Annotated in this window: 55 protein-coding genes; 16 read left to right on the plus strand and 39 right to left on the minus strand. The window is 35.6% G+C overall.

What is annotated here, in order from left to right; genetic code table 11:
• Window positions 1–311: pyridoxamine 5'-phosphate oxidase family protein (locus ACW8TM_RS01945; protein ID WP_491531593.1), on the plus strand; the 311-nt coding region annotated here is incomplete at its 5' end.
• Window positions 312–344: 33 nt separating this feature from the next.
• A complete protein-coding gene (locus ACW8TM_RS01950; protein ID WP_491531594.1) occupies window positions 345–1,517 on the plus strand; it encodes a class I SAM-dependent rRNA methyltransferase in 1,173 nt (390 codons plus the stop codon).
• Between the two features lie 22 nt (window positions 1,518–1,539).
• Here the strand turns inward: ACW8TM_RS01950 and ACW8TM_RS01955 are convergent, their stop codons facing one another.
• A complete protein-coding gene (locus tag ACW8TM_RS01955; protein ID WP_491531645.1) occupies window positions 1,540–3,171 on the minus strand; it encodes a DUF2207 family protein in 1,632 nt (543 codons plus the stop codon).
• 258 nt (window positions 3,172–3,429) lie between these two features.
• Between ACW8TM_RS01955 and ACW8TM_RS01960 the strand changes: the two genes are divergently transcribed.
• Complete coding sequence (locus tag ACW8TM_RS01960) at window positions 3,430–3,774, plus strand: methionine--tRNA ligase subunit beta (protein ID WP_491531595.1); 345 nt, start codon at window positions 3,430–3,432, stop codon at window positions 3,772–3,774.
• Window position 3,775: 1 nt separating this feature from the next.
• On the opposite strand, the gene ACW8TM_RS01965 is transcribed toward ACW8TM_RS01960, so the two are convergent.
• From ACW8TM_RS01965 to ACW8TM_RS01980, 4 genes are all read right to left on the minus strand, one after another.
• On the minus strand, window positions 3,776–4,099 hold the full coding sequence (locus tag ACW8TM_RS01965) for a nucleotide pyrophosphohydrolase (protein WP_491531596.1): 324 nt from the start codon (window positions 4,097–4,099) through the stop codon (window positions 3,776–3,778).
• A gap of 79 nt (window positions 4,100–4,178) precedes the next feature.
• Complete coding sequence (locus ACW8TM_RS01970) at window positions 4,179–4,760, minus strand: metal-dependent hydrolase (RefSeq protein ID WP_491531597.1); 582 nt, start codon at window positions 4,758–4,760, stop codon at window positions 4,179–4,181.
• A 58-nt stretch (window positions 4,761–4,818) separates the two neighbouring features.
• Window positions 4,819–5,931: a saccharopine dehydrogenase family protein gene (locus ACW8TM_RS01975; RefSeq protein WP_491531598.1), complete on the minus strand. Its 1,113-nt coding sequence runs from the start codon at window positions 5,929–5,931 to the stop codon at window positions 4,819–4,821.
• A 68-nt stretch (window positions 5,932–5,999) separates the two neighbouring features.
• Window positions 6,000–7,691: a thiamine pyrophosphate-binding protein gene (locus ACW8TM_RS01980; RefSeq protein ID WP_491531599.1), complete on the minus strand. Its 1,692-nt coding sequence runs from the start codon at window positions 7,689–7,691 to the stop codon at window positions 6,000–6,002.
• 61 nt (window positions 7,692–7,752) lie between these two features.
• On the opposite strand from ACW8TM_RS01980, the gene ACW8TM_RS01985 reads away from it, so the two are divergent.
• Both ACW8TM_RS01985 and pyk read left to right on the plus strand, forming a co-directional pair.
• Window positions 7,753–8,199 carry an RpiB/LacA/LacB family sugar-phosphate isomerase gene (locus tag ACW8TM_RS01985; RefSeq protein ID WP_491531600.1) on the plus strand — a complete coding sequence of 149 codons (447 nt, stop codon included), beginning with the start codon at window positions 7,753–7,755 and terminating at the stop codon, window positions 8,197–8,199.
• A gap of 542 nt (window positions 8,200–8,741) precedes the next feature.
• Entirely contained in the window at window positions 8,742–10,118 is a 1,377-nt protein-coding gene (gene pyk / locus ACW8TM_RS01990; protein WP_491531601.1) for a pyruvate kinase, read from the plus strand.
• Window positions 10,119–10,122: 4 nt separating this feature from the next.
• Here pyk and ACW8TM_RS01995 read toward each other — a convergent pair whose 3' ends face one another.
• The 4 genes from ACW8TM_RS01995 to ACW8TM_RS02010 form a co-directional block, all read right to left on the minus strand.
• The gene (locus ACW8TM_RS01995) at window positions 10,123–10,932 is read right to left on the minus strand and encodes a class II glutamine amidotransferase (RefSeq protein WP_491531602.1); all 810 of its coding nucleotides are present in this window, start codon (window positions 10,930–10,932) and stop codon (window positions 10,123–10,125) included.
• Between the two features lie 262 nt (window positions 10,933–11,194).
• On the minus strand, window positions 11,195–12,457 hold the full coding sequence (locus ACW8TM_RS02000; RefSeq protein WP_491531603.1) for an MFS transporter: 1,263 nt from the start codon (window positions 12,455–12,457) through the stop codon (window positions 11,195–11,197).
• A gap of 191 nt (window positions 12,458–12,648) precedes the next feature.
• Window positions 12,649–12,945, minus strand: a complete 297-nt coding sequence (locus tag ACW8TM_RS02005) for an MTH938/NDUFAF3 family protein (RefSeq protein ID WP_491531604.1) — start codon at window positions 12,943–12,945, stop codon at window positions 12,649–12,651.
• A gap of 34 nt (window positions 12,946–12,979) precedes the next feature.
• Window positions 12,980–13,369: a cyclophilin-like fold protein gene (locus ACW8TM_RS02010; protein ID WP_491531605.1), complete on the minus strand. Its 390-nt coding sequence runs from the start codon at window positions 13,367–13,369 to the stop codon at window positions 12,980–12,982.
• Window positions 13,370–13,423: 54 nt separating this feature from the next.
• Between ACW8TM_RS02010 and ACW8TM_RS02015 the strand changes: the two genes are divergently transcribed.
• Window positions 13,424–14,659: a threonine synthase gene (locus ACW8TM_RS02015; RefSeq protein WP_491531606.1), complete on the plus strand. Its 1,236-nt coding sequence runs from the start codon at window positions 13,424–13,426 to the stop codon at window positions 14,657–14,659.
• A 316-nt stretch (window positions 14,660–14,975) separates the two neighbouring features.
• On the opposite strand, the gene ACW8TM_RS02020 is transcribed toward ACW8TM_RS02015, so the two are convergent.
• Window positions 14,976–16,388, minus strand: coding sequence for a DUF1297 domain-containing protein (locus ACW8TM_RS02020; RefSeq protein ID WP_491531607.1), 1,413 nt, complete (start codon window positions 16,386–16,388; stop codon window positions 14,976–14,978).
• A gap of 141 nt (window positions 16,389–16,529) precedes the next feature.
• The gene (locus ACW8TM_RS02025; RefSeq protein ID WP_491531608.1) at window positions 16,530–17,696 is read right to left on the minus strand and encodes an AIR synthase-related protein; all 1,167 of its coding nucleotides are present in this window, start codon (window positions 17,694–17,696) and stop codon (window positions 16,530–16,532) included.
• A 69-nt stretch (window positions 17,697–17,765) separates the two neighbouring features.
• Between ACW8TM_RS02025 and purE the strand changes: the two genes are divergently transcribed.
• Window positions 17,766–18,236 (plus strand): 5-(carboxyamino)imidazole ribonucleotide mutase, encoded by a 471-nt coding sequence (purE, locus tag ACW8TM_RS02030; RefSeq protein ID WP_491531609.1) that lies wholly within the window; start codon window positions 17,766–17,768, stop codon window positions 18,234–18,236.
• 2 nt (window positions 18,237–18,238) lie between these two features.
• Here the strand turns inward: purE and purQ are convergent, their stop codons facing one another.
• Genes purQ through ACW8TM_RS02070 form a run of 8 tightly spaced genes read right to left on the minus strand, consistent with a single transcriptional unit; the run spans window position 18,239 to window position 28,352 of the window.
• A complete protein-coding gene (gene purQ / locus ACW8TM_RS02035) occupies window positions 18,239–19,030 on the minus strand; it encodes a phosphoribosylformylglycinamidine synthase subunit PurQ (RefSeq protein ID WP_491531610.1) in 792 nt (263 codons plus the stop codon).
• Complete coding sequence (gene purL / locus ACW8TM_RS02040) at window positions 19,027–21,423, minus strand: phosphoribosylformylglycinamidine synthase subunit PurL (RefSeq protein WP_491531611.1); 2,397 nt, start codon at window positions 21,421–21,423, stop codon at window positions 19,027–19,029. Before purL ends, purQ begins: the two co-directional genes overlap by 4 nt.
• A complete protein-coding gene (purS, locus tag ACW8TM_RS02045) occupies window positions 21,392–21,649 on the minus strand; it encodes a phosphoribosylformylglycinamidine synthase subunit PurS (RefSeq protein WP_491531612.1) in 258 nt (85 codons plus the stop codon). The genes purL and purS overlap by 32 nt, the downstream gene beginning before the upstream one ends.
• A 12-nt stretch (window positions 21,650–21,661) precedes the next feature.
• The gene (locus ACW8TM_RS02050) at window positions 21,662–23,029 is read right to left on the minus strand and encodes an ATP-grasp domain-containing protein (protein WP_491531613.1); all 1,368 of its coding nucleotides are present in this window, start codon (window positions 23,027–23,029) and stop codon (window positions 21,662–21,664) included.
• Window positions 23,030–23,031: 2 nt separating this feature from the next.
• Entirely contained in the window at window positions 23,032–24,549 is a 1,518-nt protein-coding gene (gene purD, locus ACW8TM_RS02055; RefSeq protein ID WP_491531646.1) for a phosphoribosylamine--glycine ligase, read from the minus strand.
• A gap of 8 nt (window positions 24,550–24,557) precedes the next feature.
• Window positions 24,558–25,850: an amidophosphoribosyltransferase gene (locus ACW8TM_RS02060; RefSeq protein WP_491531614.1), complete on the minus strand. Its 1,293-nt coding sequence runs from the start codon at window positions 25,848–25,850 to the stop codon at window positions 24,558–24,560.
• Between the two features lie 3 nt (window positions 25,851–25,853).
• Entirely contained in the window at window positions 25,854–27,329 is a 1,476-nt protein-coding gene (locus ACW8TM_RS02065) for an amidophosphoribosyltransferase (RefSeq protein ID WP_491531615.1), read from the minus strand.
• On the minus strand, window positions 27,330–28,352 hold the full coding sequence (locus ACW8TM_RS02070; protein ID WP_491531616.1) for a phosphoribosylaminoimidazolesuccinocarboxamide synthase: 1,023 nt from the start codon (window positions 28,350–28,352) through the stop codon (window positions 27,330–27,332).
• 287 nt (window positions 28,353–28,639) lie between these two features.
• Between ACW8TM_RS02070 and ACW8TM_RS02075 the strand changes: the two genes are divergently transcribed.
• Window positions 28,640–29,854: an OFA family MFS transporter gene (locus ACW8TM_RS02075; RefSeq protein ID WP_491531617.1), complete on the plus strand. Its 1,215-nt coding sequence runs from the start codon at window positions 28,640–28,642 to the stop codon at window positions 29,852–29,854.
• 57 nt (window positions 29,855–29,911) lie between these two features.
• Window positions 29,912–31,279, plus strand: a complete 1,368-nt coding sequence (locus tag ACW8TM_RS02080; RefSeq protein ID WP_491531618.1) for a M20/M25/M40 family metallo-hydrolase — start codon at window positions 29,912–29,914, stop codon at window positions 31,277–31,279.
• Here ACW8TM_RS02080 and ACW8TM_RS02085 read toward each other — a convergent pair.
• The 4 genes from ACW8TM_RS02085 to ACW8TM_RS02100 all read right to left on the minus strand — a co-directional run bounded on the left by ACW8TM_RS02085 (window position 31,260) and on the right by ACW8TM_RS02100 (window position 33,487).
• The gene (locus tag ACW8TM_RS02085) at window positions 31,260–31,643 is read right to left on the minus strand and encodes a Mov34/MPN/PAD-1 family protein (protein WP_491531619.1); all 384 of its coding nucleotides are present in this window, start codon (window positions 31,641–31,643) and stop codon (window positions 31,260–31,262) included. The genes ACW8TM_RS02080 and ACW8TM_RS02085 overlap by 20 nt on opposite strands.
• Window positions 31,636–32,043 carry a nucleotidyltransferase domain-containing protein gene (locus tag ACW8TM_RS02090; protein ID WP_491531620.1) on the minus strand — a complete coding sequence of 136 codons (408 nt, stop codon included), beginning with the start codon at window positions 32,041–32,043 and terminating at the stop codon, window positions 31,636–31,638. The genes ACW8TM_RS02085 and ACW8TM_RS02090 overlap by 8 nt, the downstream gene beginning before the upstream one ends.
• Entirely contained in the window at window positions 32,000–32,389 is a 390-nt protein-coding gene (locus tag ACW8TM_RS02095; RefSeq protein ID WP_491531621.1) for a HEPN domain-containing protein, read from the minus strand. Before ACW8TM_RS02095 ends, ACW8TM_RS02090 begins: the two co-directional genes overlap by 44 nt.
• A gap of 87 nt (window positions 32,390–32,476) precedes the next feature.
• Window positions 32,477–33,487: a succinylglutamate desuccinylase/aspartoacylase family protein gene (locus tag ACW8TM_RS02100; protein ID WP_491531622.1), complete on the minus strand. Its 1,011-nt coding sequence runs from the start codon at window positions 33,485–33,487 to the stop codon at window positions 32,477–32,479.
• Window positions 33,488–33,549: 62 nt separating this feature from the next.
• Between ACW8TM_RS02100 and ACW8TM_RS02105 the strand changes: the two genes are divergently transcribed.
• Entirely contained in the window at window positions 33,550–34,437 is an 888-nt protein-coding gene (locus tag ACW8TM_RS02105; protein ID WP_491531623.1) for a DMT family transporter, read from the plus strand.
• A gap of 2 nt (window positions 34,438–34,439) precedes the next feature.
• On the opposite strand, the gene ACW8TM_RS02110 is transcribed toward ACW8TM_RS02105, so the two are convergent.
• Complete coding sequence (locus ACW8TM_RS02110; RefSeq protein ID WP_491531624.1) at window positions 34,440–35,138, minus strand: hypothetical protein; 699 nt, start codon at window positions 35,136–35,138, stop codon at window positions 34,440–34,442.
• Window positions 35,139–35,320: 182 nt separating this feature from the next.
• On the opposite strand from ACW8TM_RS02110, the gene ACW8TM_RS02115 reads away from it, so the two are divergent.
• On the plus strand, window positions 35,321–36,883 hold the full coding sequence (locus ACW8TM_RS02115) for an invasin domain 3-containing protein (protein ID WP_491531625.1): 1,563 nt from the start codon (window positions 35,321–35,323) through the stop codon (window positions 36,881–36,883).
• Between the two features lie 89 nt (window positions 36,884–36,972).
• Here ACW8TM_RS02115 and ACW8TM_RS02120 read toward each other — a convergent pair whose 3' ends face one another.
• The 8 genes from ACW8TM_RS02120 to ACW8TM_RS02155 form a co-directional block, all read right to left on the minus strand.
• A complete protein-coding gene (locus ACW8TM_RS02120; protein ID WP_491531626.1) occupies window positions 36,973–37,626 on the minus strand; it encodes a hypothetical protein in 654 nt (217 codons plus the stop codon).
• A 5-nt stretch (window positions 37,627–37,631) separates the two neighbouring features.
• Window positions 37,632–38,444 (minus strand): hypothetical protein, encoded by an 813-nt coding sequence (locus ACW8TM_RS02125; RefSeq protein ID WP_491531627.1) that lies wholly within the window; start codon window positions 38,442–38,444, stop codon window positions 37,632–37,634.
• A gap of 100 nt (window positions 38,445–38,544) precedes the next feature.
• Window positions 38,545–40,134: a baseplate J/gp47 family protein gene (locus ACW8TM_RS02130; protein ID WP_491531628.1), complete on the minus strand. Its 1,590-nt coding sequence runs from the start codon at window positions 40,132–40,134 to the stop codon at window positions 38,545–38,547.
• On the minus strand, window positions 40,131–40,550 hold the full coding sequence (locus ACW8TM_RS02135) for a GPW/gp25 family protein (protein ID WP_491531629.1): 420 nt from the start codon (window positions 40,548–40,550) through the stop codon (window positions 40,131–40,133). The genes ACW8TM_RS02130 and ACW8TM_RS02135 overlap by 4 nt, the downstream gene beginning before the upstream one ends.
• Window positions 40,551–40,565: 15 nt before the next feature.
• Window positions 40,566–40,958 carry a PAAR domain-containing protein gene (locus tag ACW8TM_RS02140; RefSeq protein WP_491531630.1) on the minus strand — a complete coding sequence of 131 codons (393 nt, stop codon included), beginning with the start codon at window positions 40,956–40,958 and terminating at the stop codon, window positions 40,566–40,568.
• 15 nt (window positions 40,959–40,973) lie between these two features.
• Entirely contained in the window at window positions 40,974–41,759 is a 786-nt protein-coding gene (locus ACW8TM_RS02145; RefSeq protein ID WP_491531631.1) for a phage baseplate assembly protein V, read from the minus strand.
• A 2-nt stretch (window positions 41,760–41,761) separates the two neighbouring features.
• Window positions 41,762–42,703 (minus strand): phage late control D family protein, encoded by a 942-nt coding sequence (locus ACW8TM_RS02150; protein ID WP_491531632.1) that lies wholly within the window; start codon window positions 42,701–42,703, stop codon window positions 41,762–41,764.
• A gap of 74 nt (window positions 42,704–42,777) precedes the next feature.
• Window positions 42,778–43,428, minus strand: coding sequence for a hypothetical protein (locus ACW8TM_RS02155; protein ID WP_491531633.1), 651 nt, complete (start codon window positions 43,426–43,428; stop codon window positions 42,778–42,780).
• A 334-nt stretch (window positions 43,429–43,762) separates the two neighbouring features.
• Here ACW8TM_RS02155 and vapB point away from each other — a divergent pair, with 334 nt between their 5' ends.
• A complete protein-coding gene (gene vapB, locus ACW8TM_RS02160; RefSeq protein ID WP_491531634.1) occupies window positions 43,763–43,990 on the plus strand; it encodes a type II toxin-antitoxin system VapB family antitoxin in 228 nt (75 codons plus the stop codon).
• Window positions 43,971–44,384: a type II toxin-antitoxin system VapC family toxin gene (locus ACW8TM_RS02165; protein WP_491531635.1), complete on the plus strand. Its 414-nt coding sequence runs from the start codon at window positions 43,971–43,973 to the stop codon at window positions 44,382–44,384. Before vapB ends, ACW8TM_RS02165 begins: the two co-directional genes overlap by 20 nt.
• A gap of 447 nt (window positions 44,385–44,831) precedes the next feature.
• Here ACW8TM_RS02165 and ACW8TM_RS02170 read toward each other — a convergent pair whose 3' ends face one another.
• From ACW8TM_RS02170 to ACW8TM_RS02190, 5 genes are all read right to left on the minus strand, one after another.
• Window positions 44,832–45,527: a carboxypeptidase-like regulatory domain-containing protein gene (locus ACW8TM_RS02170; RefSeq protein WP_491531636.1), complete on the minus strand. Its 696-nt coding sequence runs from the start codon at window positions 45,525–45,527 to the stop codon at window positions 44,832–44,834.
• A complete protein-coding gene (locus ACW8TM_RS02175; protein WP_491531637.1) occupies window positions 45,524–47,635 on the minus strand; it encodes a hypothetical protein in 2,112 nt (703 codons plus the stop codon). The genes ACW8TM_RS02170 and ACW8TM_RS02175 overlap by 4 nt, the downstream gene beginning before the upstream one ends.
• 193 nt (window positions 47,636–47,828) lie before the next feature.
• Complete coding sequence (locus tag ACW8TM_RS02180; protein WP_491531638.1) at window positions 47,829–48,215, minus strand: hypothetical protein; 387 nt, start codon at window positions 48,213–48,215, stop codon at window positions 47,829–47,831.
• A gap of 58 nt (window positions 48,216–48,273) precedes the next feature.
• Window positions 48,274–48,666, minus strand: coding sequence for a hypothetical protein (locus tag ACW8TM_RS02185; protein ID WP_491531639.1), 393 nt, complete (start codon window positions 48,664–48,666; stop codon window positions 48,274–48,276).
• Between the two features lie 12 nt (window positions 48,667–48,678).
• Window positions 48,679–50,037, minus strand: coding sequence for a phage tail sheath subtilisin-like domain-containing protein (locus ACW8TM_RS02190; RefSeq protein ID WP_491531640.1), 1,359 nt, complete (start codon window positions 50,035–50,037; stop codon window positions 48,679–48,681).
• A gap of 408 nt (window positions 50,038–50,445) precedes the next feature.
• Here ACW8TM_RS02190 and pcm point away from each other — a divergent pair, with 408 nt between their 5' ends.
• From pcm to ACW8TM_RS02205, 3 genes are all read left to right on the plus strand, one after another.
• A complete protein-coding gene (gene pcm / locus ACW8TM_RS02195) occupies window positions 50,446–51,159 on the plus strand; it encodes a protein-L-isoaspartate O-methyltransferase (protein ID WP_491531641.1) in 714 nt (237 codons plus the stop codon).
• Between the two features lie 151 nt (window positions 51,160–51,310).
• Complete coding sequence (locus ACW8TM_RS02200; protein WP_491531647.1) at window positions 51,311–51,460, plus strand: hypothetical protein; 150 nt, start codon at window positions 51,311–51,313, stop codon at window positions 51,458–51,460.
• A gap of 48 nt (window positions 51,461–51,508) precedes the next feature.
• On the plus strand, window positions 51,509–52,144 hold the full coding sequence (locus ACW8TM_RS02205; RefSeq protein ID WP_491531642.1) for a DUF4443 domain-containing protein: 636 nt from the start codon (window positions 51,509–51,511) through the stop codon (window positions 52,142–52,144).
• Window position 52,145: 1 nt separating this feature from the next.
• Here the strand turns inward: ACW8TM_RS02205 and ACW8TM_RS02210 are convergent, their stop codons facing one another.
• Both ACW8TM_RS02210 and ACW8TM_RS02215 read right to left on the minus strand, forming a co-directional pair.
• Window positions 52,146–53,111 (minus strand): hypothetical protein, encoded by a 966-nt coding sequence (locus tag ACW8TM_RS02210; RefSeq protein WP_491531643.1) that lies wholly within the window; start codon window positions 53,109–53,111, stop codon window positions 52,146–52,148.
• A 149-nt stretch (window positions 53,112–53,260) separates the two neighbouring features.
• Window positions 53,261–54,418 carry a winged helix-turn-helix transcriptional regulator gene (locus ACW8TM_RS02215; protein WP_491531644.1) on the minus strand — a complete coding sequence of 386 codons (1,158 nt, stop codon included), beginning with the start codon at window positions 54,416–54,418 and terminating at the stop codon, window positions 53,261–53,263.
• Window positions 54,419–54,591: the final 173 nt, after the last annotated feature.

Consider the following 54,591-nt stretch of genomic DNA (forward strand, 5'->3'; position numbering starts at 1 on the left):
TTTGCCTTCAAGTCGATAAAATACCAAAAAAGTCAGGATATGCTAAAAGTGTACTAGTTTTCGGAAAAGCAGAAGTTATAAGTGACCCTAATGAAAAAATCGAAGCACTAAAAGCAATAATTGAAAAATATAGGGGATATCATGACATAAAAATGGACATAGAAGAAGAACTTGCAGTGCTTCCGGAAGAAGAATTCTATAAGAAATGTATAAGAAAAGTGACTGTAATAGCAATAATCCCAAGAAAAATAACTGGAAGGATAAAGAAAATTGGGGTAGAGATAAGTAGAAAAAAGAAGAATATTCATTAAAGCTAAATAGACAAATATCAAATGGTAAAATCCATGAGCAAAAACAAAGTATACTTAACAAAGAAAGGAAGCAGCCTAGCCGAGAAAGGAGAATTAAATATCTATAGCCAATGGATAAGTAAAATCGAAGGCCAACCAATACGAGGAAGCATAGTTAAAATATATAGTTTCAATGGGGAACTGATTGGACAAGGATTCTATGAAGATCTCGGTGCAATTGGTGTAAGAATATTAACAAAAGGAGAAGAAGAACTAGATACAGAATACTTAGTCAAAAAAATAATGAAAGCCTACAAACTAAGAGAAAAAAGACTAAAAATTGAAAGCTTCTATAGAGTGGTAAACGCGGATGGAGACCAATTACCAGGACTAATAATAGATAGATATGAAGACATCATAGTAATTCAAAGCAGTAGCATAGGATTTGACAAAATGTTAAAAGACATAAGCCAACAATTAATCAAAGAATTAGACATAAAAACAATATACATAAAAAATGACCAAAGATCAAGAAGAGAAGTGGGACTAGAAATATGGAGAAAAGTAATTAAAGGAAAAGAAAAAACTAGAACAATAATAAAAGAAGGAAGAGCAAGCTTTTATGTTGATGTAAAAGAAGGTCAAAAAACAGGCTTCTTTATAGACCAAAGACCAAATAGAATTGAACTAGAAAATTACGTAGGTAGAAATGACGAAGTTTTAGATTTATATGGATACACTGGAGGATTTGCAATACATGCAGCAATAAAAGGTGCAAATGTAACACTAGTAGATGAGTCTGAATATGCAATAAAAGAAGCAAAAAACAATATTAAACTAAATAATATTGAAGACAGAGTAAAGCTGATAAAAAGTAAAGTTGAAGGCTATCTAAGAGAGTGTAAGAGAAAATTTGACATCATTATCGCAGATCCTCCAGCATTAATTCCAAGAAGGAATAGAATTAGAGAAGGAAAAAAGGCATACTTAAACCTTTATAGGGAAGTGCTAAGTAAATTGAAGGCATATGGGTTGTTAGTAGCCTCAAGCTGTAGCTTCTTTTTAAGTGAAGATGAATTTATAAAAATACTTGTTAGAGCTGCAAATGAGAATCAAAGAGAAATCAAATTTATTGGAAAAATAAGAGGAGCATCACCATGTCACATAACAAGACCTAGAGACAAGCACTTAAGATATTTAAAGGTAGTCTTTGCAATAGCAAAATAACAGCTAAAAATTTGTTAAATAATCATCCAACTCCCCCGCCTCCACCTCCACTAGCCCCTCCAACCCCTCCACCGCCACCAGCAGAAACAAAACCACCTCCAAACGCACCAACTCTAGTTGGAAAACCTTTCAATGCTATATTAACAGCACTTGACAGATCACTTATAAAACTGCCGAAATCCAAGCTAATATCAATACCTCGAGGAGAAGAAATAGTTCTACTAGTCACAAACCAAGTAGGCCAATAGGGAATATAGCCATACCACATCATACCCCAGTCATATAGAAAATAGGGTCTTAAAGAAATTACAAAGGGTAAATGTCTCTCGAAAAACTGTAGTTTACGTGGTAACTTTTCAATTATATTCCTATTCAACTTAAATAATTTATCAAAATAGATTTTCCATAACTTATACTCTCTAGCTCCCTTTAAAGTATAATTAGTAAATAAAGAATAACCAATTAATGCTAAGGATATACCACTAATAGAAAAACCTAAAATTATACTTAAAGCAGCTTTAATATAAGGGATGGCCATAGGCATTAAACCAATATTTCCAAACAACACAAAAACAACAATCAAACCAGCAACAAATAAACCCATACCCAAACCAATAAATTTATTCCTAAACTCTCTAGGCTTTGACCTAAAGTAACCATTTTTAACAAGTTCCTCTTCAATTAAATTACCAATTTCACTAATTTCCATCCACTTACTTCTTAAATTCAAAGAATTCTCAGCACTCAATGCAGTCTTTAGAAGTCTCTTCTCAAAGGATTTCAGCTTAGAATCTTCACTTAAACCTTCAATGCTCCTCTTAGTGGGCTTAAAATGAATCATGTAATCATCATACTCTATTGTTAAGTAACCCCTATTGGCAAGATCAATCAAAGTTGCCATAACTTGACTTCCACTAAAACTTCTAGACACTAGGAAGGATGCTTCAGCAGGAGTTAAATTTGAGGGCATTATTCCAAGTGACAGTAAACCTTCATTAACCTCAACTTTAGGCATCCTACCCTTCACAAACCACAATCCCAATATAGCCAAAGTTGAAGCAAAAGCAATAAGCAATGAAGATTCAAGCGGGTAAACTCTAAGAAAATAGAGATAATCAACTGGAGGTTCATAAATCTTAGGGAAAACTACTATCACCCTAAATCCAACATGAGGAGGAAGATTATCACCATGAAAATAAATACTAGTGACACCATTCTCAAAAATGATAGCCTCAGGGTCTGGACTAACACTAAGCAATGGGTCATCAACAAAATTTCCAGGCAAGTTAACCATAACACTAACCTTCCTAATAGGAACAGACCAATCTAAACCAACAGCTAACCAATCAATTTTATTCTGAGACTGACTGGCCACAAAAATTGCACCTTCAACCTCATATTTCAAAATAAAAGTTGCAGTTGCAGGAGCAAGCAACTTATCATAATAAGCCCTAATACTCACACCACTCCAAGAGTAGTCAACATCATAGTCAATAAGAGAAACATTTATTGCATCCACAGAAACAACACAAATATTACTTAAACCTCTAAACGGAATGTCTCTATAAAAGTAGCTAAAAACTCCATAAACATAATTAATTGTAATCCGCTCAGTAACAATTAACCTACCACTAGAAGTCACATCGATAGTCACATCTATCAATGAAACCTCATAAACCTTCTCCTGTCCATACACTTGAAAATGAAATATAAAACTAAAAGAAAAGCCAACGAGCAAGAATAGAAAAACAAATTTTTCAAAAAATGAAAGCCTAGCCATCTCACTAAGTATAGTAAAAGTCAAATTTATAAAACTTCCCTCAAAAGACGAGAACTGAAAAACGAAAATAAGCTTAAACATATAAAACAACCCTGTTCCCTAAATATAAAATAAAATAAATTTGGTGATAATATGAGAGAAACTGAAGAATTATTTGATGTAAATGAATTCTGGAAATTCAAACTAAAAGTCGGATTAATAAAAAAAGCTGAAAGAATACCCAGAACAAGAAAGCTAATAAAACTAGAGGTAGACTTCAAAGAAGAGGTAAAAACAGTGATTGCAGGCATAGGTGACCAATACTCACCAAAAGACCTAGAAAACAAAAGAATGATATTCGTCACAAATTTAAAACCAAAGAAAATCGCAGGAATAGAAAGCCAAGCAATGCTAATAGTAGCCGAAGACGAAAAAACAGGAAAAGTTTACTTAATAAGCCTACCTGAAAACATACCAATAGGAGTTAAAGTATGGTAAATTAACGCCTCCACCTCTCAAAATCCCTCTCAGTATATTTTTCTATGATCCTCCTAAAACATTCATCAAGATTAATACCATAATAATTGGCGATACAAACAACTGCAAATATAATATCGGCCAACTCCATTCCAATATCAATTTCACCTTCACACTTCTTTTTCCGTTTAAAGCCCTCCTTAGCATTAATCTCCCTTGAAAGCTCACCAATCTCTTCCATTAAGGCGGCTAGCATTGAAAGAGGAGGCCAATAACCACCACCAATACTCTTAATCCAATCATCAACCATACGTTGAACATCAATCAAAGTAAGAGGAGTCGACATGCTTCTCCCACCCCACCTATAACCGTAATTCAACTGATTTTAATTAACACATTCTACATAAACACTTATAGAGGACCCTTCAATCTAAACTTATCCCCAAACCTCTATTTAATAGGAGAGAGACTAAAAACTTCTTTAAAGACTCAGCATTCCTAAAATTGAAACCAACCCTCCCAAACTCAAACCAAAATATCAGCAAAAAGAAAAATAAAAACATTAACTGAAAGAATACTGAAGCTAAAATCCAGTTATCGAATAATACTAACACATCTATACTTTCACATGTAAATGGCCATAAAATCGGATTATAAGGATGATGAAAAGCATCAACAAATACATGTAACTCTGCTGAAACTAAAGCAGAAATTAGAAAGTTAAATATACTAAACTTAAAAGTAATTGATGCACCCAACAATTTTTCAAGAAAATATTTGTAAACTGGAAGTAAGAAAAAGCCAATAAACCATGAAAATAAAAGTGAACCAATAAAACTATGTAGAATTAGCCGATTAAAGGGAGGAAGAAAACCCACAAAATAAAGTATAGGATTCTCAATGTCAGGAACAATAAAGCCAATAACCAGGCCTGGCAAACTAAGTTTCTTTCTTGAAATCTTATAAGTAATATAAGCATGGACGTAATGGAGTGGAGTTAATACCATACACTTCACCACAATTAACAATTAATACTATACATCTAACAGATAAGAATATCATAAATCAGCTAACTTCATTAATCACCACACCTCTTCTCTTTAACTCTAAGATTAAATGATCATATAATTTCAAGTTCATACCAATAAATTCTGGCGGTATTAAACCATACTGATCAATTAACCCATCTAACACCATTTTAGCAATTATTGACTGGGTAAACCCTGTAACTTTACTCATTGCTGAAAGTCCAAGCTTATCATCATACTTAATGTCAAGGTAAAATCGCCTACTCACATTACTCCTAGATAAAGCCTCAATATACATAATAACTCGATCAGGAGCATCTCTAACTAATTTCTCCTCAAAAAGCCTAGCCAAGATAGTTGAAAGCTTAACTCTATAACCATTAATAATAATCTCTTCATTTGAAAGTAACCCTAAAAACTTGAGAAAATTCATTAACTCTAAATGACCTTTATATCTTAAAGTATACTCAATTAATTCATCAACCCCTCCAAAACTTTTAAGCATAGTTCTAATACCATCAGATACAAAATATTCGAAGGATCCAAGAGTAGGAATTTCAATATATCCAGTATAGTCAAGAGGATTTACCTTGATGATCTTACCATTCCGAATTATTCTTGCAGAACGAATATACTCATCTATTAAATCCTCCATAGACCATGAGGCTATAATTCCAAGTGGAAGATTTGGATCTAGAGATAAGCCTCCAACATAAATTCTCCCAATCTTCAAACCACCATATCTACCATGGAAATAACCTAGAATTATATTGCTTAATCCAGGTGCAAGACCAGCATCAACTATCAATTTCACTTTTTTACTAGTAGCTAACTCGTTTAAATTCCAGGGATCCTCAGGAAAATAAGAGACATCAACTACATCTACTCCTAGACTAATCAGCCTTCCAATAACTGGATAAGCTATTGAGCCGGGAAGAGCAGTAATAGCTAAATCAAACCCCTCAAGTTCATCCAATTTACTTAAATTCACTACATCCAACTTTAAAATTTTGAAACCCATGACATTACGAGCAAACTCTAATCTCTCATCACTAGTATCTACAACAGTCAATTCTAAAGATGAATTATAGAAATCTAAGGCAACAGCATAGCCTACCCGCCCAAAACCAATTAAAACAGCTTTAACCATGAACCTCAACTCCCCATTATTACTCGGAAATATGATTGAAATAATATTCTATCATCTAACTACCATGATTATTGTATTTTTACGAGGATTTCAGAAGCAGGCTTCAATGAAGTTACGACATCCACTATCACTGCACATCTAGAATCATTCGAGGCTTTAATAGCTTCAATTAAGGATTCTCTCAATTCACTTGGTCTTTCGATTCTAAATCCAACACAATTAAAGGCCTCTGCAATTTCAGCATAATTCAAATCGGTAAAGTCGGTTGAAATAGCTTTACCAAAATAATTTAATTCAGCTAATTTAATCCAGCCAAAACAACTATTATTAAGCACAATATAAACAACTGGAATTTCAAGTCTACGAGAAGTCTCAAGTTCATGTAATGAATAGGCAAAACCTCCATCCCCACCCATTCCAACTACAATCTTGTTTGGCGAAGCAATTTTTGCACCAAGAGTTAATGGAAAACCAACACCAATGCCAGCTAATCCTCTAGGAGCAATAAAATGTCTTCCCTGAGATAGAACATCATAATATATTGCACCATAAAATGATGCCATACTTCCATCACAAATAAAGATTGCATCCCTAGGTAAAATAGACCTCAACTCCTTTAATATTCTTGGAACACTAATTGGAATCTCATTAGAATTCATCAAATATTCAACTGATTTCCGCCATTCCTCAACAGCAGATTTAATTAAAGTCCTTCTCCTTGAAGATAAAAGTAAGCGATGCTTAGAAACTAAGCTTAAAATAACTTTAATCAACTCATTTAATGTTGCCTTAGCATCACCAATAAGAGCAACTTCAACTGGAAAATTCCTTCCAATCTCCTCTGGATCAATATCTATATGGATAATCTTTGTATTCCTAGGTGGGAGAGTCCAATTTAAAGTTGCATACTGACCAGTTTTACATCCAACAATGATAGCCACATCAGCTTCTCTAAGAAACTTATTTGCACATTCCTTTAATGTTACTCCACCAACACCAACACTTAAAGGGTGATCCTCAGAAATAGAACCCTTACCAGTTATAGTTGTAACAACTGGAATTGATAATAACTCAGATAACTGAAGCAATTCATTCCAAGCTTGAGAAATAATAACTCCACCACCCGCGAGAATAACAGGGCTCCTTGAATTTAAAATTAAATTTGCAGCCTTCAATAAATTTTCACGAGTAGGAATGGGTCTACTTGAAGGATAAGTAGAATATTTTATATCTACATTGAACTCTTCTTTATCAATACCAATATCTTTCATTAAGACATCCATAGGAAAATTCAAATGCACTGGCCCAGGCCGACCACTAGTAGCTATTTTAAAGGCTTCATTCACAAATTGAACAATTTTTGAAGCCTCAAGAACATTAAAGCTAGCCTTAACAAAAGGTTTAAACATTGAAATCTGATCACAACTTTGTGAAGCCCATTTATTAACAGTCCAAGTTGGATTATCTGAAGTTATAGCTATAAGTGGAATAGAAGCACCCCAAGCTTCAGCTACACTTGGAAGAAGATGAGTAGCGCCAGGACCAACAGTAGCATCGCAAACTCCAGGCTTAAATTTAATCATCGAATAGGCCATAGCAGCGTAACCTGCACATCTTTCACACCTAAATAGTAGGTGAGATATTTTTGATGATTCTAAAATGCCCCAATAGAAAGCTAACGTCTGGCCGCCGGGAACGCCAAAAACATACTTTACACCATACCTCTCTAAAATTTTAGAAAGTATAAATCCTCCAAGCATAATACCATTCTCCAACTACAAAAGACATATCTGAAAAATAACATAAAAATAATGATGAAAAATGAGAATAGCAGTTGGCTCAGACGACTTATATGAAATTGCAAGATTTATAGTTGAAAAATTGAAAGAAAAGAATATTGAAGTAATTAAAATTGGAGCACTAAGAGAAGGAAAATACTATCCATGGCCAAAAGTTGGATTCGAAGTAGGAGAACTAGTTGCAAGAGGAGAAGCTGACTATGGAATAGTAATATGCTATACAGGTACGGGAGTATCCATAGCCGCCAATAAGGTCAAGGGAATAAGAGCAGCCCTATGCATTGACCCAAGAACAGCAAGATATTCGAGAATGTGGAATGATGCAAACGTACTAGCCATAAGTGCAAGGCTAGTAACAAAAATACTTGCAGAAGAAATCCTCGAAGAATGGCTTAAAATTAGAAATCCAGACCCAAGCGAAAAAGAAAATATAGAAATGATAGAAAAGTATGAAGCTAAAACCTCCTAACAAAATACAACATGAAACCAATAAAAACATAACAACACATAGAAGATAGATAATTAAAGCTAATGAAGGATAATAAAATGGATTAACATTAAATGGATAAAAAGGTTTAATATCACTATACATGGGAGAATCAAGAATCACATGAAGAAAAACTCCCAGAACACCAGAAAAAATAAAGCCCTTAAAACTAGTACAACCATAATCAAGGAAAAAAGCCGCCTAAACATGTGAAGATGAGAATATATAAGAAAAATTAAAACTGAAAAAGAAAAACCGAGAACAAAGCTTCCCACAAAACTATGGAAAAATCCATGCAATGGATAATTAAGGTCAAGCATAATTACAAGTAAAGGTTCAATGTCAACAATAACATTTGCAATAATGAAAGTCATGAAATTAAGGCGGCCCAAGAAAGTTAAACCGAAAAACAATGCTAGACCAAAATGAAAGAGAGTAAAAGGCATAACACCACTTCCTCTAAATCAGTGTATAGACACAAACAATATATTAGTTAAATGCATAAGATGTGAAAGTGTATTAACATGCGTAAAGTAAAGATTATAGCGACCCTAGGCCCAGCATCCTCAAATAAAGAAGTAATCAACAAACTAGCTCATAACGCTTCAGGATTCAGAATAAACTTCAGCCATGGGAAAACTGAAGAATGGAGAGGAATGGTTAAAAACATTGAGAAGATATGCAGTAAAAATAGAAAGTACTTGGCCTTAATTGGAGACTTAAAAGGGCCATCAATAAGACTAGGAATATTAGAAAAACCAATCAAAGTTAAGGTAAACGACAAAGTTAATTTTAAATTTGGAGAGAAAGTCACTGGAGGAATACCATTACCAGTAAAAGAATTCTTCGAAATGATTGACGAAAACGATATAATCTTAATGGATGATGGAAACTTAGCATTTAAAGTTGAAAAAACAGCTAAAAACCAGGCAATTTTAAATGCATTAACACCAGGCATAATCACATCTAGAAAGGCAGTTGTAATTAGAGGAAAAGAAACACCACTACCAACCATAACAAATGAAGATTTAAATGCAATAGACTTCGCAATTGAAAATAATTTCGATTACATAGCGTTAAGCTATGTTAGAAATGGAGACGATGTAAAAATGCTAAGGGAAATATTAGAAGAAAGAAATGCAAGTGAAATTGGAATAATAGTAAAAATTGAAACTATAAGTGGAATCAAAAATCTATATGAAATAATTTCAAAGTCTGATGCAGTTCTAATTGCCAGAGGAGACTTAGGAATGCACTTCCCATTAGAGGAAGTGCCAAAACTCCAAAGCAAGATAATAAAAATGAGTATTGAAAATGGTAAACCAGTAATAGTAGCCACACAGGTTCTTGCATCAATGATGGAAAATCCATCACCAACTAGAGCAGAAGTCTCAGACGTAGCATTAACCATAAGAGAAGGAGTGGATGCAATAATGCTTACAGGAGAAACTGCAATTGGAAGATACCCAGTAGAAAGCGTAGAGTGGCTTAGAAAGATAATTGAAACATACAGTGAAGATGTAGGGGAAATTCCAAGAAAAATAGCTGAAGATGACATTAAACTAAAATTTGCATATAGCGTAGTAGTCCTAGCAGAATCATTAAATGCAAAACTAGCAGTATACACAAAAATGGGTAGAACAGCACTGAGAATATCAAGATTCAGACCAAAAGTCACATTCTATGCAGCATCAAGCAATCTAAAGGTGCTAAGAAAACTCTCAATAATCTATGGAACAATACCATTAAAAGTTGAAGCGAAAGGCTATGTTGAAGGGGTAGAGAAAACCTATCGAAAACTAATTCAAGATAAAATATTAAGGAAGAATGAAATTATAGTATTAACCTACGGGTTTATAGAAGAAGAAGAGCATACAATAAAAATTAAAAGAGTAAAATAAAGCGTTAAGAGCTAAACAGATAATTCTTATCAAAAATAAAATACTTAATAACTTCACCTTCAACACGAGGCTTAACAATCTCCACCAATTTGAATCCATTCTCACTTAAAAAACTTCCAGCCAATCTTTTAACAAGATAACTCCTGGAAGCAAAAAGAACCTCATTATTACGGCCAATCCACAAGGCCAACCCCCTAGTCGCACCCTTATGTAAAAAATATAGAGAAATCTTATCATCCCTAAAAACCATAAGAGCAACAGTATTATTACCTTCAATCATATCCCAAAGAATATTTGCAGTCTCCTCATGATCACCATACTCCTGAATCAACTCCTCCAATAAGTGGGGGAAAACTTCAGAGTCAATGAAAAACCTTGTTTCCGATTCAAATTTATGATTCAACTTAAATTTAGCCTTAAGCTCCTTATAATTTCTAAGAAAACCATTATGGATCGATACAATTGCATGTTCACCTAGACAATTAACCACATAGGGTTGAGTACATTCCTTAAATGGAACACTATCAAGAAAAACCTTAGAAGCCCTCCGTACATGACCTAAAATTACCCTAGAAAAATTAATTCTCCAACCACTATAAACAATACTTCTCAACTTCTCGACAGGAGAATAATCATCACCTCCAATTTTCTCAAGCAAAATTCTACTACCGTCATAAGCCATTAGCCCCGCTCCATGACCTCCAACAGGACTAGACTCAATAGGCAACTGTTCAATCTCAAGTGCTCTCAATATATCAAGGCAAGTATCAACACTAAAGAAAGTAGAGCCAATATAGCCTAGTATACCGCACATAATAATCAACCCAACTAAATTATTAGTATCATAAAATTATTAATAATTCAATTTAAAACTATTTCTGAAGAATCGTCTTGAACAGTCAGTTTTTAATTCATTATACAATATGTTAAGGAAAACTGAAAATCCTTCATTAATGAAAATAATAGCATCAAGATCTATGGCTTCAAATCCGACTAATCTATTCCACAGAGACAATAATTTCATAACAAAACCACTAACCTCAACAATGATCCCCCTTAACATTTTAGAATCAAGTTTAAGTAGTTTTATTACTAGGTTCAGAAACGAATAAAGCAAACAAAATTAATGTTAAATAACCGATTAATCCACTTATAATAAATGGAATAACAAGTCCAGGTAGATTAAGAAAAGTAGTATTTCTAAATGTGTAATATAAGTAGCTTCCAATTAATGGTCCAATAAACATTCCAATATTTGAAAAAGCCTGTTGTAGACCGAAAACTCGACCTCTAACTTCCCTAGGAGTAATGTCTGCTTGTAAAGCTTGCATAACAGGTCTCGAAATACTAAAAGCAGAAGTTCTCAATACATAGATTAACGTTAATGAAGCTACATCCCAAGCAAAAGGATAAATTATCACTGAAGTTCTAGAAATAATCATTGAAATAATAACAATAAGCTTTCTACCAATCTTATCACTAAACCAACTAGCAGGATAAACCGAAACTAAACCTGCAATGGCAGATACAGTCATCATACCACCAATTAGAGCTGGATCCTTGACAATATACTCTATGGCATAAACCATGGCAACAGACATGAGAATACCCATAGCAATACCATTAGAAATACCATTGATGAATATAATAATAACACTCCTCTTAGCCTCCCTATTTAACTGGCCAAAACCCCTAAAGTACTCATTAAGTTTCAATTTACGTTTCATACAACTACCACCATCGCCTTTCACTATGAGAGAGGCAATAAGAGCGGGAAAACTAAAAATAGAAATTAAGACGGCGGGAGCTCTAAAAGCATTTAATGGATCTTTAAAATGCAAAAAATGAACGACAAAAGTATATGCCAATACACCAATAGTTGGACCAATAATCCTAGCAATATTACTAAACATAACATACATTGAAATAGCCCTCCCCCTAAACTCACTTGAAACACTATCAGCTAAAAGAGCTTCAGCAACAGGCCAAACCAGTCCTGAAGCTAAACCTTGAAAAGCTCTCAAAAGAATGAGCTGATCAACAGTGGAAACAACACCATAAAGTAAACCAACAGCAACATAGAGAGCTAAGCCAAGAATAATAAGCTTCTTCCTACCAAAAACATCACCAATCCACCCACCAACAATAGACATTATACTTCTAGTAGCCATGAAAAAAGACATCATCAAACCCAACTCAACAACAGCCTCACCAGCACTAATACTAGCAACCTCCTCAGGAAGCTCAGTCAAGATACCCTTCAAAGCCAATACAAGATACGGCCTAAGAAGATTAAAAGCACCAAAACCAAGTAAAACAAGAAAATTAACTAGACACAAAATTATAACGTTACGATTAAATAAAGCGATTCACAATACCCCCTCAAAACAAGACTTAAATAAAATCATAAAAACCCAAATATTAAGTTTACACCAACAAAAACTTAATACACCTACACAATGTAGCTAAGCTAAATTAGCAAGTTAAATGAAAAACAGCAGCAACCCTCCTACCTTCACGAACAAGATTATTAGAGATTTTTCCAAGCAACTTCAGTTCGCTCAACGATAACCCTAATTCCCAAATCCTTTAATTTCCCCATCACTTCCTCCGGAACCTTCATCAACCCAATATAGCCCGATCCAATAGCTAGAACCTCTGGTAAAATATCTAAATTCAGAATAATTTTCAAATCTTCTAAACAGAGACTATGACCCTTCCCTCTCCACCAATTTTCTTTAACCTCTCCTGTAGGTAGGATAACCAAATCACTATTATGCTTAACTCCATTCACAACCATAAATTCAAAACCATACTTTTCAATCATAAGATCACCACTAGAAAAACGGAAATAATTCTATTCAATCAACTAACTCTACTCTAACTTCTTCATCACCCTTAATTTTACGTAGAATTTCCATTCCCTCTTTAACAATGCCAATTGGATTAACTGGACTATATGCTTTAGGCTTACCAGTTGTACTAACGGGTGTAGGTCCAAAGAAGATGCATAATGCCTCTCCAGATGGCCAATATGCCACCTCTCCAACTTCCATATCCACCTTACTGTTTTCCTCCTCAACTTTGACTCCAATAGAGAAATAGATTTCATCACCCCACCTATTAGCCCTACTTTCTTTAGGTAAATTCTTTAAAATTTCACGTACAGTTTTAGGATTCCAATCCTCCTTCAATTCAATGAGAATACTTCCAACATTCTTAAAGGAAACCTTAATCAATTTTCCACACATAATTTGACCTCAAGGTATTAATTGTATAAGAATTATTTAATAACTGTGATAAGAATGGAAGCTAAAAAACAAAGAATAAAATGCCTAAAATGTGGAAGAGAATTTCCCATAGACAGTCTAGCTTTCAGATGTCTTGATTGTAATGAGCCATTACAAGTAATTTATGATTATGATTTTTTAAGAGAGAAAGTCTCAAAAGAAAGCTTTAAAAATAGAATCTGGAATTTATGGAGATACTTTGAAATTCTACCAATCCAATATAAAGCACATATCATCTCACTACATGAAGGAGGAACACCATTAATCAAATCAAATAGACTATCCAAAACTTTAGGATTAAATAAATTATATCTCAAAGATGAAAGCAGAAATCCTACAGGGTCTTTTAAAGATAGAGGATCAAGTGTAGGTGTTTCAAAAGCCATTGAAATTAAGGTGAAAACTATTGGATGCGCCTCAACAGGTAATATGGCTGCCTCACTATCAGCATATGCAAATAGAGCAGGACTTAAATGTATAATTTTAATTCCACATGAAACACCAATAGAAAAAGTTTTACAAATTCTATTCAACAAGCCATTGACCATGACCATAAAACTGCCATACCCTGAATTGTATAAAATGTCATTTAAAATGAGCAGAAAATTCAAAGTATATTTAATTCATTCAGACAGTCCAATGAGAATTGAAGGACAAAAAACAATTGCCTTTGAGATATGCGAGCAAATGGGATGGGAACCGCCTGACATCGTAGTTGTCCCAACTAGTAGCGGAGGAAATTTCAGCGCAATTTGGAAAGGCTTCAGAGAATTCTATGAAATAGGCTTAATAAACAAACTACCACGAATGATATGTGTCCAAAGTGAAGGTTGCGCACCAATTATTAAAGCATTCAAAGAAAAAACATATTTAAAACCATGGCCTAAACCAGAAACCATTGCCCATTCAATTTCAAATCCAAATCCACTCCTAGCAAGTGGAAAAAGAGTTCTAAAGATACTTAAAGAAGAAAATGGATTAGCAATAGCAGTTTCTGATGAAGACATGCTCAAAGCACAAAAAATACTAGCAGAAAAGGAAGGATTATTTGTTGAGCCAGCCTCTGCAGCATCCATAGCAGCAATATCAAAATTAATTGAAAATGATGAAATCGACAGAGATGAAAAAATAGTGTGTATATTAACAGGAACAGGATTAAAAGACATGAAGATAATAAGAAAGCAAGTTAAACCCCCAATACAAATTGAAACATGGACTGAATTTGAAAGACAAATGAGCATGATAAGCTAACATATATCAAGCATACTTCATTATTAGATATCAATTAAACATCAAGTTACTCTATCAATCCAAGCAACATACAAGTTATTCCAGTCAAAGTACCAGTAATAATCATTGACAAACAGTATAGAAGCTCATTCTTCCTATCATTTCTACCTAAAAGAAGTCCTAAAGCAACAGTTTCATCAAACTCAAGATAGAAATATCCCTACTATCCTCCAAATTATATCACCATTAACAAACATTCAAATCAATATAATCAAGAAGAAAAATATTTTATTTACCAGAACAAGAAAATATAAAAATAATTTAGAAACTTAGAATTTCAAGTTACAAGTAAATGTAACATCTCATTTTTGACTGCTCTTTTAAGCTCAAATGCAATTCTATCTCCAAGACTAAGTCTTCTAGCATACCTTACATTTGCATATTGACTGCCAATACCCATATGAACATTAGTTCCACCACCATGTCTAAGAGCTAAATCCTGTGTGACTGGAATATGCATTGGAGCCTCCTCTTTACCAGAATCATAAATTCCAAATCCAATTCCACTAACTAGAGCTGTAGAAGTCAAATCAGCAGGTAAACCATAATCACTAGGTCTACCCCAAGTAATGAGTGTTTGGAGACACCAACCACCAATCAAACCTGGAGGCTCATAATCCCTCAAAGTCAATATCAACCTATTTGCGCATCTCAACACATCCTTAAGCAGTGACTCTCTAATGCTGAGAATTGCATGCAATGTAACTTCAAAGGATGGAAGTATCTTCTTCAAAAGCTTCATTTGAACATCAACTGGAAGACGCTTCAATCCATCCAATATGGTTTCTCTACGTTCATCAATAGAGAGAAACTCATTAGCCAAACAGATCCTTGCCTTCTCAAGAGATATACTGTAGAGTTTCATGTAAAATTCCTCTACACTACCCCAACTCTTCAATTCATTAATAGGGGAGAAGAAGAAGTTAAAGTTTGCATGAGGCCCCAAGATTAGTTCTTCAACTCTAGCACTCCTCAAGCAATCTAAAGTTAATTCACCAAGTTCAATGGCATTCTCAACCTTCTCCTCCAAGTCATGAGAGTCAGCTGCAAATATGAAAGCCCTCTCAAAGATTCGCTCAGGATGATGAGTCTTCAAGATCAATGGCTTGTCAATATACTCCTCAAATTTAATGCCATTCTTTGTAACCTTAAACTCTATAGATTTAGGATAAGGAATTCCCGCTTTCTCAAGATACCAATAGTAATCCCTCTCAATACCCCTATTCTCAATCTTCAGCAACCTTCTAGAACCGAAGATTGGAACTTTAAAGTCATTTTCAATCTTAGTACAATAATCATCGCCACCAACATAAACTGTAAAGGCCCTATTGGGAATCTGAATTGCCTCAAGCTCAACAAGCTCATCAGTATACTTTAAAATTTCATTATACTTATTTAAAACTAAAATTGCATGACGCCACTCCTTATTTTTCAAATCTCCTGGATCATCTGTCACATAAACATCCCTTTTCACTAGGGTGGGTAAATCTTCAATAAACTCACCTGGATTACCGGCAATTGCATTTTGCAAATATATTATTGCCCTCTCCTTGGTAGTATAAATTATGGATTTAAATCCATAATCTCTAGCTCCACCCCAAGCATCCAATGCTGAATGTGAACCTATAATCAACATCTTTGGGTCACTATAACCCTTAACTATTTCTTGGATCTCATCCCTCTCAATCAAACTTTAGCCTCCAAATCAACCCAACACTAGTAAACCCAATAGCAATCTTAGTGGATATAATATAAATTTAGCCTTACAAGTATGTATTAATTTTAAATAAACATGTAAATTAAATCACTCATAAAATTAAAGTAACTTAAATTACCGTCCAGTATACTTAAAAACACCTATATCACTCCTTATCAAAAGCTCATTAAATTTAGAAGAACTCTTCTCAACCCTACCAATAACATATGCATTAACACCATATTTCTCAGATATACCCATAACTTCATCTACACATTCCTTCTTAACTATAACTTCAAAGCCAATTCCCATATTAAAAACCTCATACATCTCGCTCCAATCAACCTTACCCTCCACTTGAATAAGCTTAAAAATGGGATCGATAGGAGGCAAATTATCTTTAATGAAGCGTAGACTAGAACCAATTCTAAGTATTTTAGTTAATCCACCACCAGTATTATGAACAAGTCCAGTTACATTTTCACCATACCTCTCTAAAATCTCAATTATTATTGGCGCATAGATTCTCGTTGGAGAAAGCAAAGCCTCCCCCACAGTCATTCCAAGATCATCCACATAGTCATCAATACGTAAGCGGCCATAATACCTTAACTTAGATGATGACTCGCATATTTCAGGATACTTAAGAGCATATTCCTTATTTAGAAGTGCATGTCTAGCTAGAGTCAATCCATTACACATTATACCACTATTCTCAAATTTCTCATACTTAGCCCTACCACTGCTCTTTAAACCAACAATTACATCCCCAACATCAATCCGATCTCCACTAACCACTTTAGACAGATCAACACTTCCAAAAATTACACCCACTACATCAATTGTTCTAACTTGATCGGGTAAATCGGCTGTTTCACCTCCAGCAAATAATATTGATAATTTAAATCTAGAAAGAAGATCGAACACCTCCTTAAACCCTAATCCCAATTCTCGAAGAACATCTATTCGAGAAATTTTGAAGGGATTTATGGAAATATAGTCTGCGAAGGCAATTGGCCTTGCACCCACAGTTACTATATCATCAACATTCATTGCAATTACATCTTGAGCTAAACCCCTAAACCATTCACAATTATTAGTCTCCCTATAATATAGATATGAGACTATGGGTTTACTTCCAGCTCCATCAACATGGAAAACCAATCCATCATTAATCTTAGAAACCTTGAAGATGTTTGTAAAGGCATGTGGGAAAATATTAACTACATATTCCTTAAAGAAATTTATTCCACTTTTATGTACATCGACACCTAACTCTGAATACCTACTTCTCTTATTCATTGAACATCAAGTTAGGTATCATCTTTAAATCTATTTAACCCTTATACTAAATCACGTTGAGGTGGAAGCTTGAAGCCAACTGCCGCCTTAATTGTAGGAAGTGAAAGTGACAGGGTTATTGGAGATAAAATTTATAATAAACTGAAGAAATTTGACGTTAAAGTTGAGTATAGAGTAATATCAGCCCACAGAAATCCTGATGAATTGGAGAAATTTATAGCTGAAACAGAGGCAGAAGTCTTCATAGCTGTTGCAGGCTTATCAGCTGCATTACCAGGCTTCATAGCATCCAAAACCTTAAAACCAGTAATAGGAGTACCAAGAAGTGTTAAATTGGGAGGACTGGATTCCCTCCTATCAATAGTGCAGATGCCCCCAGGAATTCCAGTTGCATGTATTGGAATCGATAATAGTGAAAACGCGGCAATACTAGCTGTAGAGATTCTAGCAATAAAATATCCAAACCTAAAGGAAAAATTAGTTAAATATCGAGAAGAGAGAAGGAAGAGAGGAACTAAAATAATTAACTATGAAAATTAAAGTTAAAGAATTTCATCAAAAATATATTCCACCATAGACTTAAAAATAAGCCAACCATCACCAAAACTAGAAGAACTAGAGAATGGTAGCTGCCAAGAATAAACTGCTCGTTCAGGATGAGGCATCAAGCCCATAATAGTGCCAGTCGGATTACAAATTCCAGCAATATCATATAATGATCCGTTAGGATTGAATGGATAGCCGCCATTGGCAGGAGAACCATTAGGGGTAGCGTATCTAAAAACTATCTGATCATTAGAAATCAATTTATCCAAATATGCTTCAGAATGAAGAAGAAAGCGACCCTCACTATGGGCAACAGGCATATACAATATTGCCCCAACATCAAGTCCACGAGTAAAAATACATTTCCCTCTATTGTCATGAATTAAGTAAACCCACCTACACTCAAATTTAGCTGAGGTATTAGAAGCTAAAGTTGCCTTAGGCTCATATTCATCATTCCATCCGGGTAGAAGATTCAACTCAACTAGAACTTGAAATCCATTACAAATTCCAAGAATTGGACGCCTACTCTCCGCAAATCTCTTTAGGGTATCCCATAAATGAGACCTCAGCTTTTGGGCTAGAATAACTCCAGCCCTCACCCTATCACCATAGGAGAAGCCGCCTGGAATAACTAATCCATGATAATCAAATAAATCAATCTTACCATCCAAAACTCTTTTAACATGAACTACCTCTGCTTCAGCTCCAGCCTCCCTTAATGCCCGCACAGTCTCCACATCACAATTAGTTCCAGGAGCCCTCAGTACAAGAATCCTAACCCTCATTTCAAACCACTCTTCCATGCCCTTCGAAGCTCATTCAAACTCAAATCGACTATCAAATCACCCCTCAAGCCATAAATTAAAAGTTTATCATCATTCGAGACAAATCCAATTCTAGAAAATCTACAACCAACAGATGAAGCTAAAACCTCAAATTCACTGACATTATCACCGTTAACCTCAACTAGAAAGCGACCATTACTCTCAGAGAAAAGTATAAAATCATCCCGATTAACTCCTTCATAAACAACCTTGCTTAACCAAATCTCAGCCCCAAAATTACTTGATAAGGCCATTTCAGCAACGGTAACTCCAAGACCACCCTCAGATAAATCATGCGAAGATAAAATATAACCCCTATCAATACACTTGGTAATCAACTTCATATTCCTCTTAGATTCATCAACATAAACCTTAGGAACAGAATTTCCAATAAGCCCCCTCAAACGATAATACTCTGAAGCCCCTAACTCACGTCTAGTCAGTCCAACAAGGTAAATTGGATTTCCAGGAGATTTAAACTCAACAGAGACAGCTCTCCTAACATCTGGAATTACTCCAACCGCAGTGATGAGAAGCGTGGATAAAACTGGCCCTAATGGAGATTCATTATAAAGGCTATCCTTACCAGATATAAATGGAACCCCAAAAAGCTTAGCGAAATCGTAGCATGCCTTAGCAGCTCTAAATAATGCACCCATCCTATCAGGCTTTTCAGGGTTACCCCAAGTAAAATTATCTAGAATAGCTATACGTCTACCTCCAACAGCAACATTATTTCTCAAGGCTTCATCAATACTAGAAGCAGCCATCCAATATGGGTCAATCTTACTATACCATGGCTTCAAACCAACAGATATAACAACACCCTTCCAAGACTCATTTAAGGGCTTAATTGCCGCTGCATCATTAGGTCCACCATAAAAACCGTGAAGAGGCTTCAGAGCAGTATTACCTTGAACCTCATGATCATAAGTTCTAATAACACTCTCCCTACTGGCAATATTTAGAGAGGAAAGCAACTTCAATAACTCTTCATTAAAATCTTCGGGCTCAGGAAATATAGGCTCATCATATTTACGGGCCCTCCAAACAGCTCTCCTCACAATCTTAGGTGGAGAAAGAAGAAAATCTACATTTAAATCACCAATTAAACAATCCTTAAAATAAATTTTAATGCAGTTAAATTCAACAAACTTACCTATAACAGAAGCTTCAAGCTCCTCATCCTCAATAATCTCTAAAACCCTTCTAATATTATCTTCAGGTATAGCAAGCAACATTCTCTCTTGAGATTCAGAAATCCAAATCTCCCAAGGAGCCATATCAAGCTCTCTTAAGTGTAACTTGTCAAGATAGATTAAAGCTCCACCACCAAGTCTATGGGCCATTTCAGCAACAGCAACAGCTAAACCTCCACCCCCAAGATCAGTTATACCTGAACCTAAATCCTCATCTCTAATCCGTAAAACTGCACGCCTCAACTTCTCCTCCTCAATTGGATCAGGTATCTGAACAGCAGATCTATAAGTCAGCTCAGAATCTTCACGTAAATCAGCAGATGCAAATGTTGCTCCATGAATACCATCCCTACCAGTCTTATTTCCAACAACAACTATTAAGTCACCAGGCTTAACACTCCACCTATATTTAGATTTGGGCAATATACCAATACAACCAGCATACACGACTACATTACCCACATAACCCTCATCAAAGCATATAGCCCCAGCCACAGCAGGTATACCCATATTATTACCATAATGACCAATTCCAGCCACAACACCCCTAAACAAATATTTAGGATGCTTAATTCCAAGAGACAATTTATCATATGGAAAATTAAGTGGACCAAAACACAGTACATCTATAAGTGCAATTGGCTTAGCCCAAACACCAAGTACATCACGTATAACTCCACCAACTCCAGTGGCAGCACCGCCAAAGGGGTCAATGGCAGATGGATGATTATGGGTTTCAACCTTAACTGCAATTGCATATTCATCAGTGAAATCAATTATACCAGCATTATCCTTTAAGAATGAAATAACCCATGGAACATTAACTTCTCTTGTTGCCTTTTCAATGAAGCTCTTAAGCATGTTATCTACAAGTAAATTTCCATCACCATCAACTATCATCGCCTTGAAAGTCTTGTGCCTACAATGCTCAGACCAAAGCTGACCAATAGTTTGAAGCTCAATATCAGTTGGATTTCTACCAATAGACTCAAAGTATTTTCTTACAGTTCTCATCTCATTTAAATTCAAATTCAAACCCATTACACTACTTATCTCAACTAACTCTTCATCAGAAGCATTTAAAACATCAACCTCATATACTTCAAAGGAGTATGGAAGCCTCCTATAAATCATACCTCTCAACCCTAAGGACATAGTCATCCTTAACTGGATTAGCTAATAGCCTCCTGCAAATCTCATCAGCAATACGATTGGCATCCATCTCATCCCTTGCATCAACCAATATTCTATAAACCTTACCTACACGAACATTAGTTACTGGATATCCAAGGTCATTTAGAACCTCCTTAACTGTCTCTCCCTCAGCATCAACCAATCCCTTCTTAAGCCAAACCTCAACTCGCACTAGAAACTTAACCATAAAACCACCATGCTATTCATATGAGATACACTTCTCAGCGAAATGGGCAATCTCCTCGGCAATCCTCCTGGCAGTGCTCAAATCTTCATGACAGGCAACAGCTAATCCCATCCTCCTACCAGGATAAGCCACAGGCTTACCAAAATACCACACATCCCCAACATAACCTTTCTTCCTGATGAAGTTATAAATAGCACTGGCATTCCAACTGACAACCTTCGCAGACTCACCGATACCATGCTCTGGAGCTAAAATTACATGTGCAACGAAATATTTATCCCCACACAGCAAATCAACATCACTCCTAAGTATTGGAAGACTCATTGAAGCCAATAAGTGTAGGGCTCCCTCATCCTTACTTAAAGCCCACCTAGTAACCATTCCAGTGTCATGAGGCCTATTGGCAAATTCACTATTATACACCCTCCTATCCAAAACAAACTGCTCAACAGCATAAATTCCAAGTCCACCCAAATAATCAGCAATACTCCTAGCATACTCTTGACATCTCCTCTTAACATCCTCAGGAATTGTGTATGGAAGCCAACTCTCATGATAAGTAGCAGCAGGCCTATAATGCTCAACAGGTGGAAGCAGAGTTGTAACAATATTACCATTCTCATCGAAATGCCTTAAAACAAGCTGTGTAATCTCAACACCTCTAACCTTAAGGTCAGATAAATACCTCTCAACTATAACTTTGTCACCCCTACCCCTAGCATGCCTAACTGCATATTCATAGGCCCTCTCAACATCACTCCAAGTCTTAGCAATGGTAGTGCCATGACCACTTGAGGTCATAATAGGCTTAATAATCAATGGTAGCCCCATATCCTTAGCAACACGCTTCAACTCATCCTCACTATCAACATATCTCCATTCAACACCTGGAACACCAATCTTATCGAAAAACAACTTAGTACTCAGCCTATCCATACCAACCAATGGAGCATATGGAGTTGAAACAATATTATAACCCTCCTCAACACCCAGCCTAAACATTCTCAATGTATCAGCTCTTTCAATCTCCAAGAAAATTGCATGACGAATACTTGATGGATCACCAACATATTTCCGAATAGCCCTCTCTAAGAGATCTCCATTAAGCATATCCACCACTTCATATGCATCAGCCACATCTTGAGCTGGAAAACCTTTATACCTATCAATAGCAACAGTCTTAACACCACCATTGATGCCGCCTAAAATCCTCTTGGCAGCAGTTAATGCTAAATCACCAAGCTCACCACCACCAATAGCAATGTAAATTAATGGATTCCTTGGATTCAACTCAGGTAGAGGCTCAATACGACTCTCATAATCCCTCTTAAAAGATGCAGCCTCCTCCAATATTTTAAGTCTAGATTCAATATCATCCATACCTACACCCCTCCAAGCTCCTTAAGAAGAAGATCAACAGGGTTGATCTTACCAACCTTTGGAAGCCAATCAATACGCTTACCCAAAATACCCCTCTCCTCACGATACTTATACAACCTCCTAACCCTCTCAGCAGTCCCACTCCTCCTAGAAATCATTTCCCTAGAGCCAATATCCAATCTATAAAACACCCCCCAACCATCAAGCAGTTTAACTGGATTAGAGATTAAGCAGTCATTAATTCTATCTGAAGCTTCATACGGAGAATCGCCTAAAGCTAAAATTTCAATCATCCTGGAACCACCAGTAATCATGGTACCATCATCCTTCAAATCAACTGAACCCCAATAGAGTTTACATCCAAACTTCTCAACTAATCTCTCATCAACATAAACTGGATGACCCTTAGCAAGATGCCTAAAGTCAGGGTAACCCTTAGGGGCAATAGCCTTAACAACAGACGCCTTCTCAGAAAACTCTATCTTCAACTTAGATAATCGGCCATCAATTATAGCCTCAAAAATATCAATAATGTCAGTCTCCAACAATGCAAGTACATTAACTCCTTCAGGATCCCCAAGTCTAGAATACATCTCAATTAATGTTGGTCCTTCAACCTCGGTAAGCATCATCTGCCCAGCAATAAAACCACAATAGCGCTCACCAGTAACCTCTTGAACCACATGTACCATAGCCTTAACAATCTCTAAACTACGCTTATACTCCTCTTCAGTTATAAATGGAAGAAGCATTCCACAATCAGTATAGGAACCCATACCACCAGTTTCAGGTCCAATATCAAATTCATATGCATTCTTATTATCCTGGACAAGAGGCATGCCAACAACAGTATATCCATCCACAAAACATTGTAGAGTATACTCTGGACCCCAAACCTTCTCTTCAACTAAAATTCTTTCATCTACATCCTCATACTTAGCCATATATTCTTCAAGCCACTTGATATGACGCTCCTTAAATTCCTGCTTTTCAGAGTGAAGATAAGCCTGTAGATCCTCCACAACCTTAACACCCTTACCCCCAGCCTGTCTAGCAGGCTTTAAAGCAACATTATGAAGCCAAGTTAAAGTATTAGAAAAACGCCTTAAATCGTCAAGAGCCTCAATATGTGAACGATAAGTCTTGAAAAGCAGTTTACCAGGAACATTATATTTCCATTGTAGCCTCCTCATTTCAGCCTTAGACATCTCGAGAATAGAGACACTCCTCTTAGCACCAATACATGGAATACCTCTCCTCTCAACCTCATCAGGAACACCATGAAAATTAGGCTCTTCAGGTCCAATGACAACCATATCGACATTCCACTTAACAGCCAACTCAGCAACCTTAACTGCATCCCTAGTATTACCTAAAGCATACTCACCACCACTACACTTAACCAATCTATAAATACCAGGATTCCTAAGCTCACTAACCCAATATATTCTAACTCTACGCGAACTCCTAGATATAGCTTCAGCTAATGCATGCTCCCTAGCGCCACCACCAACACCCATAATCTTCACTAAATTTCACCTCCACCCCAACATAATAAACACAAATGATTACAAGGAAGACCAATAGAGTGAACCAAACTATCAATTGAAAGAAAACGAAAACTATCAGCACCAATAACCTCAGCAATCTCCTCCTCAGAAAGAGCATGGCCAATCAACTCGTCAGGAGGGGGTAATTCAACTCCAAATGGACATGAAGACTTAAAGGCAGGGCTACCAATACAGACATGAACTTTCCTAGCACCCCTACGCTTTAAATTCCAAACAGTATTTCTCAAAGTTGTACCGCGAACAACGCTATCATCAATCAAAACTATATCCTTGCCATCAATAGTACATTTGATAGGATTCAACTTAAGCTGAACACCAACAATTCTCTCAAAAAATGAAGGCTTAATAGCAGTTCTAACTTTACGACCAGTAGTAACAAAACCCAAATCAAGAGGAATACCGGTAGCCCTAGAAAAACCAATAGCAAAGGGTATAGCGGTTTCAGGAACACCAATAACAACATCTGCCTCCACAGAATACTCCTTAGCCAAATACTCACCAATCCTCTCTCTAACTAAATAAATGGAAACATCATTAATCACTGAATCTGGACGTGACAAATAGATATATTCAAAACTGCAATAAGCAGGAGAAACATCTACCTTAACATAATCCCTCTCAATACTATATGGATCAAATTTAACAACTTCACCAGGCTTAACATAAAAAGCATGCTCCATCCCCAAAACATCCAAAGCACAAGTCTCAGATGCAACGGCGCCTAAATCAAAACCTAAAGACCCAATTTCAAGCGGCTTCACCCCACGCTTATCTCGACCAGTAATCATCACTTCATCTTCAACCAGTGCAATAAAGGAAAAACCACCATCAACTTCACTTAAAACCTTAACAGAAGCCCTTAAAGGGTTCCTAACTCTACTAATCTCATCAGAGAGAATTTCAGCAAAAGCTCTCCAAGAAGAAATTCTGTCATCACCAAGTAAAGGTCTACCATCCCCAACAACAATCAATCTAACTGGAGAATCAACAATTATAGGAGAATCCTCCACTAAAGGTGAAACCATTCCCATTCCAATAAAACCCTTCAAAAAAGATAGTGAATCCTCATTAAAAGACTCATCAACCAATCCACTACACGTAAAATCATGAAAATCAGTATCAAAAGTCACAATGGAAGAAACTTCTTGACCCCTATGCTGCAGAGCAAGAAGCCCATAATATATAAATCTAGCTATACTCCACCTCTCCCTTCCCAAACCAAAAGGATATATACCTATAATGCCAGGCATACATTAACCCACCATCTCGACAATCCTACCACGCAATTTACATCCACTCAAAACTTCACTCCTAACCCGATCAGCTAAAGATTGAGCATAAGAGGTAGGATACCTCCCAGTAACACAGGCCAGACATAACTTATCACTACCAACAGCACAACAAAAATCATGAACTGTTTGATAATTAACAGAATCAGCATTCAACAATCTAGCAATCTCCTCCTCACTTCTACTAAAACCAATTAACTCATTAAAGGTAGCCATATCAATTCCATAGAAACAAGGGCTAATTATCTTGGGAAAAGTAGAGAAAACATGAACTTCACGTGCACCAGCCCCCTTAAGCACAGAAACAAGATGCCTTAAAGTGTCCCCCCTAACAATACTATCATCAATAAGAGCCACCCGTTTACCCTTAACTCTATCAAGCAAAATATTGTACTTCTTAGAGAGGATGAAGGAGCGCTCCTCAACAGACATTATAAAGGCTCTATGACGAACATATCTATGCCTAAAAATTATGGGCTCAATAGGCTTACCAGTCTCCTCATGAAAACCATAAGCAGCATCAACAGCAGTCTGAGGCACAGGAACAATAACATCAACACGTGGAGAAAACTCCGAATACCTAATGGCAAGTCTACGTCCAAGCTCACGCCTCACCTCAAAAACATATCGATTATTACTTAAGATCGAATCAGGTCTAGCAAAATAAGCATATTCAAAAGCACATAAACATTCATCACCACCAACAATATCATAGAAACCGATATCGCCATCAACAACCATGAGCTCACCAGGATTTATGAAACGACTAAAAGGCACACTGTTAACTTGAAGAGCAACACTCTCAGAAGCAACTAATAGAAGTCTTCTATTCTCATCAAAACCATAAGTTAAAGGGCGAACACCATTTGGATCTCTAAAGGCAAAAAATCTACCATCACCAGTAATTCCAACAACAGAATAAGCCCCATCCACTTCACTCATAAGAACACGAACACCTTCAACAATATCACCTTCAGCTCTAACTGCATCCAAAAGAGTATAAGCCAAAACCTCAGCATCAGAAGTACCATGAAAACGAAAACCCTTATCTTGCAAGTTCTTCCTTAAAACAAGAACATTAACAATATTACCATTATATGCTAAAGCTAGCCTAGAGGATTCACCCTCAACAATACATGGCTGAGCATCAGCCAGCAACTGAAGCTTTGAAAATTCACCGGAAGTAGCATATCTGACATGGGCAACACCCAAACTACCAGGAAGCTCATCATTCCAGAAAGATAATTTTTGAAGATCCAAATCAGCGATTAAGCCTAAATCCTTAAGAACCCTAAAATCCTTAGAAAATGTCAAAATGCCATAAGATTGATGTCCCCTATGATTTAAAGTTAAGAGAGCCCAATACAGGTATAAGAGAACATTTTCACCTCTAAAACTAACAGCACCAGCAATGCCACAATGCTCCTTAAGAATACACAATTAGCTATCCTCCTCCCACTCCCTAAACAAATCATCTAAACTCTTCAACTCCAATTCATCAATAGTTTTACAACCAGTAAGAACTTCATAAGAACCCTTAACACGTAAAGCTATTTGCTTAATTAAAGAGGCGGGCAAATGAGGCGGAATCCCCTCACCCTTAAAACCAACTCTAAGCAAATAAGCTCTAAGAAACTCCTTATCCAAACAATACTTCTCCTGATAACTCCCAGGAGAATAATGCTTCAAAGACCATAAACGAGCAGAATCATGAGTAGGAGGCTCATCAATCTGTAACAAAACATCTCCACATCTTCCAAATTCAAACTTAACATCAGGGATTATAATTCCATGCCTCCCAGCTTCAGAACTATAAAATTCATATAACTTAAAACAAGCCTCCTCCAAGACACTCCATTCATCCCTTGAAACCAATCCCTTACAGATAGCCTCTTCCTTAGATAGTTCCAAGTCATGGCCACACTCAGACTTAGTGGTAGGAGTCAATATAGGCTCCGGAAGCTTCTCAGCTAATCTTAGACCATTAGGCAACCTAACACCAGAAATAACCCGAACACCACGAGCATAACTCCGCCAAGCAGAACCATACAAGTAACCCCTAACAATCCATTCAATATCAATTCGATCCGTCTTCATAACTCGAATAATACGCTCATCAATCTGTTCAACAAAGTGATTAGGAAAAACATGCCTACTCCTCTTCAACCAATAAACTGAAAGTAAATTCAAATAAACGCCTTTATATGGAATTAAGTCATCAAAAACAACATCAAAAGCAGAAATTCTATCAGTATGGAATAAAACTAAATAGTTACCTAAATCATAAACATCTCTAACCTTACCCCTCTTGGGAAGATAATCACGTCCAAAAAGCCAAGAATTACGTATAACTTCGACATAACGACCAGAATGAAATGGATCTAAAACCAACTTAGTCTCAAAAATTGCAGAACCACGAATAACAGGTCTAAAAAACAGATTAAAAGTAAAGGGTATAAGCAAAAAATCTCTAAAATAAGCGAAGATACAAAGATATAAAATTAAAAATAGCAATATAATGGAAAGCACACCCATGTTAAAGAGAGATAAGGACAACCCAAGTCTAAGGAGATTATGGTAAGACATGGAATTGCTCCCTTAACCAAATATTTGAATAGAAAATATAAAATTAGCCTTACAAAAATGCATAAATTTTAAACAGTTGATTAAAAACAAATCCAAGAAATAAATCTCAACATTTTTATTTCAAAACCAATGAATATCTATACACTTCAAGGGAGAGAATTGAGATGGATTTGATAAGCTCATCAAAATACAGATGGATACTAGTCCTATTCGCCATAATTGTAATGATGATTATAAGCATCTATCAATATTCATGGTCACTAATAGCTTACGCAATAAGAAATGAACTTAAATGGGACTTAGCAACTATAGGATTAGCATTCACAGTTTATGCATACTGTGCAACATTCATCCAGCCATTCTCAGGGATAATAGCAGACACCTATGGTCCCAAGAAAGTTGCATTCACAGCAGCCATATTAATTGGAGTTGGATTTACCTTATCATCAACTATAAACTCGCCAATACAACTATACTTGCTATATGGAATTGGAAGCATAGGGGTTGGGATACTATATGGAATTTCAACTGCAATGGCTGTTAAATGGTTTCCAGATAAACGGGGGCTAGCAACAGGACTAGTAGTCTTTGGCTTCGGGTCAGGAACAGCCATATTCAACTGGATAATACAAGCAATATTATCCAATGGAAGCTTCAGAGATGTATTCCTATACTTAGGACTACTAATGATAGCCCTACTAATACCAGCATCACTCCTATATAAATATCCGCCACAAGAATACATGACGAAAAGGAAAATAAGCAGAAAAAGTGAGGACAAAGTAAATTACAAGCCAACTGAAATGCTAAAGACATATCAATGGTATCTAATATACTTCTCATTCACCTTCACAGTATCAATAGTATTAATGTTCGGAGCACAAATGAAAATTCTAGCGAAAGAATTCCAAATACCAAAGGAATACTTCAACCTAGTACTAATATTATTCCCAATAGGAAATGGATTAAGTAGAATAGTGTCAGGAATAGTTTCAGATGCCATAGGAAGAGCGAAGACAATGGTGATATTCTACCTCCTCCTAGGAATTTCAATACTAGGGCTAGTAAACCTTGGGAAAAACCCAGTATACTTCACAGCAATAGTATTCATAGCATCCCTACTAGGAGGTTCACCCTTCGCACTATACCCTGCAACAATAGGAGACTATTACGGACCAAAATACGCTACAACTAACTATGGCATTACATACACTGCAAAGGCATGGGCCGGCTTAATATCAGGATGGCTAAGTGGATATCTAGTAATGCAATATGGCACTTATAGAATACCACTAATAATAGTGGCAATATGCAGCATAATAGCAGCAATTATATCAAATCCAAAGACACTTAGAAAACCAACTTCAAAAAACACCTAAAAATAGAAAATCCTTCAACTTTTAAGTATAAGAAAACATAAAATAAATGGTGATTAAATGATTGAAAAAATAATAAATACAATTGAGGATAAATGGGGAAACTATCTAACTGAAGTCTTAAACTTCTTAAGAAAACCAAGTATTTCAGCTACAGGTGAGGGAATAGAAGAAACAGCAAAATTCCTAAAAGACTTCCTGAAGGAGAGATTTGAAGTTGAAGCAAAACTGCTCAGATATGGAGGACACCCAATAGTCTATGGATACATGGACAATAATGCAGAAAAAACATTAATTCTATACAACATGTATGATGTACAGCCTGTTGAACCATTAGATCAATGGATATCACCACCCTTTGAAGCAAAAATAATTGACGGCAACATTATTGCTAGAGGAGCAGTAAATACAAAAGCTCCATTAATGGCAATGCTACTTGGACTAGATGCAATGAAGGAAAGTCTTGGAAAAATACCAGTAAACATATACTTCATATTCGAAGGAGAAGAAGAGCTAGGAAGTCCAAGTATGCCGAAAATAATTGAAGATAAAAAAGACGAATTAAAGAAAGCAAATGCAGTATACTTTGCACTACCAACAGAAAGACCCAAAGGAAAACCGAAAATCATACTTGGAAATAAAGGAATCATATACTTAGACCTAAAAATAAAGACAAGCAAATATGACGTGCATAGTAGCCTAGTTCAGGCACATTATAATCCAATTGAAATAATTGCAAACCTAATTTCAACACTAAAAGATAAAGATGGGAACATATTAGTAGATTGGCTTTATGAAGACGTTATAACACCAACAGAAGAAGACTTAAAGTATCTAGACGAATTAATTGAAGCAGTTGACATGAGAGAATTAGCCGAAATGCATGGAATAAAGAAGCTAAGAAAAAGTGGAAGAGACCTATACATAGAAGTATACTTCAAGCCAAGCATAAACATCGACGGAATAATAGGAGGACACGTAGGGGCAGGAACTAAAACCATAACACCATCAAGTGTATCATTAAAAATGGATATTAGACTAGTACCAAATATGAAGCCAGAGAAAACATTAAGCAAATTCATGAAACACTTAGAAAAACATGGATTCAAGAAATGGATAAATGTACAAGTAAGTGACATGTATGACTGGAGTAGAACCTCACCTGAAAGCACAATAGCCAAAGCAGCAAGAAAAGCATATCAAGACCTAGGAATGAAACCCTACACATTAACTACGATAACAGGATCAGCACCCTCATACCTATTCACAAAGAAACTAAAAATACCAGTAGTAATAGCAGGGCCAGGATATGGCGGTAGAGCACATGCACCAAACGAATTCATAGAAGTTGAGGGAGTAAGAAAACTAATTGAATATACACCAGCAATAATACTCAACTGGACCAAGATCAATCATCAACAACCCTAAGCTTAATTCTCCTGCCATCATAAGTATAAACTGCAACACAACGTTCAGAATCATAAGGATAACCAACAATCATCATTATAGAGCCAAAATCAACATTAAGATCCTCAACAGAGGGCGACAAACTACCTGAAGGGTGACTATGAACAATACCGATTATAGAGAAATCTATTGGGAGACGATATGGGTCAAAGGAAACAACACCTACACCAACATATCTTGGAGGTATAAATAGAACCTCATCAATTTTAATGAACCTTCTCTCAATTTTTCCACGAAGTAACAGTAAAGTCTCTTTAGGATGAGCATTCTTAGCAATCATAAATATAGTTTCAAGACAACTACGCCTAATTAAAACTTCAACCATCCTCTTTTAACCATCCTCTTAACTTATCAATCAAATCTAAAGATCCTGCAAGTAACACCCCATAATTAACTATCTCCTTAACAATTCTTCTCTTCTCAAGAGCCATACTCTTAAGTTCATCATAAGTATATACCCAAACTTGTAAATCTATAGGTAAGCTTGGATCCATATACCTTAATAATCGATCTAAAGGATTCTTAGGTGCACTCATCGTAACGATTACAACATCGGCGTCAGAGAAGGCAGTATAATCCCCCCTAGCTAAAGAGCCAATCAAAATCACAGCCTCAGCCTTCTTCTCCAAAGATTTCCTAGCATACAATTTTAATTTCTTTATCACCTTATCGTAATCAAGTTTAAACAATTTTATTTCTACAGTATTCGACAATTTCCTCCGCATATTTCACCGCCCTCAAAGCATCATTCTCAGTATAATAGTCAAGTGGTGCTCCTTCTGAATGAAAATTTGGATATCTAGTGGGAATATAATGTCTATCAAGCTCCTTAGCTTTATCTATAAGTTGCATTGAAGGCTTATACTCCTCAGGGAGTGATAATAACATACGTGAAACAGAGTGCCCCCATACCTCTATGCCCAATTTCTGGTAAAGTGCCTTAACAGCCTTTTCTGCTGCTTGATGTGATGCAAAGCAAGCCCATTCATAATCCTTGAATTTAATTGACTTCTTAGCATGATTCAAATCTTTAATTGCCTGTCTAAGCCAATCATTTGCCCTTGAAACCAATTAATTCACCACGCTTATACTTAATCTTAACACTTAATTGTTTTTTGAAACAACTTAACAAAATAATTGTAGAGTCAGCTCGAAGGTTTAGTGATTTTCAATTACCTCAATAATCTCTGAAACCTCAAGCAACCTATCCCCAGCATTTACAACAGGATACTCCGTCACATACCGTACAATACCACTTTTAGGAGCTCTAATCTCCTCAACAACTTCAAGTGTTTTAACACTATAAATAAAGCCTAAAACCTCCCCTTCATCAACCATCTGACCTGGCTTAACTTTAGAAATGAATATTCCTCCACGTGAAGAAGTAACTTTAGGTTCACCTGGACTCCACTTCAATACATATTGTTTAGGTGGAAGATCAATAGTTCCTTCAAGCATACCTAGATACTTCATTACATTAAAAACACCTCTTACACCAGTTTGAATAGCCTCTTCATTTAGACAGCGCCTCCCATCAAGCTCAGGGGTAATTGAAGGTATACCATGCTCATTGCAAACATTCCTCAATTTTCCACCAAATCTTATCCGCTTCCAATACTCATCCCTAACCTCCTTTACAATATACTCAGTACCAAAAACTCTAGCCAACTCACTAGACTTCTTTATAGCTTCATCCTCACCATACTCTACGAAAATAAAAGTTAGCATTGTCCTTATACCAGTATGTAGATCAATTACATAGTCAGCTTTACCCTTAATACAATTACTCCAAATAGCATAAGCCATACGCTCGCTTAATCTACCATCAGATCTTCCAGGAAAGACTCTATTCATATTCTCCAATTCTATTGGAGTATAGGTTTGCTTACTTCTAAATGCTAAAGGATTAGCTACAGGCACAGCTATTAACGTACCCCTCAACTCATTAGGATTCAATTTACCAACAACTCTTCGTATAACTTCAATTCCATTAATTTCCTCCCCATGACATGCAGCTTGAACATATAAAACTGGACCCTCATCAACACCTCTAATTACTATTACTGGAATCTCTATGGGGGTGTCATCAGCCATTGAACCCACATTTAAACATCCATAAACCCGCTCACCAGGAGAAGCTTCAATTAAGCCAACCTTAAACTTAGACAAAGAACCACCCTATAACAATCTAAAATAAGACATTATTATCTATTACTAAGTGAAGTGGAACAATGACTTCTAATCTAAATATCAACAGATCTGTGAGGCCATGGATTGCACTAATAATGGCAGTTATAAGTGTCTCATGGGCGTCAATATTAGTAGTAGTATCAAACACATCAGGATTAATATGCGCATTATGGAGATTAATTTTCTCAGCAATATTCACATGGATTTTACTATTTACACTTAAAAGAAAAATTAACGTAAACAGCAAGACATTAAAGCTAACATTAATAGCAGGCATATGTCTAGCAATTCACTTCACATTCTGGATGGAATCATTATTTATGGTTCCAGTTGCAATTAGTACAACCATTGTAAGTTCAAATCCACTATTCTCCACATTACTTGGATTACTGCTATTAAAAGAAAAGCCATCAATAATCCAAATCATAGGAGTAATAATAGCGATAACAGGCATTTCAATCCTAGCAGGATTAACATCTCAGCTAAATGGAGCAATTGGAATCTTGGGAATAGCATACGCGTTGATAGGGGCAATAACAGTCTCCGTATACTTTACAATTGGTAGAAATCTTCGAACTACAATGGATACAATAAGCTACACAGCACTAGTATACAGCTTTGCAGCATTAATCCTACTAATAACCACCATACTTTATAATGAAAATATTTTAAACCACAACATTAACACTTGGACAATTTTCATAACACTAGCCCTAATACCAATGCTCCTAGGACATACACTACTAAACTATGCTCTAAAATATATGAAACTAATAACAGTTACAACAATAACTCTAGGAGAACCAGTTGGAGCAACAGTACTGGCAAACATAATTCTAAATCAACCAATAAAAATTGAAACAACATTAGCCATGATAATAACACTAATCGGAATAGCCTTAACATTAATAAAAGAAAAGGAAATATGAAACTAAACTCTTCTAACCTCTATCCGCTCAATCCTTGGAACTGGAATTTCAACTTGAAGTTGAGTCTCAACTTGATACTCCAAAACTTTACAATAGACATCCTTTGAAATAAACTCGTTGAAATCAACACTAAAACCTCTAAGAGGCTTAAGAAAAATTCCTTTCACGTTAAACTGCTTTTCCTCTCTCAATAATATCTCCATCACCTTAACAGCAATATCATCACACAAAGAATAATCATCAGACCATATACCAATATGAAACTTAACATAAAACTTTAAACCTCTAACCTCAACAGGCGCACTATACTTTATGATAACATTTCTTTCACCAGCCAATGGAGGTGAACTAAAGACAATAACACCCTCAGCATAATCAATATGAAAATCAACGTTCTCCCTCAGTTTCCTACCAGGTGGATGCTCAACTTCAACAGTTGGCTTAAGAGGCTTCCTACTCAATGTAAAACTAACTTTCTCACCATCTCCACTGAATACATCCACTAACTCCTTTTCAACTGAACTTAAAGCCCTACCAATCCCTGGATCTTCAACATAAAATTCAACGTTCTCAATTGAAATAGCTGGGAGCTTCAACTTCTTCTTTAAACTATAACGCTTAACTCCAATATTATCCTTAGGAACAACATCCAAGTTCTTCCTTAAAACATCAATAATTAGACGCTCAATTTTGTTAAACATTTCATTCTACAACCCTTACTACACACTTGAATTAAAAACAAATATATAGTACGGTATAAATTAAGTTTTTCATTACATCAAAATACCTTCTAAGGACATTATAAAGTTGTGAAGCCTCAATCAATAACAGAAAAACACAAATATGTTAAAACATATAGTACTGCCAATAAAGGAGAATTTACATGTTGGGAATACGAAAAAGTATGTTTGTTTTATTAATACTAATACTAGCAATCAACATTCCATTAGTTTTAAATGCAGAGCAAAACAGCACATATACTGAAACACCTCCGGAAATAGACGGAATAATATCTGAAGGAGAATGGGATGAAGCAACCGAAATCACATTAAGACCAAAAATATGGGCGAAAGATGAACCTCCAATAGGATATTTAAAAATCCAAAACGATGAACAAAACTTATACCTCCTATTAGATATTACATCAGATATAGAAATCAACTTTGAAAGAACTGCAGAATTTGAATTCCCGGATCTATTCTATGTAGTAATCGATGTTGACCAAGACCAAAATCCAACAGAAGGAATAGACATCATATATGTACCTAGCGTCTCTAAAGAAGGCATACTTCAAGAAAAAGGCCTTTGTAAAAAGATTATATGGGGTGAAGGAGAATCACCTGATACAACAGCCACATATGCAGTTGGATTTGGTCCATCACCTAAGTCAAGAACCAACCATGTAATCTGGGAAATATCGATAAATCTAGAAGAAATCTCACCCCCAAGAAATGGAGCTTTACCTTCAGCTATAAAATTTGGCATAATTATTTTTTCACCTTCACCACCTATACAGCTATACTATCCGCCAGACTGGGGATCTCTTGATAGTATAGATTTCTCTAAACTCTTAACAATTATACTGATAAAACCACCAATATTTCAGATTAGCAATTTAAATATAAATCCAACAACAGTTACAGTTGGTGAAGAAGTAACAATAACAGCTCAAGTCTCCAACACTGGAGGAGCACCTGGAATATTTACTGTTACATTAAAGATAAATGGTAATATTGAAGAAACACAGCAAATAACAGTGAACCCAGGTGAGGAAAAAACAGTAACCTTTAAATATACACCACAGCAAGAAGGTTCATTCACTATTGACGTTAATGGATTAACTGGAAATATAACTGTAAATCCACCTCCATCCCGCTTCCCAATAGAAATGATATTAGGAGCCGTAGGAGGTATTGCTGCAGTTGCAGTTGTCCTATTCTTAAAAATGAGGAAACCTAAAGAAAAAGTTCCTGAACCTACAGCAATAAGATTAACAGCAGATCCAACTGAAATTCTAGGTGATGGAAAATCCACATCAACAATAAAGATAGAACTAGTAGATGATGAAGGTAAACTTATACCTGCTCCAAGAGATATCGAAGTAAAACTCACAACAACGCTGGGGAAGATAATAGATAAGGTCATTATACCAAAGGGGTCAACAACTGGAATGGCAACATTAACATCATCAACAGAATTTGGAAGCGTCAAAGTGACTGCAGAGGCGAAGGGTCTAAGAAGTGGTAATGTAAACCTAACATTCATAGAAAAGAAGAGATACTGTATGCATTGTGGTGCCAGAATGCCCCTAGACGCAGAAGCATGTCCAAAATGTGGTAGAATGCCACCATCAGGTGTAGATGTAAAAGCATGTAAGAATTGTGGTGCAATAATACCAGTCGTAGCTAAATTCTGTAGTGACTGTGGTGCAAGTCAAGCAGAGTAATTAAAAAGACTAAATTGAAAGTAAACTGAAAGAATTTTTTACTCTATTATGCTTAGCCTAGTTTATAATTCAAATTCTATTGGTTAATGTTACTTTGAGAGAGGTTGTAGTCTAGTGATTATCTGAATTATATTACCAATTCTAGGTGCACATTCCTCGTTAGTATCCTTAAAAACTACATATCTTACTTCCTTATCAGGATTAGGATTTCTAAGTTCATATTTATACCAGACACGCTCATTCGGCGAGAGTAAATATTCTACATAGGGGTTATCAGTACCCTTAACTCTAAGCTCCTTACATTCATGAATAAATAAATCTCTAAAAGTATAAGTTGTCCCATCCACATATTCTAATGTTATTTCAAGCGTCTTCTTATCACCATTATCAGCTCCAGCCCAATAATAAAGTACATCAAAACAGTTAAGAATACCAAACCTACAAATTTCACCAGTTTTCCCTCTACCTAAGACCCACTGCTTAGTTATATGGCCAACAACACTTGCAGCATAATTACCAGTCTCACCTGGAACTTCCTCATTCAAATTATAGGAAGTACCTGTAGGACTCTGCAGATTTATCATAACAACAGTTTCAGTTAGACTATCAACATACTCCCTCAACCTACGCAGTTTTTCTTCCAATTCAACCAAGTCACTTTTAATATCCTCTTGCATTTTATTCCAATCTTCAGATCTAATTAACTCTCCAGGTTTCCTCCTTATAGGTTCAAATCTAACCATATCACTCACCTACCAATAACCTTAATAATAGCTTTAACGCCAGCAGCCTTAATAGAGTTAACGATTTCCTCAACTTCAACAACATCCCTCCTAACTAAAGCATCCCTAGGAATTCTGAGCTCAAATGTAGCAGGCTGATAAGCAGTCCACTCAAATTTAAGTGAAACCAAGGGAATACCAATGGCGAAAATTGCATCATCAAACCTAGCTTTATCAAAAACACCAATATTCTCAGCTAACACTTCATCATATTTCCATTCAGAACCCTTTCTAAGTATAGTTGGCATTTTATCGACTGAGAGCCTATCACTAACATCCACACCATTCAAAAATGCTCTTCCATTCCTTATTTCAAGTACATCTCCACTTTTAACTTCACCATTAAAGGTAATAGACTCATTTGTCTCTAAATTGGTGAGGGTAGGCTTAATAATTTTTGCACCCTTACTCTTAACAAACAACATTAAATTCGGAATAGCATCCAAAACACTATTACTTGAAAACCACCATGTATCACCAGTTCTAACATCAATTTCCTTATAAAGAATTACTGGAGGATTCTCGACGAGCTCAATGGGGTAATCTAAAGGTACGCCTAAACTCATCTTAACAGCAGTTAACAATGCACTAACTGTACCACCACCCTTAAATTCCACTATAGCTCTCTTCAACCTATTCCTAAAATCTTCATCAGATTCACCAGGCTTTCTTTTAATGTTAAAGATTGCCCCTAACTTATCTAAATCCCCTTTAAAGGCGGTGTCAACCCAATGAGAATATAGTATTGCATCCAAATCCTTTTCGGCTTCCTCTAACATCTTGCCTATTGAATATATTATTTTGAAAAGTAAAGTACGTCTATCCCAAACTTTATAGAAGCTTGGAAGACGCTCGATTATCCTCTTAGTTCTCTTAATTCTACTTCCCTCCTCGTTTCAACTGCATTATCAATATATTGACATTTCTCATAGTTGCCCTTTCATCAGAGGCAATCACTATATTATCCCGCTCACTAGTAATCACTTTACCGCTCTCATAATATGCAGTGACAGTAACATCTCTAACATCATACACACCCTCGACACTAAGTGAAACTTGAATAATCCTATTAAAAATAACATCTTCCCCGATACTTAACGAAGAAACATAGCTTCTAATTTTAGATTCAACACTCCTCTCAACATCTTGCTCTGAAAAACCAGATTCAACTATTAACGTTAAATTCACATCAATATAAACTGACTTAGGCCTTAGAAATTCAACTCTAACTCCAGCAGCTCTGACATCATCAATAACTCCTCTTATCTCATCATCATCTCCACCATCAACAATAATTCTAACCACCCCTGGAACGCCATCAGGCATATCCTCCACCAAAACAGCACTAACACCTTCAACCCCTCTAACGGCAGCTTCAAGAGAAGTTAGAGTAGCTTTGCCAGCAACTTCTAAGGCATGTTTTGCTCTTAACCTAAGCTCTTCATCACTTTCTTCATCAACACCATTCAAAATATCCTCTCTATTAATAACATATTCAACTCCAACTAAAGGTTGAGGCATAACTGTAATTGCACCAGCATAAACATTTCCAGCTTTACCTGGAATCAATGCTTTAACTGGTACATCAGCCTCCCATCGCCCATCACTAGTTCTCCTAAGAAAACGCTCCTCAGTTGTAATGAAAACCTTTGCATCCTCGGGTCTTCTAGCATAAGTTGAAACCTTAGTTCCAACTGGAATTTTAATTTGCTCATAAGCTACATAGTCGACATAAAAAATTGTATTTAAATCAGGTTTAACTCCATCATCTAACCACTCAATCGTATCATCAACCAAAATGTAATCCTTACCCTGTTCAAAGACATAAACAGAACCATTAACAGTTCCTTCAACCTTGACTATACTCTTGACAGGAAAACTCTTTAATTCATATCGAAATCGACCATCAAATAAGTGTGCTTCACTACTAATAGCAACCTCACCAGGATCAGTATTCCTACCGAAAGTCACAATTCCAGTAGCAGGTTCAGCTGGCTTACGTTCAACACCCAGCAGGGAGACAACCAAGTCAAGAGCACTACCCGATGCAGTATCAATAAAACCTGCAAGATAAACTTGATTTAACTGAGTATAAAGATAATCGATTTCCCTACTAATCGCCTCAACAATAGTTCTAACGACACTTCCCGGATTAATATCAGTTATACCTGACGGCTCATCAACGATATAATTAACATAAAAAGGAGTTTTATCGTCAGGTTTATCACCATCATCTAACCATTCAATCATATCATCAACAAGCCTATAGTCAACATTCTTCCTAAAGACATGGCGTACACCATTCATTAACCCTTCAACTTTTACGATCTCTTTAACAGGAGTATTATCTAACTTATACTTTGACCTATAAAGATCAAAGACATGTTTCTCATTAATAATACCCTTAGTTATTTGAAAAAGAATACTATCCCTAATTTCCTCATAACTCTTCCTTCTAAAAGCCATCATGAAACCTCCAAATAGAATGGAAAGACAATATTTAAAACTCTTGAACTTCCAGTAGGCATTACAAGAATACTTATGTCAATACGATTAGGATCATCTCTTGGAACAGTTACACTAACACTTAAAATCTCTTCAACTCTAGGATCCTGCGAAATACACTCAATAGTATAAAGTCTAGCCAGATTCCTAGTCCTCTCATTATTCGGCTGTCCTATAAGCTCATAAAGCCTAGATCCATAATTTGGATGCCCTAAATCAGAGAGCTCACCAATCCTAGTTCTAAGCCTATTAATAATTGCTTGACTAAGATTATACTCATCACTAATAACTTCCAAATCCCCACTAGGTGAAATAGCTAAATCGGAACCTAACTCCAAATCCACCAGCTTTAAATCTCTACCCAAAACTTTTTTAGACACAAAGTAACCTCCAAACTAACCAATAAAAACAGTTCCAGTTGCAACAACTTTACCAACAGGAAGATCAACGGGATCATTACAAGTAATAGCAGTATCCCCAGCCCTAGCTGCGGGCTTCCCATTAATAAATACAGTTGAACTACCAGTTATAATAGTAGCCATGTTGCTTGGAGGCTTAGAAAATGAACCTCCAGGAGGAATGTGAGGAGGAGTATTAATGGCTGTACTACCAACAGTTGCAGCTGGACGCCCCATAATAAAGACATTAGGACTCAAATTACCATTAATAATACCATTAAAAGGTAGAGGAGTTGGAGTTGGAATAGGGCCAGTAGGACTAGGCATCAAAATAATGTGAGTATCAGTAGCTACCACCCTATCCCCTAACTTTGCTGCTGGTAAACCCATAAAACCGCCTACAATTTAATTTATATTCACTACTGCACCTTTTATAGTTAACGGACCAGACATTTTTATATTTCCGATACCACCTTCAATATTCAATGTAGCTGAAGACTTAATAGACAATAAAGACTGAACCTCCAAATTAAAATTAGTGTTCTTAATACCAAGCATTTTAATATCCATATCCGACTTCTCCATCTTAACATTCATCATTTTACTCTCCATCTCAATAGACTGCCTACTCTTCATCTTAATACTATTAGCTGAGATAGAAAGATCACCCCTAGCCTCAATAGCTACACTAGAGTTAGACTTAATCTTCACAGCACCATCACGATCGACAGTAATAACAGTTTTTCCAGCCTCAATCTTCACATCATCATCAGTAATAGTTAAAGCTAGACCACTTGGAAGCTCCATATAAATTCGCCTAAGACTAGAACTCTTAGAGTAAGGTGGAATGTATACAATTTCCTCCTCCTTACTAATGGGAGGCCTATCCTCATCAGTATATAGACGCCCAATAATAACAGGAGAATTAATGTTGCCATTAACAAAGGTCACTAAAACTAAATCACCAACATGAGGAATATTAGCCAAGCCAATATGCTGAGTAGCAACTGGAACCCTTCTTAGCTCAAGATCCCTATACTTCAACTTCACGTTACACTCATAATTACTCTTATCACCCTCACTAGAACGTGGAAAAACAGAAGTCACAACACCAATCTCAACAATATGTAACTTTCTAAGCTCATGTTCAACAATCTTCCTTATAATATCAATTACCTCAAGACTACTCACATCTAAATCCTCCAATAAACATACGTTATAAATCCATCATTCTTATTTAAAACATGCTCTACACCACGAACTTGAAATTCACCATTAACCTTACCATTAGGCACCCCCTTAATCTCAATAGTGTCACCTAACCCTATCTCAGCGTCACCAATAATCTTGACAGCACCGCTAATTGACTTAGACAAAACTTCAAGTTTAGCCTTAGCAACACTCTCAGCAGTATCCTTATCCCTTACAGTTGGATCAAAAACAGGCAGAGAAATTCCAGAACCAGCTACACCTTCAACACTCTTCTTAGTCAACCAATGGGAAGTATCAGCACCCTTATAACTAGCAGGACTTTCACCATGAATAGTTACACCAGCATATAGAGGCTTATAATCGTAAACCTCAATTTCAATAATATTCTTACCATACTCTAATACATGAGGCTCCTTACGCTCATACCTCTTAAAAACAAGCTTATTATCAACAGTAAAAAAGATATCAAAACCACACTTTTCAGCTAAATCCTTAATATGCTCCAAAACATTCTTACTATCATCAACAACATACATTGGAAAGCTAATTCCATCCATAGCATCCTCAACCTTAACATTAGCTTTACCAGCGAGATCAGAGACAATACTCCCAGCAGACTGATTTTCATAAACTTGATTCACCCTCAAATTCACAAGCCTCGAAGCAAAATTGAAACCAACAATCCTAACCATCGAAAATCCATGTTCAACATCATCAACTGTACCCTTAAAGACATCAACTAAACTATCATTATAGCCAAGTTGAATTGAAACATTATCACCACGCTTAATTTTAAAAACCTTATTTGAGGGCGTAAACAGTACTTCAAAATCATTTACATAAGCATCGATATTCAAGTTAACTCTAATTCCAATGACATTCCTACTGCTAGGCTGAAAGGTTTCAGAGCCAATCCTAACCATATAACTCGGCTTCAAAACATCCATGAAACTAAATTTATGAAAGTTAATAAATAAAAATTGCGAAAATAAGCAAACTACTTTGTAATATCTCTTATGCCCCTTTCAATCTCACTTAACTCTTCACTTAATCTCCCCTTCTCCTCCCCAATCTTCGTAACTAAGCCTTCCTTCTCCTCTTTGAATTCCTCCCTTAACTCTTCAACTCCCTCTCTAATCTCCTCTTTTCCTTCTTCAATTTTCTCTTCAAGCTTCTCCTTTTCTTCTTTCAGCTTTTCCAAGAGCTCCTCCTTCTCCTCTTTAAATTCCTCCTTCTCCTCCTCAACTTTCTCTTCTATTTCCTTTTTCTTTTCCTCCACCTCTTTTTTAACTTGTTCAATTTCTTCTTCAATCTTCTTCTTTATTTTCTGAAATTCATCTTCAATTTTCTTCTCCAATTCTTCTATCTTATCTTTGAACTCCTCCTTTTTCTCTTCAGCTCTCCTCTTTAAGTCCTCTAATTTCCTTTCAAGCTCATCTTTAATTTCAGCTAACTTCTCCTCCATCTTCCTCCTCAATTCCTCGGCTTCATCCTTAAGACGTTCTTTAATTTCATTAATCTTCTTGCTCAGCTCCTCCTTCTTTTGATCAATTTTATTTTTAATCTCCTCAATCTTCTTATCCACATTCTCTCTGTTTAAAGCTTGAAGAAGCATGTCTTCAACTCTAAACTCCTTCTTTCCAACCAATATAAAGTTCCTCCAGTTATCAAGATATAAAACACCACATAAACTTATTAAAAGTTCTCTTTAACTAATTATTTAAGGATTATCTAGTAGATTTTCAATTTTATCAATTCAGTTTCACCTTATATTAAAGCGAACTAGTATATTCCATAATGGCTGAGAACACAATACTGGAAACTGAGACAAATTAAGTTACCCTTATTATACGCGGTGATACTATAACCAGCAAGGTTTAATGGTTGTTTTATTCTAAAGATACTTTATTTGTTGTTCTATTAATGTCTAGTAACCATGTTTATATATTTGTATTACATTTATGTATTGCGGTTGGATGAGCATGTCTGTGGTTATAAGTATTAGGGTGCCGAAGGAGCTTAAAGAAAGGATGAATGAGCTTAAGGATATTAATTGGAGCGAGGAGATTAGGAGATTCATAGAGGAGAGGATTATTAAGTATAAGGTTAATGATATTCTTAGAAGGATTGAGGAGCATTTAAAGGATATTCCTGAATTACCTTCTGGAACTATTGTTAGGTGGTTAAAAATTGACAGAAAGAGTCATTGATTCCTCAGTGTTAATGAAGTATTTGTTGAAGGAGAGAGGCTGGAAAAGTATTTCAGATATTTTGAAAATGAGACCTTATACGCTTCCTTTAGCTATAAAGGAGACGGCTAATGCTATATGGAGAAGAGTGTATTTATTGAAGGATATTGATGTAGAGACAGCTTTTCTTTTGTTAGAGGATTTGAAGAGTATTAGGAATATAGTTCTCAGAGTAGATTCTCAGGATAAATATTTGATGGAAGGGTTAAAGATATCTTTGGAGTACAGTATTACGATATATGACGCACTATTTATCGCACAGGCATTGAAGAGAAAAATTATTCTCGTGACATGTGATAAGAAGCAAGCTGAAATTGCTGAAAAACTAAATGTAAATGTAGAGTATATACCATGACGACTACTACTTTTATCAGTTAATTGACTTTACTAAGATAAATCCATCTAATTACTACTTTCTGAAACCTTCCTTATCAGATTTACATGGTAAATATAATGATTCATTAGAAAATATATTAGAGGATGGTGCGGTGCTAATGAAGACAGGTTATACTACAGAAACTATACAAGAATACATTTAAAATCAAAACTCTACTGACTAAATGTATAACTTTCAATCACTGAAATTCATATCAAAATCCCTTTTGACCAACCCTATATAAACGAACAATGAGACAATAATTTACCAATAAAACGAATATCATTCTGGTATTTAAGCTTCTTAACATTAGACTCGCAGTAACCCTCACTAAGTGAAAACTTCACTTCAAACCAAACTTTAATGGGCTCAATAGCGAGTACCATATCATCCTTATTCTTAACCAATCCCTTCATCTACTAAAAATTACTTTATCTCAACTTCCTTCTCAACACCCTCATAACCAGGTGCATCAACAGTAATCTTATACTTACCAGGCTTCAAATTATCCTTCCTGTAAACTCCATTCTCATCAGTTTTAACAGTATATTCTCCACCATCCCAACTAATTTTTACGGTAACCCCCTCCAATGGATTACCATCAGCATCTAAAACTCTACCAATTATATAGTTTATAGAATCCTTAGCTTCATCAGCTTTATCTTCAACCTCCTTCTTAGCCTCATCATCCTGACTAGGAGGCTTCTCCTCCTCTTCCTCAGGAGGAAGAAATTCCCTTAAAACAATAGAATACTTAAAAACATTCGTAACACTACTCATATCCTCAACACGTAAATCTTCAATTAAAACCTTTGGAATCTCAGCAATATCAGAAATAGTAGAGTAAAATGGTAGCGGCTTACCTGCCTTAAACTTAGATATTAATTGCTCTAAAACCTCCTTAGCCTTCTCACCATATAATACACCGTCAAAGGAAATTCTAATGGGCTCCCTCCCCAAATCCTGTAGAACTCCACCCTCTAAACCTGGGATTTTATGCTCAACTATTCTACGCCTCTTACTTACACTAAGATTATATACACTTCTAATCTCCTTAGTCTTACCAGTATCATCATCCCTATCATGCTTAATTAAAGGCATTCCATCAATCTCAATACTCATAAAACCACCCCATATCTACGAGCAGCCTCCCTCAAAATCTTGGCAATCTTCCTCTCAAGCTCCCTCAAATCACGCTCATCCCTCAAAGACTCAACCTTAACTGTAATGTTTAAAGGTCTTAAAACTCTAGGCTCCCTAGCCACCACAGTTTGAGGCCTCCTAAGAGAAAACATTGGAATAGCTTCTTGAATCCTAATTGGTGAAACAATCCTCAACGGAGTTATTTGAGGCCTTAAAGGCACCTTACCTACAACATATCGCTCAGGAATGAATTTAGCAATCTCGAAAATCTTCTCACTAATCAAGCTAGATTGAACACGCTTACTTATAGTCAAAGCATATTTAAGAAGACCCATAAAATCATAAGCAAGAGGTCTCCTCCTGGAAGCTTCAAAAACATTTTGAAGAAGGGGAAATCTCAAACTTAAACCACGAGTAACAATAGGCTCTACAGTTTGGATATCAGGGTATATAGACTTGTAAGGTAGATAAAGCCTCTTAAAAACATATGGGAAAGAAATCAAGGTACTCTCCATGTTCCTATAAGTTTCATGAAATATAGACTTCATTAAATTCAAGTATTTCTGAATCTTAGGAGAAATAAATACATCAAACCCCCTTAAAATAACATCTTCCCTAGAAATCTCATAAGGGATGACTGGTAAAATTAAAGGCTTAAATTTAAGCGTAAACTGAGCATCACTCCATCTTCCAAGGTAAGCATAAAATTGCATAGGAAAACTAAGGATCCTTTCAGTTGGCAAAAAAAGAGTAGGATATACCAATCCTCTAAAACATGCTTCAACAGATCTTCTTAGAAGAGTCTTCAATTGTTTAAAATATTCTTCATAAATTCCCCAGTGAACGTCATGGACAGAAGTTAGGGAGACAACCTGCTCCAATCCACTTAAACTCTCACTAATCAATTTTGGAAAAACCTTAACTTCACCTATAACTCTACTTGGAAAATCACTTATCCTAGGAACTTTCTCAATAAAAACTCTAGGTATAATTGGAGCAGCACTCAATCCCTCAATATCAACATAAAAGCGTTTAGAAAAATCAAAAAATATTCTTGGAAGTATGGAAAGCATAGGATATACAGTATCTCGGAAGTACGTTTTAACTGGCCTTCTCTGAAGAACTTTTAATTGCTTAAAATATCCTCTATCAACTATTCCATAAAAATCATAAATAGAGATCGGTAAAGTAAAGGCACTTAAATCTGCAATCCTCCTAACTAATGGAAAATGGAGACTTGTAATTAAATCTTGAAACTTTAGAGGAGGAATTAATTTAGAAGTAAATATATGAGAAGTAAGTATGAAAGCCCTAGAGTAATATTCAGAAGCATAATCAGCTCCCCTTTTAACCGAAGCCATTTCTAAAGCCTTGAGAGAAGATGATAATAATGATGAAATTTTATAGAGATCCCTCTCCAATAACTTCAACTGTCCACTAAACGTTTCAACCACTTCTATAGGAAAAATCCTTACTGGATGCTTAACTCTAATCTTCTCAGGATAACTCGCAATATCCATTACTCTAGAGACATCTCTAACTCTCCTCAAAGAAGCAAACTCAACAATTTTAGGAGAAAGCTTAGCTAGAGAGCTCCTTGAAGCTTCAGCTTTAATCATTCCCTCAGAGAGAAGCTGGGAAGCAGAAAAAATCATTCTAAATCTTGAAGAGCTTAAAACAGCTTGATGAAAAATGTATGAAACATCCCTAATCCCAGGATAAGCAAGTTCTACTTCACTAGTAATTCGACTTCTAAACCTCGCTAAAACATTCAATAAAGCTCTATTCAATAATATACGTCTAGATGGAAGAATAAACCTTATAGACTCAATATGAAAAATAGGGAAATCCTCAACTCTTAAAGATTCTCTAAAAATTGGTGGAAAAGAAATTGCAGGAAATCTAAGCATTGAAAGCTGTGACAAGTACCATCTAAGCCTAATCATACTTTGCATCAAGTTTCCAATAGATCTAGAAACTTCAATGTAATACTTAGTGAAGGATTTATTTAGAGAAGAAATTATAGCACTAACCCTCTCAAGCGGAGAGAGAGCCCCGCTATAAGCTTTAGATTCCTCTCCCTCCATTCTAAACCCCTCAAATTATTGGAAAATAATTCTTGTAGTACCCTCCTCAATTGGTCTAGAAAACTCCGCCAATTGCCTCAATCGATATGAGAGAGCTACTAAGAGAAAGTTAATTTGATCTCGCGTCAAATCCCCTGGACTCTCAGCTAACTTATATCCATAATCAAGACATAAAATTGAAAGTTCCTGCCCCTCAGGACTTCTTACGAACTCTTCTAGCTCTAACTTTTTTTTTAAGTTCCTCACTAGATACGACTCCACTTATCTCTAAAACTTTAGCTCCAATAAACTCAGGCACCCCAAAAATCATGTCCTCTAACTCTTCCTCACTAAGCTTAGGCTCAACAAGTCCAAGAGATGCAGCACGCCTCAAAATTTCAAAATTCTTCCTAAAGTCAATTCTACTTAAATCAGGAGAGCCATCCTCTCTCAATGGTAACTCCCCAAAAAGTGAAAATAACTCAGTTAACTCGCCATCAGTAAGTGGGCGAATAACGACAGTAGCATCATACTCCTTAATATACAACTCCACACGTTTCTCCTTACCCTTCAAAATATCCTCCTTCGTGAGCCTCCTCATAATCCATCCTCCAAACTAAACATATTTAAAAATATAAAAATAGGATGTTATTATGCTTTTACTCCTCCCTAACCCTAGTTGCAGTGAAATTGTACACTGTTATTCCAACGCCATCGGGACCTAACTCGAAGGTCTTATCATCAACATAACACTCATCAAATGTTATCTTCTTAACTAACTTGTCACCCATTTTTAATTCAGCAACCATGTTAAATGGAACAGTAACAGGCATGTAAAGCAGCTCGTCAAGCTTCTTGCACATTGAACGAACCCTAATAGTACCAGTAACAGTTATCAGTCCACATTCAACACCAATACGCTCACCACTACCAATACTTTCAATGTCAATTTGTCTCCGTTTAACCTTAAACTCTAAAGACTGTATACCTTTAATCTCTTCCCCATCAATCGTCACTTTACTCGTAGCTGCAGATACAAGCATCAAACTCATACATCACACCTCCTAAGCTTGAACAACTATAGTTGCATAAATATAATCTATCGCTCTGACAGGCCTAATTGCCAAGTCAACCCTCACAATACCCTGTGCAAAGTCTAGTTCTGAACAATAAACATCAACCATAAATGCAGGCTGAGTCATATCTACACTTGGAACAATCGCACCCTCCCTCTCCATCCTAATCATAACCTCAGTAATTTTCTCCTTAAGTGCAGTGCGACCTGAAGGACTATTAAGCGTACCGATAAATTGCTCACCAATATTCTTAACCAATCTAACTGCATGATCAGTAGTTCTAATAACACTAATCTGCTCCTTACTAGTGGTAATGCCCTTCACAACAATAATACCCTTCCCACGTCGAGCTTGTAATGGTAGAATGCCAGCATTCAGCAATTTTCTAAGCTCAGATGGAGTAAAATTCCGCTCTAACTTAGAAATACCACTTATAGGCTTAAAGGTTGGAGACTCAAAGTAATCTAACCTACTAATTAAACCAGCTACAGCAGCAGCAACACCATAGGGAGCTACAAGAACAAATCTGTCACTACTGAGAACTTCAGTACGTTTAACCATATCTCTAACACTCTCACCCTTACCAACAGTTCCAATACCAATCCTACCCATAGCTTCACTACTCATATTTCTACAATGAGCCTCAATAAGAGCATGAATCTCTGGATCAGAAATATCACAAGCCAAGACCATGTCAACCTCAGGTTCAGCCTCCAACTTCTCTAATGCATTCTCAAAGTCACTCTTAGATGGCGGCCCAGGATCCTTACCACCAGACAAATTAGCTTCAATGGGAACAGGATTATTCTTAGGAAATTCAGATTTAGATTTCAAATCCTCAGCCATAATTAGCTTAGAATTCTCATTCACATACTTAACTAAATAACGATCACTCTTAGGATCCATGACCAAGTTGTCAAAAACCTCAATAGTCTCACCATAACCAATCCATAGGCTAACAGTATTCTCCTCAGTTCCCTTATCCACTTTAACTCTAATATCATTACCAGAAACACCTACCCTTCTAGCCTTAAGCTTAACAGTCTTAGCTTTACCAGCATCCTTCAAAACAATTGAAGCAACCACACCACCTTTACCTGCAACCCTAGTAGCAACAACTTCAAAGACGCCATTTAAGAAACAAGCTCTAGCATCCCTAGTCATAGTATATTCTAGACTTGAGCCGAAAATTTCAGTATACTCCTTCCAACTACTAACATGTGTAGGAGTCATTAATGGACCCTTCTCAGCAGTACCGATTAATGCAACAACACCAGAAGGATAAGCCGCTGGTGGAATAATCTCCTTTACAACCTTTATTTCCACTCCAGGTATAACTCTAACCAATTAAGACACCTTATATCTAAATTTTCTAGCTTTGAATATTTAAAGCTTGGCTTTATAGCAATATATGATTTAAAAATGGAAAAAATTGAAATTAAAGAATAAAAATAAAAATAAACAATATAAATAATCAGTAAAAATAAAAATTAATGAGAAAATTAATAAAATAACTATATAAAAAAGATAAATAAAAAATAATGAAAAAAATAAATAGTAACTCCCAAAAAATAGTAATAAAACATAAACAATTCTTAGAAACTATAAAAATAAAATAAAAAAGATAAATATAAATACTAATATATAAATGGAATACTATAAAAATAAAAAACATTCATAAATCATTATCATAAAAACAAAGATTCAAACAAATCAAAAAATAAAAGTATAATCCCACTCATCAAAATATAATTGATGACCCTAGGATGGATAATACCACCACCAAAAGCAAGATCCTATAAAAGCCAAAAACAATTCGAAAAAGAAAGAAAACTAATGGTAGAAAGATTAATCAAAATGGGAATACTACGCTCAAAAAGAATTATAAAGGCAATGCTTAAAGTTCCAAGAGAAAAATTCATGCCAGAGGGATACATAGACTACGCCTACTACGAACTACCATTCCCAATACCAGGGAATGGGAAAAATCAAACAATATCATGTCCTCACAGCTATCCACTATTCTATGAAGCCCTAGAACTAAAAGAGAATGAAAAATTTCTAGAAATAGGAACAGGATCAGGATATGGAGCAGCAATTGCAAGAGAAATTGTAGGAGAAAATGGATTAGTAATCACCATAGAGATAAATCCAATTACATACCAATTTGCAAAGAAAAATCTTACTGAACTAGGATATACAAACATTATAATAATTTTAGGAGATGGAGGAGAAGGATATCCACCACTAGCACCATACGATAAAATAGCCATAACAGCAACATGCCCACAAATTCCAAAACCATTAATAAAACAACTAAAAAATAGAGGAAAAATAATAGCACCACTAGGAAAACCAAATCAAATTCAAAGACTAACACTAATAGAAAAGAAAAACAATAAAATATATGCAAGAACAATAGATGAAGTCCTATATGTACCATTAAAAGGAAAATATGGATGGAAATAAATGCTAAGTTACAGCAACATATCTAAACCGTTACAAAACAGAAGGCTTAATTCGACATAAATAAGACTAGGAAGCATACTCTTCCATATAACAATAAAAATAGCAATAATAAAATATACAAGCTATCCCCCTTGGAATTTTCATAGACTCAATAAACGATATAGAAAACAATCCATCAAAATCAATATACTGGAAAACAAAGGAAAATGGAAAACTAGGACAAATAACATGTGGTCAAGAACATGTTAACATAGTTATAGCACTATCAAACACAGCTCAATGGCCACCTAAACTCCTATAAAGCCAATATTAATTTAAATAAACCAAAACAATTAATTATTGAAGCAAAATGAAAACAATCATAGAAGAAATAATAGAAAAATGGAGAAAAAAGCCAAAGGGACCAATCCCACGCATAACACCAATAAAACTATTAATCGCATTAAAAATAATAGAAAAAGAAGATCCAATAGGAAGATATGACCTAGCAAGAAAACTAAAACTAACAAATGGAACAGTAAGAGGAATGATTGAAAGACTAAAAGACAAAAATTTAATCAAAGTCTCAAAAAGAGGATGCAAAATAAGCGAGAAAGGAAGAAAAGCAATAAAAGAATACCTAAATCAAAAAAGAATACTTGACATAAAAGAGTTAGAAAAAGAAAAAATAGAGAAGCTGGCCCCAGGAGAAAAAATTTATGGTATACAAGTATCCAAAGCTAAAAACAAAGTTAAAGATGGACTAAAACAAAGAGATGAAGCAATAAAAGCAGGGGCACAAGGAGCAACAACACTAATATATACAAACAAAAAACTACTATTCCCAAAAACACTCCAACAAGCAGACAAAATATATGAAAAAGAAACACAATACTTGAAAAAGAAATTCAAACTAAAGGAAGGAGACGTAATAATACTATGCTGGGCAGAAAACTATGTAAATGCAATAGAAGGAGCAATAAAAGCAGCATTAACACTAATATAAACTAAAAGATCAAATCAACAACCCGCCTAACAGCAATAGGATTCAAATTAATATTATCAATAGTCTCAACACCCCTTAAACTCAACTTATACTTAACACCCCTAGGAACCTTCACCTTAGAAACCAAAACAATTCGATCAGGCTTATAAAGCTTATAATACAACTCCATAACATTAAAGGCATCAACACTCTCAACCTCACCATTAGTAATATGTTTAATACCCTTAGAAGACCTAATACTCCTCCACCAACCATCAACCTCCTTACACTCAATAATAAAATTAGGAGGCTTAATAATAGAACTAGAAGAACTACCAACAATATTATCAACCCAACCCCTATAAATCAAAATATCAGGCCTAGGAGCAGCATGCAACGGTAGAGGCTCACCAGACTTCAAAGGCAAACTCCACTCAACCGGCCTAGGAGCCTCCAAAAAGAAGCTAAAATAATCATCACCAATACGAATTATAAAGTTAGGAGGAATAACACCACCATGCTGATGACCCTTCCTATCTAAATGAATCCAAGAGCCATTAGGATAAACAATCTTAACATCAAAACTATGCAAATTATACAAAATCGAGAGAACAATAAAATTCTGAAACAAAAACCTACTATTAGTATCAATACACTTCTTAACAGTAAGATTAATCAACCTATAAAAACGACTAGAATCAACCCTCCTCAAAGCAGCCCTCCTAATCTTAGGAACAATAATACCCTTAACATGCTCCCTAGGACTAACCAAAAAATTACTAAAAGCCCTACTATGAAAAACATACTTAATATTAAAAAAGGAACAAACATCCTCATACAAAGAAACATAACGTGAAGGGTCCCCCTCAACACGCTTCAAATCAACCCCAAACTCATCATCCAACAATAAATCAGCCAACTCCAAAACCAACTTATCATCAACACCAACATCAAGCAATCTACCATATAGAGACTCCCATGACACCACGCAAAAACCCCCAAGAGAAATAATCAAACTAAGAAGAAACACAGCAACAAAAAACACTAACCAAAACACCATACCACAAGACCACTAAAATCACCACTACAAATAGATAAAAAATAAAAATAACTCTAACGGTCAAAAAACATTATAAACTAATAACTATAAATCCTCTCCATCTTCTCAGCAATCTTTCTAATTTTAGTCATATATCGCTCGTGATCATATATCCATTTTCCATCTTTAAAGCATTGATAAGGAATAGTTTCGTGACTATAATCCTTAAGATTTAACGTTACAAAGCTAAAGTCAGTAATAATACCTGTATCGGCGAGGTCTATGAGTGCATTAACAAAGTTGGAAAGCTCATATTTCGGCAGATAGATTGTAGAAGAAATTTCATTTTTTCCCACAACAATTGCTGTTCCCATTGGAAACGGCTTACCGTTTAGCGAACCAACAAATTTCCTAAGCAATAATTCGTTTCTAAAAGTTATTCTGAAAACGTGTAAATCAGATATAATCATAGGATACGGAAATATGACTGGTCTATAACCACTTATAAACTTAAATCTAACAACATGATTATAATAATGATACCGAATTGCAGGAGCAGTCAAGCCAATTCGCTTCGCAATTTCCTTAAAACTAATACAAGCATTTTTGAATAACTCCTTCAAAATAAAAATGTCAACATAGTCAGGAGCTGTGGGAGGGGGAAGATTGTCATTATCAAAGGAGATTTTTATTGAATTAGTACATATCTCTTTAATCCAATCATTCCAACGAAATATCCATCGCTTATTTCTATAATCAAACCAATTAAACCACTTAGAATTATACAATACAGAGTTAATCCAAAGAAGTTCATAACTTTTTATTAAGTTACAATTAACCAGCTCTTCCAAAAAAAGTTGAAATTCAACCTCTTTACCTCGAGGAATAACAAAACGACAATAATATCCATTAACTTTACCATGACAAAATGCAATATAGCAACTATAATCATGGGAAGCAAGAACTTCACGAGCATATTTTCTTTTAGCAGAGAGTATGTCAATAAAGACTTCAGCTGCTCTCAATCCAATTTTATAATAATTTATTTTAGCTGATATGCGTAATAATCGATTATTTGTAAGTCTTTTTAGATGGTAGTGTGCTAATGAGGGAGACAAACCTGTTGCTCTCGCAATTTCGGAAATATTTCTTGGGTTAACCTTAGACAGGACACTAATAAGTTTAGCGGTTGGATCATTTAGTAAACTCAGATATTTAGTATATTTATCCAAATATAAGTCAGGCAGAAATGGCATTTTCACTCCTCTCTCGCTTAATTAATTTCAAAATAATATAAATACTTTACTGATGAAATTAAAATAAGTAAAGTGGATTTAAGAATCTCTTTATGGAACAGGTTCGTCTACTGGATCTCCTTTTCCAAGGTTAAATTTCATTTTTATTTAACCCCCCTCTCCTTTAATTTTTT

This window comes from Candidatus Culexmicrobium sp. (assembly GCF_058356305.1).

Bases quoted from the DNA above. Each gene is read 5' to 3' on its own strand.
- ACW8TM_RS02180 (WP_491531638.1), bottom strand. From the start codon at position 48,215: ATGAGGAGGCTCACGAAGGAGGATATTTTGAAGGGTAAGGAGAAACGT.
- ACW8TM_RS02060 (WP_491531614.1), bottom strand. From the start codon at position 25,850: ATGCCTGGCATTATAGGTATATATCCTTTTGGTTTGGGAAGGGAGAGG.
- ACW8TM_RS02170 (WP_491531636.1), bottom strand. From the start codon at position 45,527: ATGAGTATTGAGATTGATGGAATGCCTTTAATTAAGCATGATAGGGAT.
- ACW8TM_RS02085 (WP_491531619.1), bottom strand. From the start codon at position 31,643: ATGGTTGAAGTTTTAATTAGGCGTAGTTGTCTTGAAACTATATTTATG.
- purS (WP_491531612.1), bottom strand. From the start codon at position 21,649: ATGGTTAAGTTTCTAGTGCGAGTTGAGGTTTGGCTTAAGAAGGGATTG.
- ACW8TM_RS01985 (WP_491531600.1), top strand. From the start codon at position 7,753: ATGAGAATAGCAGTTGGCTCAGACGACTTATATGAAATTGCAAGATTT.
- ACW8TM_RS02015 (WP_491531606.1), top strand. From the start codon at position 13,424: ATGGAAGCTAAAAAACAAAGAATAAAATGCCTAAAATGTGGAAGAGAA.
- purD (WP_491531646.1), bottom strand. From the start codon at position 24,549: ATGGGTGTTGGTGGTGGCGCTAGGGAGCATGCATTAGCTGAAGCTATA.
- ACW8TM_RS02090 (WP_491531620.1), bottom strand. From the start codon at position 32,043: ATGCGGAGGAAATTGTCGAATACTGTAGAAATAAAATTGTTTAAACTT.
- ACW8TM_RS02185 (WP_491531639.1), bottom strand. From the start codon at position 48,666: ATGAGTTTGATGCTTGTATCTGCAGCTACGAGTAAAGTGACGATTGAT.
- ACW8TM_RS02175 (WP_491531637.1), bottom strand. From the start codon at position 47,635: ATGGAGGGAGAGGAATCTAAAGCTTATAGCGGGGCTCTCTCTCCGCTT.
- vapB (WP_491531634.1), top strand. From the start codon at position 43,763: ATGTCTGTGGTTATAAGTATTAGGGTGCCGAAGGAGCTTAAAGAAAGG.
- ACW8TM_RS01970 (WP_491531597.1), bottom strand. From the start codon at position 4,760: ATGGTATTAACTCCACTCCATTACGTCCATGCTTATATTACTTATAAG.
- ACW8TM_RS02050 (WP_491531613.1), bottom strand. From the start codon at position 23,029: ATGGATGATATTGAATCTAGACTTAAAATATTGGAGGAGGCTGCATCT.
- ACW8TM_RS02110 (WP_491531624.1), bottom strand. From the start codon at position 35,138: ATGTTTAACAAAATTGAGCGTCTAATTATTGATGTTTTAAGGAAGAAC.
- ACW8TM_RS01995 (WP_491531602.1), bottom strand. From the start codon at position 10,932: ATGTGCGGTATACTAGGCTATATTGGCTCTACTTTCTTTAGTGTTGAT.
- pyk (WP_491531601.1), top strand. From the start codon at position 8,742: ATGCGTAAAGTAAAGATTATAGCGACCCTAGGCCCAGCATCCTCAAAT.
- ACW8TM_RS02010 (WP_491531605.1), bottom strand. From the start codon at position 13,369: ATGTGTGGAAAATTGATTAAGGTTTCCTTTAAGAATGTTGGAAGTATT.
- purL (WP_491531611.1), bottom strand. From the start codon at position 21,423: ATGTCCTTAGGGTTGAGAGGTATGATTTATAGGAGGCTTCCATACTCC.
- ACW8TM_RS02105 (WP_491531623.1), top strand. From the start codon at position 33,550: ATGACTTCTAATCTAAATATCAACAGATCTGTGAGGCCATGGATTGCA.
- purQ (WP_491531610.1), bottom strand. From the start codon at position 19,030: ATGAGGGTTAGGATTCTTGTACTGAGGGCTCCTGGAACTAATTGTGAT.
- ACW8TM_RS02215 (WP_491531644.1), bottom strand. From the start codon at position 54,418: ATGCCATTTCTGCCTGACTTATATTTGGATAAATATACTAAATATCTG.
- ACW8TM_RS02125 (WP_491531627.1), bottom strand. From the start codon at position 38,444: ATGTTAGAGGAAGCCGAAAAGGATTTGGATGCAATACTATATTCTCAT.
- ACW8TM_RS02115 (WP_491531625.1), top strand. From the start codon at position 35,321: ATGTTGGGAATACGAAAAAGTATGTTTGTTTTATTAATACTAATACTA.
- ACW8TM_RS02080 (WP_491531618.1), top strand. From the start codon at position 29,912: ATGATTGAAAAAATAATAAATACAATTGAGGATAAATGGGGAAACTAT.
- ACW8TM_RS02005 (WP_491531604.1), bottom strand. From the start codon at position 12,945: ATGATTGAAAAGTATGGTTTTGAATTTATGGTTGTGAATGGAGTTAAG.
- pcm (WP_491531641.1), top strand. From the start codon at position 50,446: ATGACCCTAGGATGGATAATACCACCACCAAAAGCAAGATCCTATAAA.
- ACW8TM_RS02120 (WP_491531626.1), bottom strand. From the start codon at position 37,626: ATGGTTAGATTTGAACCTATAAGGAGGAAACCTGGAGAGTTAATTAGA.
- ACW8TM_RS01975 (WP_491531598.1), bottom strand. From the start codon at position 5,931: ATGGTTAAAGCTGTTTTAATTGGTTTTGGGCGGGTAGGCTATGCTGTT.
- ACW8TM_RS02140 (WP_491531630.1), bottom strand. From the start codon at position 40,958: ATGGGTTTACCAGCAGCAAAGTTAGGGGATAGGGTGGTAGCTACTGAT.
- ACW8TM_RS02130 (WP_491531628.1), bottom strand. From the start codon at position 40,134: ATGATGGCTTTTAGAAGGAAGAGTTATGAGGAAATTAGGGATAGTATT.
- ACW8TM_RS02150 (WP_491531632.1), bottom strand. From the start codon at position 42,703: ATGGTTAGGATTGGCTCTGAAACCTTTCAGCCTAGCAGTAGGAATGTC.
- ACW8TM_RS01960 (WP_491531595.1), top strand. From the start codon at position 3,430: ATGAGAGAAACTGAAGAATTATTTGATGTAAATGAATTCTGGAAATTC.
- ACW8TM_RS01965 (WP_491531596.1), bottom strand. From the start codon at position 4,099: ATGTCGACTCCTCTTACTTTGATTGATGTTCAACGTATGGTTGATGAT.
- ACW8TM_RS02025 (WP_491531608.1), bottom strand. From the start codon at position 17,696: ATGAATAAGAGAAGTAGGTATTCAGAGTTAGGTGTCGATGTACATAAA.
- ACW8TM_RS02205 (WP_491531642.1), top strand. From the start codon at position 51,509: ATGAAAACAATCATAGAAGAAATAATAGAAAAATGGAGAAAAAAGCCA.
- ACW8TM_RS01950 (WP_491531594.1), top strand. From the start codon at position 345: ATGAGCAAAAACAAAGTATACTTAACAAAGAAAGGAAGCAGCCTAGCC.
- ACW8TM_RS01980 (WP_491531599.1), bottom strand. From the start codon at position 7,691: ATGCTTGGAGGATTTATACTTTCTAAAATTTTAGAGAGGTATGGTGTA.
- ACW8TM_RS02075 (WP_491531617.1), top strand. From the start codon at position 28,640: ATGGATTTGATAAGCTCATCAAAATACAGATGGATACTAGTCCTATTC.